This is a genomic window from Streptococcus parasanguinis, from assembly GCF_001073155.1.
Lineage (GTDB): Bacteria > Bacillota > Bacilli > Lactobacillales > Streptococcaceae > Streptococcus > Streptococcus parasanguinis_D.
Genome location: NZ_JVEE01000015.1, coordinates 1 through 57671, shown reverse-complemented (window position 1 = coordinate 57671; position 57671 = coordinate 1). Strand labels below are relative to the sequence as shown.

Sequence of the window (57671 nt, the reverse complement as noted above, 5' to 3'; positions counted from 1 at the left end):
AATTTTATACTTCATAGTTCCTCCAATTATATGAGCATATTATAGCAAATATAGAATGTAATTTGTTGAAAATAAAAAAAATAATTATTCTGAGAATTTCCTGATTTTCTCCTGTTATACTTGCTCCAAGTGAAGGTGGAATTTCACTAAAAGTCAGAAGGGAAAAAGAATGAATGATAACAATTCAAAAGCTACATAAGGAATATAATAATAAAATTGTCCTTCAAAACGTGTCTTTCAAAGCTAAGAAAGGTGAGATTACTGGATTGATTGGACCGAATGGATCTGGAAAATCAACTTTAATCAGAATTTTACTTGGCTTAGAAAATAGTCAAATGGGAATGGCATTGATCAATGGCAAAAAATACTCTCAATTGGGAGATAATCCTTTTTGTATTGTTGGATCGTTCCTTGACAGTTGCCAACCTTACCCAACCAGAACAGGATTTCAGCATCTTCGGTGGATTGGGTTGGCTTGTGGGGTTGATAGAAATAGGTGCAAGGAATGTTTAGAGTTGGTGGGGTTAAGTGAAGCTAAAAATAAAAAGGTAAAAGACTATTCATTAGGAATGAAGCAACGTCTTGGGTTAGCAACAGCCTTATTAGCAAATCCTGACATCTTAATTTTAGATGAACCAATCAATGGACTAGATCCAGAAGGAATTCGCTGGGTACGTAATTTTTTACAATCTTTTGTCAATGAAGGTAAAACTGTCTTAATGACAAGTCATTATATGAGTGAGTTAGAATTAACTGTAGATCATTTGGTTGGTATTTCTAATGGCAAAATTGTTATTGATGCTCCTACAAAAGATATTTTGAAACAGTTTGGCTCTTTTGAGGAAGCATATTTTAAAGCACTCGAAGGGAAAGAAGGTGAATAATTTGTTGAAGCGTTCCTTTTTTAGTGACCTTTATAAATATAGTAGTTTACCTACTTTTAAAGTTACTTTTTTTCTTATTTTGGGAGTTAGCATATTTTTTTCAATTCAAAATATCCAGGTGATAAATGCCTTAGTAGAAGGAAATAGACAAGCGGTTAACCTTGATCCATCTATGTTATCATCGAATCCAGTGTATACAGTCAGGGATGCTCTCTTATCTTCACCCTACCAAGCAAGTGTTATTTTCTTGCCAATTCTTGTTTCACTTGTTTATTCAACCCATTATCAATTTGGTGATGATTATTTTAGCCAGTTATTGATTCCTAACTGGAAAGTTCGTCTTACTGGGTTTATTGCAAGTTCGATTGTCCTATCGTTACTTTCTACTTTAATATTTTCTATAGTAAACGCTGTTATTTTATTCGTTTTTCTAGATTCAACTCTAAAGAATTTATTAGAATTGACATTGTTTTTAGATGTCACGGTAAGAGTTATGATATTTGCAATCGTTCTTACTTTATTAGCTTTACTTTTCGTAATCATAACGAAAAAATCAATGACTGCATTAATTGCAGACGTTTTATTATTGGTAATCACCTTATCAGGTATTCTAAGAGGAATTTCCTCTAAAATAGAAAAACTATTGCCTTTGATTGGAGCAAAGTCATTTGCATTTGGTCGAATTGAAGGGACTCAAACGAGCCAATTGTACGGCTTTACACTTTTAGTAGTAGAAGGGATCTTGTTCTTGGTGTTCATAATGGTTGTAGAAATGATTCGAATGAGGAGGAAGAATGGCAAGAATATTATTTAGTCTTATCGTCAAAAAATATAGTTTAAAACCCGTAAAGTACCAGATAGCTATACAGTCACTTTTGATAGGTTTTGTGTGTCTCTTCGGTGTGTTACCAGTTTCAATCAATGATACTGTTGTACAATTATCTATAAAGCAAGCTCTTGTTTTTGCCTCAATGCTCTCTGTTAGTATAGGGTGTGTTAATGCATTTGTTGAGTTACAATCACACGAAACAAAACTAGTTTATTTGGTAAGTGGAAAAAGGATCTTAAGTTCAATTAGGATCCTGTTCGTAGAGTTATGTGATGTAGTACTACAATCAACCTTGTATTTCATTGTATTGCTTATATGGTTTCATTTTTTTAGTAGCGAAAATGGTGTCAGTTTAGAAATTTTCAGCTTCTATTTGATTGGCTCCATCCAATACTTTTTGATTTCTTACTTTTTAAGTTATTTTTTCAAAAGTCCAATGGGGAGTTTAGCTATTTTATTGCTATTTCCTATTTTAGTACAACCATTCATAGAAAGAGTAGTGGAACCATTGACTAGTTACCTATTTTATAATATTATTGCAGATACAATATTAGGGAGAGCTTCCTATTTGCAACTCTGTACTTACATTATTGGATTTGTATGTTCACTTGGAGCAACTCTCTACTTCTTGGTAAGGAATCAAGAAGTTAAGTAGTAAATAAAAATGATACTGATGAGCAAACTTTTCTAATTTTGGGAGAGTGGGACAGAAATCGGTAATTCGTTAGAATTCGATTTCGTCGTCCCACCTCCGCACAGTTGAGTAGGGCTGTAAAAGCTGATGAAATCAGCGTAGTAGAGCCCACTCAACCCCTGCATCTTGTTCGACAATCCAAAAACAATTAAGAGGCTATGACTTTTGTCCCAGCCTCTTGTTACGTATTGCATGGTTTTAGAATAAAAGACAAGACTTTCGAAGTAATTGCGAGAGTCTTGTTTAGTTTTTATGCTAATGCGTGTCCAATTAATTAGATTGTAATTCGCTCATGTACCAATTTAATGGATCGTTCTGTAACATGTTGTCTTCTCTCTTCATTCCTCATATCAGAGAATTCTAATGATTTATGGTAAAATAAGGTCTATATATGTGAGGACAAAGAGATGATTAATCGAGTAACAGACAACAAATTTAAACTAGTATCCAAATACCAACCGTCTGGGGATCAACCGCAGGCCATTGAACAGTTGGTGGATAACATCGAAGGTGGCGAAAAGGCCCAAATCTTGATGGGGGCAACTGGTACGGGGAAGACCTATACTATGAGCCAGGTCATTGCCCAGGTCAATAAGCCGACCCTGGTCATCGCCCACAATAAAACCCTAGCGGGCCAGCTCTATGGGGAGTTCAAGGAATTTTTCCCTGAAAATGCGGTCGAGTACTTCGTATCTTACTACGATTACTACCAGCCTGAAGCCTATGTGCCATCGAGTGATACCTATATCGAAAAAGATAGCTCGGTCAATGATGAGATTGACAAGCTTCGTCATTCAGCAACCTCAGCCCTCTTAGAGCGCAATGACGTCATTGTAGTCGCGTCTGTTTCATGTATCTATGGGTTGGGTTCGCCTAAGGAATATTCCGACAGTGTGGTCAGCCTGCGTCCAGGTTTGGAGATTTCTCGTGATCGTTTGCTCAATGACTTGGTGGATATCCAGTTTGAACGCAATGATATCGACTTTCAACGGGGGAAATTCCGTGTCCGTGGGGATGTGGTCGAGATTTTCCCAGCTTCGCGTGATGAGCATGCCTTTCGAGTTGAGTTTTTCGGAGATGAGATTGAGCGGATTCGTGAGATTGAAGCTTTGACGGGCCAAGTTCTAGGAGATGTGGACCACTTAGCGATTTTCCCAGCCACTCACTTCGTGACCAATGACGACCATATGGAAGTGGCCATTGCCAAGATTCAAGCTGAGCTGGAAGAACAGTTAGCTATCTTTGAGAAGGAAGGAAAACTGCTGGAAGCTCAACGCTTGAAACAACGGACCGAGTACGATATTGAAATGTTGCGAGAGATGGGCTACACCAATGGTGTCGAAAACTACTCACGTCATATGGATGGCCGGAGTGAAGGAGAGCCACCGTACACCCTTTTGGACTTCTTCCCTGAAGATTTTCTCATCATGATCGATGAAAGTCATATGACCATGGGCCAAATCAAGGGCATGTACAATGGAGACCGCTCGCGCAAGGAAATGCTGGTCAACTATGGCTTCCGTTTGCCGTCTGCCTTGGACAACCGGCCACTGCGTCGTGAAGAGTTTGAAAGCCATGTCCACCAGATTGTCTATGTGTCAGCGACACCAGGTGACTATGAGATGGAACAAACGGATACCGTCATCGAGCAAATCATCCGTCCGACAGGTCTTCTAGATCCCGAGGTGGAAGTGCGTCCGACCATGGGACAAATGGACGATCTCTTGGGTGAGATCAATGCGCGTGTAGAACGTGGAGAGCGGACTTTTGTCACCACTCTGACCAAGAAGATGGCAGAAGACTTGACCGATTACTTCAAGGAAATGGGGGTCAAGGTCAAATACATGCACTCGGACATTAAGACCTTGGAGCGGACAGAAATCATCCGTGATTTGCGTTTGGGCGTTTTTGATGTCTTGGTCGGGATCAACCTTCTTCGGGAAGGGATTGACGTACCAGAAGTGAGTCTAGTAGCCATTCTCGATGCGGATAAGGAAGGATTCCTCCGTAACGAACGTGGCCTCATTCAGACCATCGGTCGTGCTGCCCGTAATAGTGAGGGGCACGTGATCATGTATGCGGACACCATGACCCAATCTATGCAAAAGGCCATCGATGAAACAGCCCGTCGTCGGAAAATCCAGATGGCTTATAATGAAGAGCATGGTATTGTTCCACAAACCATCAAGAAGGAAATCCGTGACCTCATCTCTGTCACCAAGGCGGTGGCCAAAGAAGAGGACAAGGAAGTGGATATCACCAGTCTCAACCGCCAAGAGCGCAAGGAACTGGTCAAGAAACTGCAAGGCCAAATGCAAGAAGCTGTCGAAGTGCTTGACTTTGAGTTGGCAGCGCAAATCCGCGATATGATGTTGGAAGTCAAGGCCTTGGATTAGATAGGATAAAGCGAATGAAGATTATCATTAAAACAATGGAAACTCCTGAAGAGATAGAAGGAAAATCTCTCGTTCATTGGCAAACGTGGAGAGAGGCTTATGACGATCTTTTACCCGCGGAATTTCAGGAGACAATGACATTAGATAAATGTCGTTTCTTTAGTCAAAAGTATCCAGAAAACACCTTGATTGCTATGGATGGAAAGAAGGTCATTGGATTTATCAGCTATGGAAATTTTTGTGATGAAGCCATTCAAGCTGGTGAAATCATCGCCTTATATGTTTTAAAAGATTACTATGGAAAAGGTGTGAGTAAACAGTTAATGCATGCTGCATTTGCTGCTCTCGATCATTTCTCTGAGATTTATTTATGGGTATTGAAAGAGAATAAGCGAGCCATTGCTTTCTATCAAAAAATGGGTTTTACTTTTGATGGCCAAGAAAAAATACTTAAACTTGGAAAACCTGTTAAGGAATTGAGGATGATGTATTCTTCAAATAAAAATTCCTAAAGGACCTATCTATCAATCTTTGAACCATTATCAATTAATCAAGTAAAAAATAAAAGAGATAGAATGAACCAAAGAAATGAAGGAGAAGACGAATGAAGATTTTAGTCATCAATGGGCATCCGGATAAGGAAAGTTACTGTCAGGCTATTTTTCAAACCATCGTCGAAACGATTGATCCAAATCACCACGAGCTTAAAGTGATCAGTCTCAATGAAGAGGACTTTGACCCGGTCCTTCGCTACGGTTATCGAAAGCGGATGGAAGAAGATCCCTTTATCCTTCGTTCTCAAGAATGGATCCAGTGGGCGGATCACCTGATCTTTGTTTATCCCATCTGGTGGAGTAGTATGCCGAGCCTTATGAAGGGCTGGATCGACCGGGTCTTTACACCGGGGATTGCCTACTCGGCCAATGATCAAGGAAGCTTTATCTGGAATTACCTTAGAGGCAAGCAATTTAAGAAGTTGCTTAAAGGCAAAACAGCTAGTATTTATGCAACCTCCATGGCGCCTACTTGGTGGTACAAGATTTTTTCAGGCCCTCTCAACATTCCTGATAGTTATGGTATCTCTGTTTTGAAAAATGCCGTCTTGAACCATTGTGGGATCAAAACCAAGCGTGTCTGTATTTTAGGTGAAGTCGGCCGCGATGTAAATACCGCTAGCATCCGGGAACAGCATCTCCAAAAGGTCGCAGAAGAAGTGAAGAAGCTTTGATCAGAGATGGGAGAATACTAATAAGTTAGGGTCTTTAGTTGTATTTTGAATAGGTTTTAGTTAAACTATTAATATAATCTATAAAACATAGGGATGATTCAATATGCTGCTATTTATCTATATGATCTATGTCGTTCTTTCACTATCCAAAATGAAAAATGAAGGAAAAAGGGTCTCTATTTTTACTAGGGTGATTGTTTACGGCCTATTGATTCTCTCTTTGTTTATGTTCTATTTCAGATTTTTGGCATTTTTATTTAGTCCATTGCCATTTTTTGGCTTTCTAGCGGCTCTTGCTATTGGAGGTATGATGCTATCTCTTAAATTAGTTATTGCCCTTGCTTTGCTTTTGTTATCTCTTAGCCTATTCTTAGATAGCAAAAATAGTAATCCGGAAACGCCTCTCATTGATCATTGGTTACGATTGGGGGTTCATATTCTACTGATCATTATTTAAGGCAAGAACTCCACTTTCAGTCCTGAATGTTTAGTTTTTTGTCCCTTGAGATTTGCAACCCACCAGAGACGGAAGTGAAAAATCTTAAATGAAGGTATCCATTCAATGCACATTGACGTAGTTATGGATTCGCTTTATAATATGGTTAGTTACAGCATTTTTAAATAAGGAGCCTTCTCTATGCTGAAGCAGTTAAATGGTTTTAAAAATTTATATTTATTCTTCTTAGCTTTTTTCGTTATTGAAGTAATACTAGTTTTTTTGGGTCTATCATTTACCCCTCTACTTAGTTGTCTCTGGTTTGATTTCTTATTTCTAGTTCTTTTTTTCAATCTTTGGTCTATCTTTTATAAAAAGAGAGAGTTCAAGTTTTTTCATCTAATCTTACAATTTTTGAGTGTCATTCTAGCATTTTTCATTTGGTTCATTCTCCAAGTGTCTTTTACAGATTCAGCTAATACCATAATCCCTCCAATCCATCATAATTCGGAAATACGAGGGAATTATGTTGAAATCCCACATGGAGCGATCCCTATACGGAGTCGTGATTACTATGAACTGGTCAATCCCTTCATCATGAAGCTAGAAGTGAAATACAGAGAAGATGGATGGTAAATCCATAGAAAGGAAATATATGTCACGTACAACGCCTACTATACTGTGCAATCTTTGCATGGTCGAAGATCTTGAAAATGGGAAAGTAGTCCTCCAATACCGCTCACCTGAAAAGACTCACTGGGCTGGCCATGCTTTTCCAGGTGGCCATATTGAAGAAGGAGAAAGTCTAGTAGAATCCGTCATTCGTGAAGTCTACGAAGAGACAGGACTGACAATTACAGATCCAAAACTCGTCGCAGTCAAAGACTGGCCACTAGACGAGGGAGGTCGCTATATTGTCTTTTGCTACAAGGCAACAAGATTCTCAGGCCAGCTCAGATCGTCCGAAGAAGGAGAAGTTTCTTGGGTTAAGAAAGACCAATTAGAAAAGTTGGATTTATCCTACGACATGCTTCCTCTGCTGGAAGTGATGGAAGACCCGGACTTGTCTGAGTTCTATTATCGCAAACGGACAGATGATGATTGGGAAAAATTAAGATTTTAAGCAAAGAGCTAGAGGTATCTAGCTTTTTTTGCTTGTAAGGTAAAAGAAGTAAGAATATTCCATTCGTGCTTGAATCTGCTCAGAAAAAGTACTATAGTATAAGCATAAAATACAATTGTAATCTTTCATACTGTGAATAGAAAGAAGGCAAGATATGAAATTACAATTTAGAATCCTTATAGGAATTTGCTTCTTGATCGGTGCCTTAGTCTTTGCCTTTCAAAAGGAATGGTTGTACGCTTTGCTGTTGCTTTTGGTTGGGGTTTCTTACCTTTATAAAGGAGTGCGTCGATGAAGAGTGATTGTTTAACCATCAAGGGGCTAAACGTTTGGTATAAAAAAGACAAGCCCGTTATAAAAGACACGAATTTGCTTGTACCCAATCATTCTGTAGTAGGGTTGATTGGTCGAAATGGAGCTGGGAAGACAACCTTGCTAAAAGCTTTAAGTAGTGTCTTTGATCATCGGCAGTATGCAGTTGAGACTGTTACTATAGAAGACAAGGCAACCTCTTTTCATACGAATTTCTATAAGAGCCGTACCTATACAGTTTTTACTGAAAACAATAGTTTTTTAAACTGGGATTTTGTTCATTATTTTAATTTTGTCTGTCGTTTGTATCATCGAAAGAGAGATGAAACGGTATTGCAGGACTTGATTTCAGGCTTTCGTTTTGAAGAGTATCTCAACACCGACATTGGTAGTTTGTCAACGGGAAATAAGAAGAAAGTCTTCTTGATCACAGCTTTTTATCTCAAACCTCCCCTCCTTATTTTGGACGAACCATTTGATGGCCTTGATTTTGATGCGACAGAATTTCTATATGGTTTGCTATTGCAGTATAAAGAAGAAGGCTCTATTCTGATGAGTTCGCATATCGCAGAGAGTATCGTTCGGGTGTGTGATACAGCTTATTCTATTGAAGATGGTCACCTAGACGCGATCGAATTGAATTTAGAAGATTGGTTTCATGACGTTAATCGTCAGAGGGGGTAGAGCATGCTACTAGCAATTTTTAGAGATTTGGTGTCCAAAAATCGGCTCTTCTTGTTCTTAACTTCCTTAGCTTTTGCTCTTTATTACCATCTTGTTGGGGCAAAATTTTCTACGAGCTTTCAAGTCTTGCTGATCAGTACGGCTATTGTTACTGCTCTATCAACCTTTCAATTACTCTATTCCTACTTTTCGATGGACAGGGTTCAGGCCTACTACCAGCTTCCTTTGTCTCTAAATCGTTTTAAAGGGTCTTTTCTGACGGTAACCTTTCTTCTCAATTTACTAGAGCGCGTGCTGTTATTGATCCTCTTTTTGGGAGTCAGGTTAGACCTGCTACAATCCTTTAAGCTCGTCCTCCTTTCTTTACTGGTGGTATTGAGTGTGTTTTATGTCTTTATCCAGTTCAATACCAGGCCTAGTTTTCTAGGAGGAGTACTCATTTCTGTAACGACTGTTCTCACAGTATCTTCTTTATGGGTCCAACAAGTGTCCTATATGATCTTACTTTCAGCCTTCATTGCTGTCTTTATTTTTAAAAATGAGGACTTGATCGCGATTTCAAAACATGATCAGTTACTCGTCGCAAAGAGAAGAAGCGGCAATTATTTTTGGATTTCCTTGTTTCAAGAGCGCTATTTTTCCATCAATTTTGTCTTTACCCTCATCTTCCTCTTACTCATTCTGATACAGGATTATGAGGCTCCATTAAAAATCATCATTCTTTTAACAATTGCTTCTGTCAATACGCCATTAACCACTCTCATTTCTGTTGATAAAGATTTGATCGATCATGTCAAGTCCCTACCTAAGAGTCGGTTCTTTTACCTGATGTATTACCGTGTATTGCTGACCTATTTCCTATCTGTGAATCTATTTGTTGCTCTGTTATTAAAAATGGTGGTCATGCCTGACTTGGGGATTCTATTTTTACTAGGAGTGATGATTCTAGCAGTAGTTGAAGCTGTTTTGCACTTACTGATTGAAATCTATTTCCCTTTAAGAAAATGGAATTTAAAAAGAGAATGTTGGAAGCACCCAAGAAAATACATTGTTCCTAGTATCGTCTTCTTACTTAGTTGGAGTCTCCTTTTCTGCTTCTAAGGAATTGCCCCTTTGCTTGTATCTGCTTCTTAATTGTAGTATGATAGAGGAGTTGAAAAGATGCTAGAAAAGGTGGCAAGTATATGAAAGATTTTCACTTTGATGCAATTGCTGCATTTGAAAATTACGAAATCGAAAAGATGAGAGATGGCCATGTGGTGGTGACAACTAAGGTCGTAGAATCATCGCTCAATTATTATGGAAATGCGCACGGAGGCTATCTCTTTACCCTGTGTGACCAAGTCAGTGGTTTGGTCGTGGTTTCTCAAGGGGTCGATGGGGTAACCTTGCAATCCTCGATCAATTACTTAAAAGCAGGGCGTCTGGGTGATGTCCTCACGATCCATGGCGAATGTGTCCATAGTGGACGGACGACTCGAGTTGTGGATGTCGATATTACCAATCAAGACGGTGCCAATGTCTGTAAGGCAACCTTTACGATGTTTGTTACGGGAGTGAGAGATGAATCCGCACAAGTACGCATTTAAAAACTATATTTTTGATTTTTATGGAACCTTAGTCGACATCGAAACCGATGAGTCGAGTCCCATTTTATGGGATACAATGGCTCAGATCTACCAATCCTACGGGGCAAGCTACTCAGGAGAAGGTCTGCGCCTGCGTTATAGAGAGTTGGTGCAACAAGCCGAAGAAGACTTGGCTAAGGTAAAACAAGTTGCCTACCCAGAGATTGATCTGACGGTTATCTTTGTACAATTGTATTTAGAAGGTCATCCAAGTGGGAATAGTGTTGCCCATCTCAAAGAGTGGGGACGTTTGATTGCGCGGACTTTCCGTGTCCTTTCTCGCAAGCGGTTGGAGCTTTATCCTCATACGAAAGAAGTATTAGAGGATATGAAAGCTGCAGGTTGCCGAATCTTTCTCTTATCCAATGCCCAAGCAGATTTTACCAATCCGGAGATTGATTTGGTTGGTTTGAGAGAACTTTTCCATGCCATTTACTTGTCGTCTAACGCAGGTATTCGCAAACCTCAGCCAGAGTTTCTCTTGGAAGTGGTGAAAGAACACCAGTTGAACCCTGAGAAAACGGTCATGGTGGGGAATGACTTTACGACAGATGTCGCCGTGGCCCAAAGTATCGGGATGGAGAGTATCTTGATCAATACCTTCCCATACTCTGAAGCTGAACTGCGCGAGAAGAATCAAGCAGGTGTGCGCGTGATTCGAGACATTCAAGAATTGCAGGAAGATTGAGAAATATCATCCATGTAGGGAGGCCAAGTCGCCTCTTTTTTATTGAAAATGCTACAGTCGAGCTGGATTTGTCAAATTTTCGCTTTCATGGTATACTATGAAAGTTAATTTGAATAAGGAGATAAAAATGAATAACTTACCAAACTGTCCAAAATGTAACTCTGAATACGTCTATGAAGATGGAGCGCTCTTGGTGTGCCCAGAGTGTGCGTATGAATGGAACCCAGCTGAGGTCGAAGAAGAAGAGGGTGTCGTAGCGATTGATGCCAACGGAAACAAATTGGCTGATGGCGATACGGTAACCTTGGTCAAAGATTTGAAAGTGAAGGGTGCACCGAAAGATTTGAAACAAGGTACGCGCGTGAAAAACATCCGTATCGTTGAAGGAGACCACAACATCGATTGTAAGATTGATGGCTTTGGTGCAATGAAACTCAAATCAGAATTTGTGAAGAAAATCTAAAGAAAAGTACACAAATTAATAGAGTTGTTTAAGTTTATAATGGAACTTTCCGCTGTGAGAAAAGTACTTGAAACAGTATTGATTCAAGTACTCGGGAGTTTTGAAACTTTAGGTTCAAAACTAATTGAACACGGGCTACGGATTGTGTCAAAAAGATAAGTTCTCCTAGAATCGAAAGATTCTGCGTCAAACTTCCTATTTTGACTTTATCCGTATACGCCCTTTGTATCTTAATAAGTCATGGAACTTCGTAGAAGTTCGCTGACGTCCGTCCTCACTTAAGGAAAGTTCCTGATTAAACTGAAGGGGCTACCCCCTTTTCTTTCAGGAGAATACTATGAAATTCAAATTATTATTTAGCTATCGTTTTCTATTATTTATCTTAAGTGTGCTCGGTGTTTATCTGCAACTGACTAAGCATGGTGGCTTTGGCATGATGCTCTATTACACCATTTTATCTAACATGTTGGTCATGTTCTTTATGGGAGACATGGTTTGGCGCATGGTTCGAGGTCGTTCGACCCAGACTCAGGGTTACCTTCGTATGAAAGGCGCAGTTACCATGTCCATTATGATCACCTGTGTCATCTACCACTTTATGTTGGCGCCTATCGCGACACCCGAGAAGTTTTATCGTTTGGAAAACTTCCTCTGTCATTACATCGTTCCTTTGATGTTCTTCTTTGATACCCTAGTGATTGATAAAGCCAAGCAATACCGTAAGCTCGATCCTTTCTTTTGGACCTTGATTCCACTGGCTTACATGCTCTTTGCTCTTCTCAATGGTTTGGTCTTGAAGTGGCCAATTCCAGGTGCAAAAGATAGTCCGTTTGCCTATTTCTTTATCAATGTTAATAAATACGGCTGGGCCTTTGTTGGAAAATGGGTGGTGATCATCTTTATCGCTTACCTCTTGGCTGGCTATGTGCTCTATGGGATTAAAAATATCAAGCGGAAATCGGCTGTTTCTTAGTAAAAACCGAACATTATTCGGATGAAAAGTCATGTTTTTAAATTTTTTTGAAAAATGTTGAGTTTTTTCTTGCATGTCGTTTGAAACTGTGATATAGTTATCTCAATTAAATAAATCCTTTAATCCTGTCCCGTGAGGCAGGCAAGGAGACTGTGAAAAACAATGGCTAGGACCATAGGGCGAGACTCTATCCTCTTAGACCATCCATTTGCTGAACCTCCTTGAAAAAGGAGGTTTTTCTTTTACAACTAAGGAGGACTGAATGAAAACCAAAGAAGTCGTTGATGATTTGACGATGAAACGGGCCATTACCCGGATCACCTACGAAATCATTGAACGAAACAAAGATTTGAGCCAGATTGTGCTGGTGGGGATCAAGACGCGTGGTGTTTACATCGCTCGCCGGATCCAAGAACGCCTCTCTCAGCTGGAACAAATCGATGTCCCTGTAGCAGAACTAGATACCAAGCCTTTCCGAGATGACATGAAGGCGACAGAAGATACAACGGTCTTACCAGTTGATATTGCTCATAGAGAAGTTATCTTGATCGATGACGTCCTCTATACGGGTCGCACGATACGCGCTGCCATTGACAATCTGGTCAGTCACGGTCGTCCTGCTCGAGTGAGTCTGGCGGTTCTAGTCGACCGTGGGCATCGGGAGTTGCCGATTCGTCCGGACTTTGTTGGGAAAAATATCCCGACAAGTAAGTCAGAGGAAATCATTGTCGAGATGGTGGAGCTAGACGGTCAAGACCGCGTCCTCATCAAAGAAGCTTAAACAAATTGTAAATTTTTTGTATTCACATTATAAAAGGAGAATCAACATGTCTGAAAATCAAATCGCTCTTAAAAACCTTGTCTCAATGGAAACTCTTACCAATGAAGAAGTAATGGCATTGATCAAACGTGGGATTGAGTTCAAAAACGGAGCTAAAGCAACCTACGAAGACCAACACATCATCTCAAACCTTTTCTTTGAACCTTCAACTCGTACCCACAAAGCCTTTGAAGTGGCAGAGTTGAAATTGGGATGTGATCTCCTTGACTTTGATGTGAAGACAAGCTCTGTGAACAAAGGGGAAACACTTTACGATACCATCTTGACCATGTCAGCTCTTGGTGTAGATGTCTGCGTCATCCGTCACCCTGAAGTGGACTACTACAAAGAATTGGTTGAAAGCCCAACGATCACTGCATCTATCGTCAATGGTGGGGACGGTTCAGGTCAACACCCAAGCCAAAGCTTGCTTGATTTGATGACCATCTACCAAGAATTCGGTCACTTTGATGGCTTGAAAGTTTGTATCGCTGGGGACTTGGATCACTCACGTGTGGCAAAATCAAATATGCAAATCTTGAAACGTTTGGGAGCAACCCTCTACTTTGCAGGTCCAGACGAATGGAGAAGTGCGGAATTTGAAGACTATGGAACCTTCGTCACTATCGATGAAGTCATTGAAGATGTGGATGTGATGATGTTCTTGCGTGTGCAACACGAACGTCATGATTACGAATCACTCTTCTCTAAAGAAAACTACCACCGTCTTCATGGTTTGACTCAAGAACGTTATGACCGTATGAAAGATACAGCGATCTTGATGCACCCAGCACCAGTCAACCGTGACGTTGAAATTGCGGACCACTTGGTAGAAGCTCCTAAATCACGCATCGTAGAACAAATGACCAACGGTGTCTTTGTCCGTATGGCCATCATTGAAGCCGTCCTTAAAGGTCGCGGTGCAAAATAAGATAACTGACAATTCATTGAAAGGAAAGAAAGAGGACAGAGTAGAGAGCTACATGGAATCTGACTTTCCTTTTTTTGAGGAACTATGATAAAATTGGACTAGTGTAAAAGAAGGGAGGGGTTCGATGAAACGTTTATTGGTCCTAGAGGATGGGACTGTATTTGAAGGAGAAGCCTTTGGTGCAGACTTATATGTGACTGGTGAATTGGTCTTTACGACAGCCATGACAGGCTATCAAGAATTGATCACGGATCAGGCTTTTAGTGGCCAGATCCTCTCCTTTACCTTTCCAGTTATTGGCGCAACAGGGATCAATCGGGATGATTCTGAATCGATTACGCCCACTTGTTTAGCAGTAGTCGTTCAGCATCTGGTGGAGATGCCGAGCAATTGGCGGCAGCAGATGACTTTGGATGAATTCTTGAAGCGAAAAAAAATTCCTGGTATTGTAGGGATTGATACGAGACAGGTGGCAAAAATTGTCCGCAAGTATGGACGGATGAAGGCAACTGTTATTAATAAGGGGGATTCGATCGAGCATATCTTGGATCAGTTGCGAGCGACAGTCCTTCCAAAAGACCAAGTGCGTCAAGTCTCGACCAAAACAGCCTATGCTGTACCTGGTTTTGGAAAGAGTATTGCCTTGATTGATCTAGGGGTCAAGCACTCTGTCTTACGTCAGCTGAGTCAAAGGGACTGTAATGTGACAGTTTATTCCTATGATATCTCTTATGCTGAACTGATGGAGCAGCAACCAGATGGGGTTATTTTATCCAGTGGGCCAGGCGATCCCCATCAGGTGAAAAAACTTTGCCGCTTGATCAAAAAGCTCAACGGTCAGATTCCGATCTGGGGTATGGGCTTGGGAGCTCAGTTGTTGGCACAAGCTTACGGCGCTGAGCTGGCCCCTATGGAAGTTGGGCATTTCGGTTTAAATATTCCCGTGCGTGAAATTGCGACAGGAAAAATCGAGATAACCAGTCAAAATCACTTGTATAGTATAGCACGCGATAGCCTGCCCCATGATTTATTGGTCACGCATGAAAACGTCAATGACCATAGTATTGAAGCTTTTCGTCATCGTTACCAACCAATTTTAGGGGTTCAATTCCAAGTAGATGCTAGTCCAGGTCCAAGAGAAAATCTCTATTTTTACGATGAATTTTTAGAGTTGATTGATGCCAAAATTCACGAAAGTAGAAGGGAGAAGGAATGATGAAACAAAACCAGAAATTGCTTCTCCTGTGTGGAGATTCTTATCAGGATATTAGCCTTTTGGCTGCGGTAAATGAAGCACAAAAACTCAATGCCAAGGATGGGAATGCTCTTGTCCTTTACTTGGGCGAAGAAAATGCTATCACCCAAGAAGCTGCAGATATAGTTGTAGTTAGTAAGCTCAAGCTGGATGCTCTTAGGACGACTCTTCTTTCTTATACTGGATCTCGCTTGCTCCTACCTTTTGCGGACAAACAGATTTTGAATCTCTTGTTTCGTTTGGAAGAAACTGGATTTTTCAAAGATGCATCGATCATGATTGTCGGACCAAGCCTCCAACGCTACCGGACCTTTTATCAGCAGGCAGATCAACGACGTCTCTTTCAAGAGCTGGGCTATCAGGTACCTGCTTCAGCACTGGTGAGCTCAGTTCGAGAAGCTATCGAGTTTTCTGAAGGCATTCAATTTCCTATTATGATCTGGCCAGTAGCGAGTAAGCAAGGGCAAGGGCGAAAGATCGCTCATAACCTGGATGACTTGTGCGAAGCTGTAGAAATGGGACTTTCGGTTTCTCCAAGTCAGCAGTGTTTGCTGGAGTTTTCGACCTATGGCTTTAAGGAACTGGATTTTGTAGTCATGCGGGATCGTGAAGACAATCACTACTTGGCGGCCTCTATTGAAAGCATTGATCCTGTTGGGATCCACTCCAGTGACTCTTACCAATTCATGCCAGCGGTTACCCTGACTGACCGGGAGTTTCAAAATCTTCGTGAAGCAGCAATCCACATCAGTCGCTATCTGAAGCTGACAGGAGCCATTTCGATCAAGTTTGCTCTTGATCCGACGAGTTATGCTTTTTATATTCTAGAGGTTAATCCATTTGCTTCCGATAGTATCTCGATGGCCTCTATGGGCTTGGGCTATTCCTTGTTTGAGCAAGGAGTTCAGTTACAATTAGGGCGCTCTCTCGAGCATTTGCCTCATCCCTTATTAAAGGATTTAAAGGCCGTTTACGAACCGAGTTTGGACTATATCTTCTTTAAGATCCCGATTTTTTCTGATGCTGCTAAAAATGCCCGTCTCAATACCCAAATTCACTCTTATGGGGCAGTTTATGGATTTGGGAAGAGAATCGATGAAGCTTATCAACAAGCCCTAGAAACCATTAAAGATAAGAACTTGCTGACCATCCTTCCTGAGGAAATGAGCGATGATGAATTAATCCAGAAAATTGCTCGTCATATGCCACACCGGCTCTTCTATATCTTAGAAGCTTTGAAACGTGGTTTTGAGTTTGAGGAACTCTTGGATTTGAGTAAATTAGCACCTGTTTATTTGCAGGTCTTGGCCAATCTAGTGGAGTTAGATAAAGGACTAGAGGCTGAGACAAGTCCAGCCTTTTTTCCAGTTGAGCCATCAGCTGGCTTATATGAGGTCAAAGCGGGAGCAGCCTATTATCTGACCCAAAACGGAACCAATGAATCATTGAGTTTGGATGCTGCTTGTGTCTTGGTGGATGATCTAGAAATCTGCGATGAGAGTTTTTACCAAAAGGTGCGAAAGAAGGCGAAAGAGCTGAAAGAAAAAGGACAACAGGTGATCTTACTCACAAATCGTCCTTTTACAGAATCATTGGCAGATAAAGTTTATTATCTTTCGATCAATGAGACAAGCCTTCGCCTGATTCAGACCATTGATCAGGTCAAAGAAATTGTCAAGCTTTCTAACCTACAATAAAGGATCCGGACAACCTATCCGAATCCTTAGATTGAAAATAAAATTATATTTTAAAACTTTCCTTGGGTGAGGACGGACGTCAGCGAACTTCGTAGAAGTTCCATGACTAATTATTGAGCCTAAGGTCTCAATAATTCCGAGTGCTTGAAACGTAATTGTTTCAGGCACTTTTCTCACAGCGGAAAGTTTCGGTACATTCTCAATTATATTTAAAGGATTTGGATGTATAATCCGAATCCTTTTTTGTTTCTTATTTTTTGGTCACAATACCGATAATGGTATCAACTGCGCGTTCCATGGTTTGGAGGCTAACGTATTCAAAGCGACCATGCATGTTTTCGCCACCGGCAAAGATATTTGGTGTTGGAATCCCCATAAAGGAAATTTTAGATCCATCTGTACCACCGCGGATCGGTTCAATGATTGGAGTGATTCCAAGATCTTCCATGACTTCCTTAGCAAGGGTAATCGGTGTCATATCTTTTTCAATCACTTGCTTCATGTTATAGTACTGATCTTTGAGGGTGAGGAGAACACGTTCGATACCGAGTTCCGCATTCATCTGATCAGCAATAGATTTCATGAGGTCTTTGCGTTTCTCAAAGCTTTCAGTTTCAAAGTCCCGAATGATGTAGCTAGCACTTGCTTCCTCGACAGTTCCATCGATGTTCATCAAGTGGTAGAAGCCTTCATAGCCTTCGGTTAATTCTGGACGTGCTCCTTCAGGGAGTTTGTTATGGAAATCAATGGCCAATTGAAGAGCGTTGATCATTTGACCTTTGGCTGTACCTGGGTGGACATTGCGTCCTTTGAAGGTAATTTCAGCCCCAGCTGCTGAGAAGGTTTCGTATTGAAGCTCTCCAAGAGGACCCCCATCGACAGTATAGGCAAAGTCTACGTCAAAATCCTCTGCATCAAATTGATCTGCCCCAACTCCGATTTCTTCATCTGGACCAAAGCCAACACGGATTTCTCCGTGTTTGATTTCAGGATGAGCTGTCAGGTATTCAATAGCTGTCATGATTTCAGCGATACCTGACTTATCGTCTGCACCCAGAAGAGTAGTACCATCCGTCGTGATCAAGGTTTGTCCCTTGTAGTTGTTCAAATGAGCAAAATCGGCTGGATCGAGTGTGAAACCAGAGTCACCAAGGGTAATGACACCCCCATCATAATTCTCAACGATTTGTGGATTGACATTTTCGGCATTGAAGTCAGCGGTATCCATGTGAGAGATAAATCCAATCTTGCGTGTAAAGCTTGGATCATTAGCTGGAAGCGTTCCAATAGCATAGCCGTTTGGCAAATAGTAGACGTTTTGAAGACCCACGCGTTTCATCTCAGGGATCAATACATTTGTTGCAAAATCAACCTGTGATTGGGTACTTGGAGTGGTTGTAGAGTTTTCGTCTGAACGTGTGTTAACCTTTACATAGGTAATAAAACGGTCCAACAAATTTTGGTATTTCATGGTCATTCTCCTTTTTCAGTTTCAATTAATTTGTGAATAGCATGGGCCACGCCATCCTCATCATTGGTCAGGGTGATGAAGTCTGCGATTTCCTTGACAGCAGTATTTCCATTTCCCATAGCGACGCTGTAACCAGCAAAACGTAGCATTTCAAGGTCATTATTGGCATCTCCAAGAGCCATAACCTGTTCTCTGCTGTAGCCTAATGTTTGACTTAATGCCTGAAGAGCAGAAGCCTTGCTCGCGCCTTTTGGAAGGATTTCAAACAAGATATCCTGTGAACGTACGGTGTTAAAATCGGCTTCTAATGCAGTCTCGTACTGAGCTTGGAAGGCATCAATAGCAGAAGGATCTCCTACGTACATGGCTTGAAAAATAGGGAGGTAGTTTGGTAGATTTTCTAATGAAATAGGTGTCGGTTTATAGTTAACAATACCCGCATCCATCGTGACAAGTTCACTAGCTTCAGGTGCGACCACTAGGTAGTGATCCATATCAAATAAGGTTAGCTGGACGTCTGTATCTTCCGTCAAAACATGCAAGCGGTGCATGTCCTCAAGACTCAACTCTTCCTTGCCAATGATTTCCCAATTCTGAGTAGACAAGGTTGTACACCCATTATTGATAATCATATAGTAGTTGCCATCAGGAAGACCAATCTCTTCAAAGATAGGCCGTACACCCGCTAAGGGGCGCCCCGTACAGATCACAATGTCATAGCCGGCTTGATGGGCTTTATGAAGGGCTTCAATATTGCCTGTAGAGAGAGTCTTATCCTCATGCAAAAGAGTTCCGTCCAAGTCAATCGCAATTAATTTAATCATTTGATTTCCTCCAAATCAAGAGGCACAAAGCCATCAATCACTTTTCCAATCACTCCAGGTTCCTCATCTAGTAGAATGATCTGATCATTATATTTCTTATTGAGGGAAACCAGTCGAATACCGTTGGCCTCACGAAAGACACGTTTGATCAACGTTTGCCCGTCAAAATCAATGGCATAAATTGCCCCTGCTTGATCATAATAGGTTTGCTTGATTAACACAACCGCCCCTTTTTCGTATTTAGGCTCGAGGGAATCCGTATGAATCCAAAAAGCCAAATCGTAAGGAATCTTTTGATCAAACCAGACGATATCAGCTTGCTTCTGATTTTGGTAAGCTGCAAAAGAATCATAGACAGAATAAGAGTGGTATTGCTTTTCAATTTTCTGTCTTTCTTTCTGATGGGTCAAGAGACTCTTTCCGTAAGAAAGAAGATTTTCTTGATTTCCTTCATCGAGCTGTTTATATAATCGTTCAATCTCTGAATCAATGACCACAAAATCATTGCGCAATCGAGGGTCAATATCAGCAACTGCTACCTGGAAAAAGGCTGCAATCTTCTCTAAATTTTCAGGAACGGGAAGAGAAGTTCCTTTTACATATCCAGTCAGGGTACTTGCAGGGATTCCAGTAATACGAGATAATTCGATCTGTTTTTTTCCTTGTTCTTTCAGTAATTCTCTGATTTTTTCCGATATAATCCGTAATGCCTCTTTGTCTTGAGGGCTTGCCTTTCCACGACCTCTGGCCAACCTACTCACCTCCTTGTATTTACCCTTACTATTATAATGAATTAAATCGAAAAAGTAAATAGAAATCCCTGAGAAATGCGAAAAAATATGAATTTGATCTAAATCGGATTTTCTTTTTTGATTTTATTTGGTATTCCTTTACTTTTTGAGGAAAAAGGTCTAAGATAAAACCAAAGAGTTCATGGAGGTGGAGGTATGATTCGTACTGTTCAAGTCAAAGATGCAGGTGAAATTAGAGATTTATGTCACCAAGCATTGGGGTATGATTCAACCCTTGAGAAAGTGGCAGCTCAGATTGATAAATTTAATTCGCCAGATTCGGATCATTTTTGCTTTGTTTATGAGGAGGACCAAACAGGAAATATTCTTGGTTATGTGGAGGCAGAAGTTTATGAAAGCCTCTATAGTGACGCCGGTCTGAATATTTTGGGTCTAGCGGTTTTTCCATCTGCTCAAGGACGTGGGATCGGTCGCCAATTGATGGAGCGAGTAGAAGATCTTGCCAAAAGCAAGCATTATGCTTTTATCCGTTTAAATTCTGCATCTCATCGAAAAGAAGCCCATATCTTTTACGAACGCTTAGGTTATGAGGGAAATAAAACGCAGAAGCGATTTTTGAAAATAATGAATTAAGATAGGCAAAGGCCTATCTTTTTTGTTATAATGAAGAGTACGATTAATTTTACTAGGAAGATGATTATGCCAAATTTTGAAGAATTAAAAAAACGACAAGAGAAGATTCGGAACTTCTCGATCATCGCCCATATTGACCATGGAAAGTCAACCTTGGCCGATCGAATTTTAGAAAAAACCGAAACTGTGTCTAGTCGGGAGATGCAAGCCCAACTCCTAGACAGTATGGACCTAGAGCGGGAACGTGGGATTACCATCAAGCTGAATGCCATCGAGTTGAACTACACGGCTAAAGATGGGGAAACCTATATCTTCCACTTGATTGACACACCAGGACACGTGGACTTTACCTATGAGGTTTCGCGTTCGCTCGCTGCCTGTGAAGGTGCCATTCTTGTGGTGGATGCCGCTCAAGGGATTGAAGCCCAGACTCTAGCCAATGTCTACTTAGCGCTGGACAATGATTTGGAAATCCTGCCAGTCATTAATAAGATTGACTTGCCAGCTGCAGATCCAGAACGGGTGCGCACAGAAGTAGAAGATGTCATCGGTCTGGATGCTAGTGAAGCTGTCCTAGCCTCTGCCAAGGCTGGTATCGGGATTGAAGAGATTTTGGAGCAGATCGTTGAGAAAGTTCCAGCACCGACGGGTGATGTTGAAGCCCCTCTTCAAGCCTTGATCTTTGACTCCGTTTATGATGCCTATCGTGGGGTAATCCTTCAGGTCCGAGTGGTCAATGGAATGGTTAAACCGGGCGATAAGATCCAGCTCATGAGCAATGGCAAGACCTTTGATGTCACTGAAGTTGGGATTTTTACTCCTAAAGCAGTTGGACGTGATTTCCTTGCGACGGGAGACGTTGGCTATATTGCGGCCTCTATCAAGACCGTTGCGGATACCCGTGTCGGGGATACGGTGACCCTAGCGACCAATCCAGCAAGCGAGCCGCTACATGGATACAAGCAGATGAATCCGATGGTCTTTGCAGGTCTTTATCCGATTGAATCCAATAAATACAATGACCTTCGTGAAGCCTTGGAAAAATTGCAATTGAATGATGCCAGCCTTCAATTTGAACCAGAAACTTCTCAAGCTCTTGGATTTGGTTTCCGTTGTGGTTTCTTGGGACTTCTTCATATGGACGTTATCCAAGAGCGCTTGGAGCGCGAGTTCAACATTGACTTGATCATGACAGCACCGTCTGTAATCTACAAGGTCAATTTGACAGATGGAGAAGCACTGGATGTCTCCAACCCTTCTGAGTTTCCAGATCCAACCAAGATCGCTTCGATCGAAGAACCTTATGTCAAAGCCCAAATCATGGTGCCACAAGAGTTTGTTGGAGCTGTTATGGAATTAGCCCAACGCAAACGTGGAGATTTTGTGACCATGGATTACATCGATGAAAATCGGGTGAATGTCATCTATCAAATCCCACTTGCGGAAATTGTCTTTGATTTCTTTGATAAATTGAAATCCTCTACTCGTGGCTATGCGAGCTTTGACTATGAGTTGTCTGAATACCGTCCTTCTAAATTGGTCAAAATGGATATCCTTCTCAATGGCGATACTGTCGATGCCCTCAGCTTTATCGTTCACAAGGACTTTGCCTATGAACGTGGTAAGTTGATCGTTGAGAAACTCAAGAAGATTATCCCTCGTCAACAGTTTGAAGTGCCTATCCAAGCGGCGATCGGTCATAAGATCGTGGCCCGTACAGATATCAAGGCCCTTCGTAAGAACGTCTTGGCCAAGTGTTATGGTGGGGACGTCTCACGGAAACGCAAGCTTCTTGAAAAACAAAAAGCTGGTAAGAAACGGATGAAGGCAATTGGATCTGTAGAAGTACCACAGGAAGCCTTCTTATCTGTCTTGTCAATGGATGAAGAATAACAATTAGAGAGTGGGACAGAAATCGGTAATTCGTTAGAATTCGATTTCGTCGTCCCACCTCCGCACAGTTGAGTAGGRMTGTAAAAGCTGATGAAATCAGCGTAGTAGAGCCCACTCAACCACTGCGTCTTGCTCGACAATCCAAAAACAATTGAGGGGCTAGGACTTTTGTCCCAGTCTTTTGTTTTAGGTTCAAAAGAAATAGACTGAATGAGAAAGGTTCCATCAGATGTGACACTTATCCTATTTTAAAATACCCACTTTCATGGTAGACTAGAAGAAAGAAAACGTTCTCAAGGAGGTTGAGCATGAAACACAAATTATTGGTCACATCACTGACGATTCTTTCTACCTGCGCACTCATGGCTTGTAGTCACACTACTCAAAAGGACACAGCAGTTTCTTCTACAAAAGAAAGTAGCAGTAAAGTCGAAAAGCAAACAAGTAGCTCTTCGTCAAAGAATACTGCTTCTACAAAGAAAAACACTCCCAGTCAAGAAACCAAGCGGATTGGAAATGCAGATTATGGATACATCGATATTCCAAGTAAATGGTTCAAGTTCACGGATATCGATGGGACAGAAGCTGTCCAATATACAGATGGCAGTGACTATAATATTGTCACCTTGAACAGCTTTACCCGGGAAAAGGCCAAAGTTCCTGCAGATATCGAGTTTAATGCTGAATTTCTAGCCAAGAAACTAGCCGTAATGTGGCAAGATAACCAGGATGTTGGAAAGATGACGGGAGCGCGGACTAAAGTCGCAGGTCTAGACGCCTACCAGCTTCAAATTGTCATGAAATCTGGTCAATACCTGATTACTTGGGTTTTCCAGAAGGGTGAAAAAGTTTATACCATTTCTTTTGAAGGGGATGCAGAAACCTTGAAAACCTTTATCCCATACATCGAAGACACATGGAGCTTAGACGGAACGGGCGCTGTAACGGATTGATGAAGAGAGGCTAGAATCATTTCTAGTCTCTTTATGCTATAGAAATCGCACTTTCAAATCCTAGAAAATCATGGTAGACTAGTGGAAAGAAAATACATCATTGAGGAGAGAATATGAAAAATAAGTTCCTACTCGCGTCTGTTACGTTTTTGTCTGTTGTAAGCCTTTCTGCTTGTACTAGTCCAAAGAAAGAGTCTAGTAAATCATCGGCAGCATCTAGTTCCACGAATGTGGTGAAAGAGACAACAAATTCAAGTAGTAATGTAGAGAAAAAAATTCCAGATAGTGATAAGGGGAATGTGAAAACGAAACGAATTGGATCAGCAGATTATGGCTATGTCAATATTCCAAGTGACTGGAAAAAGAATGATAGTATCCAAGTCGGAGATAATATTCAGTATACAGATAAAAACGCCTTCAATATTATTGTTTTAAATGCTGCCACTAGAGAAAAAGCAAATGTCCCTGAAGGAGTGGAATTTAATGCAGAGCTAATAGCTCAAAGATTGGAGAGTAAGTGGAATGATTATAAAATTGTTGAGAAAATGACAAAATCTACGACGACTGTTGGAGGAAATGAGTCGCTTAAAATACATATTTTTCTCAAGTCAGGCCTGCAGGTTGCTGGTTGGGTATTCCAAAAAGATGATAAGGTTTATTTGATTGTTGTTGAAGGATTTGAGAAAACAATAACTCAATTTACTCCTTATGTCGAAAACACTTGGAGCCTAGATGGAACAGGTGCCGTGACGGATTGATGAAGAGGAAGTTTGACTTAAACTATGCAGCCTTCGATGTTTGATAAGAATAACAGTATGACGCAGTTTTTGATTGGCATCTTTGTTCGCTTTTTAAGCTCCAAAGATAGCTTAATGAGGGGAACGAAGTTTCCTTTGTCTGCAACCTCCAACAGTCTCCCAGAATGTTGGAGCTATGCGGGGGTGGGAAGATTGAAAAGGTTTGGGGAACCTTTTCAACCTCTATAAATTTCTCGGAGTTCTGTCCCACTCCCTTTTTCACAGTCTTTGTGGTATAATGCTTCTATTGTTTAGAAGAGGAAATAGAGGATGACACAGGAAATTGATATTGAAAAATACCATCAGTTAGCTCTCCAAAAGCAAAAGGAGCACCGCAAGGTATTGGCAAATCTCAAGAAGAAGCCACCTAAGAATTTAGATAAAATAGCGCAAGAAATCCACGATGAAGTTTTCCAAGAAATCGATTGTACGGCTTGTGCCAATTGTTGTAAGACCTTAGGGCCCGATTTTAAGGAAGCGGATATCACGCGGATTGCCAAGTATTTCAAGATGAAACTTCCTGCCTTTGAGGCTGAATTTCTTCAAGTTGACGAAGATGGGGACAAGGTTTTTAAATCCATGCCTTGCCCCTTTCTTGGTGGGGACAATCTCTGTTCCATCTATGATGTTCGTCCAAAAGCTTGTCGGGAATTCCCTCACACCGATCGCAAGAAGATTTATCAGATCAACCATCTGACCATCAAGAATACCCTCACCTGCCCAGCAGCTTATTTATTTGTAGAAAAATTGAAGGATCGTTTGTAATGGCATATACATTTTTACTTTTTGATTTGGACCATACCTTGTTGGATTTCGAATCTGCTGAAGAAACAGCCTTGACGCAGATGTTAGAAGACATGAATTTTCCAGATGTAAAGGCCTTTAAGGATTATTACAAACCCATGAACCAAGGGCTCTGGAAGGATTTGGAACAAAAGAAGTTAACTAAGCAAGAGCTAGTGGATAGTCGGTTTGCGATCGGGTTTGCCTACTTTGGGATTTCTGTTGATGGGGCTGAGATGGCTCTTCGCTACCAAGATTACATCAGTCTTCAGGGGCAATCTTTCCCAGGTGCGGAGGACTTACTGGCCCGACTTGAAAAAGCAGGTTACCAGCTCTATGGTGCAACGAACGGAGTGACTGCCATTCAAGAAGGACGCTTGGCTCATTCTACAATTGCTTCTTATTTTAAAGAGGTCTTTATCTCTGAGCAGCTTCATACTCAGAAACCAGAACCTGCATTTTTTGACAAAGTTGGCCAACTGATTCCAGGTTTCAGCAAGGAAGAGACCCTCATGATCGGAGATTCTTTGACGGCGGATATCGCAGGTGGAAATGCTGCGGGGATTGATACCGTCTGGTATAATCCTGATCACAAGAAAAATACCAGTCAAGTAGTGCCGACTTATACCGTTAGCAACTATCAAGAAATCGCCGATTTACTGATAAAATAAAAAATTTTAAATACTGTCAAGTTTTTTTCTTGACAGGTCTATAAAATGTGTTATAATAGATCATGTGCTAAATAGCTTGTCTATTTCACCGAAAATTAAAATATAGAAAAGAGACTTATAAAAATGGCAGTTAAAATTCGTTTGACTCGTATGGGTTCTAAGAAAAAACCTTACTACCGTATCAACGTAGCAGATTCACGTTCACCACGTGATGGACGTTTCATCGAAACAGTTGGAACTTACAATCCACTTGTTGAAGAAAACCAAGTAACTTTGAAAGAAGATCGCGTTCTTGCATGGTTGGCTGATGGAGCTCAACCTTCAGATACAGTTCGCAACATCCTTTCAAAAGCTGGTGTGATGAAGAAATTCCACGATTCTAAATTCTCAAAATAATTTTTTAAGTAGGTTGATGTATGGATACGATTGAAAATCTCATTATTGCAATTGTGAAACCCTTGATTTCACAACCGGATGCTTTAACCATCAAGATCGAAGATACTCCTGAATTCTTGGAGTACCACCTTGACCTTGATCCTAGCGATGTTGGTCGTGTAATCGGTCGAAAAGGTCGCACCATTTCTGCGATAAGAACGATTGTCTACTCTGTCCCAACTGAAGATAAAAAAGTAAGAATCGTTATTGACGAAAAATAAGAAAAGCGGGACAAGGTCTCGCTTTTTTTGCAAGGAGAAGGAATGAGAGATTTAACAATTAGACAACTAGAGGAATACTTACTTGATCATTACCAACAATCTAGAACAGAAGAAGGACTTTTTATCAAACTAGTGGAAGAAGTTGGAGAAGTCGCTGAGGTTTTAAATGGACGTTCAGGTAGAAAAGAGGGTGTCCAAGATTCAAACGAGGAATTGGCAAAGGAGTTGGCAGATGTCATTCACTACACAGTGGCAATTGCAGCTATTAACCATATTGACCTAACGAAGACTATTTTTGAAAAAGACAAGAAGGCAGCCATCAAGTATCAGCATGAACAAGATTTGGAAGGCTTTTTAGCAAAAAAGAGCATTTGAGAAAATCCCTTGAACGTGATAAAATAAAACCTAAGAATGTTAAGTGAATTGTTGTTTAGAAAGGGGTGTTTTGGTATGAACCGATTTGAAGTAACTACAAAGATTGGTTGTCTCTCTGTTACTTATAAAAAGAGAAATAAAGTACTAGTTTGCTTAAATGGTGCTGGTTTGATACCAAGTTATGAAAATTTTCTACCAATACTTGAAAAACTTCCTTCCTCAATAGGTTACTTAACGATTGATTTTCCGAATACAGGTAGGAGTCCGATTCATAGTCAGTCAGGAATTCATTTGGATAATCTTGTTGAAGCGGTATTCGAAATCCTGAAAGGGTTGGAAATTTCCGATTATATACTTTGTGTTCATAGTTTAAGTGGTGTTTTGGCTTTAAAGTTACTGAGTAAACCAATTAAGTGTCAAGCTTTGATAGCAATTGAACCAACAACAAAAAATATAATGTTTGCTGATTTTTCAAAAAATCCTTATCCAGAAATGGAAGAGCAAATGAGGATGATTGAAGAATGTGGTCCGGAAAATTATTTTAAGGGGCTAACTCAAGTAACATTTGAAGCTGAAACTGAAAGACTGCTTTGGGAATTGATGGAAGAAAAGGGCTTAGAATTGGAAAAGCAAGCTCCTGGGTTTCAGATATCTGTAAATATTACAGCTGAAGATTTTGATAGTTTGTCCTTAGCAGATAATATTCCTGTTTTCGTATTTTGTCAGGCGTATAGAGAAAAAGAGTACAGAGATTCAGAATATTGGAATTCAAATACAAAACTCATTCTAGGTGGAAACCACCACTATCTACACTGGTCAGAATCGGAAAAAATTGCAGCTCTTATTAGAGAACTGTAGAGATAAATTAATTAAAAGAGAAATGTAGTGAATAAAATGAATTATTTTAACGTTGGGAAAATTGTCAATACCCAAGGCTTACAAGGAGAAATGCGGGTCTTGTCTGTAACAGACTTTGCGGAAGAGCGTTTTAAAAAAGGAGCTGAGTTGGCTCTCTTTGATGAGAAGGACCAGTTCGTCCAAACAGTGACCATTGCTAGCCATCGCAAGCACAAGAACTTCGACATCATCAAGTTTAAGGATATGTACCATATCAATGCCATCGAAAAATTCAAGGGCTTTAGCCTCAAGGTTGCGGAAGAAGACTTGACGGATTTGGAGGATGGCGAGTTTTATTACCATGAGATCATAGGACTTGATGTATACGAAAACGACCAACTAATCGGTCAGATCAAGGAAATCCTGCAACCAGGTGCCAATGATGTCTGGGTCGTGAAACGAAAAGGCAAACGAGATCTTCTCTTGCCTTATATCCCACCAGTCGTCTTGAATATTGATATCCCAGGAAACCGGGTGGATGTAGATATCTTAGAAGGGTTAGACGATGAAGATTGATATTTTAACCCTCTTTCCAGAGATGTTTTCTCCTCTTGAGCATTCCATCGTCGGAAAGGCGCGTGAAAAGGGACTTCTCGAGATCAACTACCATAATTTCCGTGAAAACGCGGAGAAAGCGCGCCATGTGGACGATGAACCCTATGGGGGCGGGCAAGGCATGCTTCTACGAGCGCAGCCGATTTTTGATGCCTTTGATGCCATTGAGAAGAAGAATCCGCGCGTGATCCTGCTGGATCCTGCTGGTCGGACCTTTGACCAAGCCTACGCAGAAGAGTTGGCTCAGGAAGAAGAATTGATCTTTATCTGTGGTCACTATGAGGGCTACGATGAGCGGATCAAGACCTTGGTGACAGATGAGATTTCTCTTGGCGATTATGTCTTGACGGGTGGCGAACTAGCGGCCATGACTATGATTGATGCGACGGTCCGCTTGATTCCGGAAGTGATTGGAAAAGAGTCCAGTCACCAGGATGACAGTTTCTCATCTGGTCTTCTAGAATATCCTCAATACACACGACCTTATGATTACAGAGGGATGACGGTTCCAGATGTTCTCATGAGCGGTCACCATGAAAATATTCGTCAGTGGCGCCTCTATCAGAGTTTGAAAAAGACCTTAGAACGTCGGCCAGACTTGCTAGAAAACTATGAGTTGACAGCAGAAGAAGAGAAGATGTTGGAACAAATTAAACAAGAAGACTAACAGCGTCAGCTGTTTTTCTTTTGCCTAAAAAAATTATGAAAAAAACTTTTTAAACCTACTAGTTATTGGTAACAAAATGTGGTATGCTAAGGGGTAGAGAAACTTCAAGAAATGATTCAGTTTTGGGGGTGAGTTTAATGGGAAAGAAATTAGGAAAATCAGTTTTCACGACTGGGATTGCTGCGACAACGGTCCTATCTGGCATGTTTCATCACAAGGCAAATGCCGAAGAGGTCAAACAAAATGAAAATCCAGAAACTAACAGCACGGAAGTAGTTGAAAAACCAATTACAGTTGATGAGTTGAAGCAAATTACAGCTCAAAAAGGCCAAGTGGTGAAAGATGTCCACTACCAAGAGCAAAAAGTGATCGATGCTCAAACAGAAGTCAAGGCTGCTGGGCAAGAGCTGGAAGAAAAAAAAGCGGAAGTGACGGATGCGGAAAACCTCATCGCAACGACATCGGATGCCCAAGTTCAGAATGCAGAAAATGACGTCAAGGTAGCTCAAGCCTATGTGACTATCGAAGAAAATAAGGTTCGAGAAGCAGAAGCTGCCCATGACCAAGTCGTAGAGGCTGTTCGTCAACAGGAAAATCAGGTTACTGCTCAGGAATCTTTGGTCGATGTAGCACAAAATGAATTGAACCAAGCCAAAGCACCGATTTCAAATGATGAGAATGTGCTCAACCAAGCCTTGTTGGAGCAAAGCCAAGTCGAGCAAAGTATCCGAGAATCTCAGAATTACCTTGCAACCTTGCAAGCGAGTCAGCAAACTGGCTCAGATACAGTGGCTCAAATTGAGAACGACATTCAACTGGCTCAAACGCGTCTGACAGATTTGAAAGCGGTCATCGCAACCAAGGAAGCAGAATTGGCAGCTTTAGAACAAGCAGCGGCCAATAGTCCAGTTCAGTTGAGTCAAGCAACCTATGAAGGTTACTTGCAACACTTAGCCGACAATGGCAATGAAGCTGCAGCAAGTGCTTTAGCCCTCTACAAGCGTGGTCGGGAAGAAGACGGCTTAACAGTTGGAGAGTCTGGATCTTTGCAAGCCAACCTCCGAGCACTTGAAATTGCGGATGCTATTAATAGCTATCGTCGCAACGCCGGCTTGCCTGAATTGGAGCTGGATCCTTATTCCCTTCCTGCCAGCCAAGTACAGTTAGAATACTTCAAGAAAGCTAACTGGCATATGTTTAAGTATTTGCCAAACGAGAACATTGCATATGGCTTCTCACCTGCTGGTGCGGTTGATTTTTGGTACAATGAAAAAGCAGCTTATCAAGAAGTAGCAGCTCAATATGGTCTACCAACAGACGAAACTCAAATCGATGCCAACGATATCTATATGAAGATTGGTGCTGAGGCCTTTGCTAAGGTTGGTCACTATCTCCAAATGGTAGATAACAAAGCGACAGCTTTATCAGTCGCTTATGACCCTAGCAATGCTATGTCAGAAGTAGCTTTCTTACACCGCCCTGTCAATTCAGCAGTGTCAACCAGTGCGCTCGCTTACCAATTGCGTCAGGGGGCTGGAGCTACGACGACAAGATCAGATGTGAAAGCAAAATCTGATGAAGTCGCTAATCTCAAGCTGGACAAGGCCAATCAAGAGTCTCAAATCATTATCTTGCAAGGCAAGTTAGAAGATGCCCGCCATGCCAATTCAAATGTGGCAGTAGAGATGGCCAATGTCCAAAAAACCATCCAAAATTACAAGATTCTTCTCGTTAGCAAGGACCATGCGGTTGAAAAGGCGAAGGCGACTCTTGATGTATCTCGAGGTCGGATTGAAGCAGCCATCCAACCAAAAGAAGCAGCCCTTCAAAAAGCGAAAGATTTGTTAGCAGCTGCGCGTGAGAAATTAGATCTATTAAAAGCAGAAGAAGCAGAAAAAGCCCAAGTCGTTCAAGAAGCGCATGAGGGCTTGAAGGCGGCGCAAGAGCGCCTGGTTGCTGCTGAAAAACGTCTTTCTGACTTTAAAAACGCTCCAGAATTATTGGTCAAAGCCCAATCAGTTTTATCTGCTGCGGTGGCTAATTTGGAAAATAAAAAAGAAAAATTGGAAGCAGAATTCACAACCCTGCAATCTTATCAAAGTGTTGTGGAACTGTTGAATTCCCAATATGAAGATCTAGCGTCGCGGATGGATCCAGCTATTTTAGAAGCAGCAGATATGCCGATGGATATCCGCTCAAGCAATCCAACAACTTTCTCGGATAGACCAACTGTTCTTCCAACAACTACCAATAGTCCACAAGTGCAAGCACCAACAGCTAGTCCAGCTCCAAAACAAGAAGCTAAAGTAGAAGAAATCAAACCGAAAAAAGAAAACAGCCAAGCTGTGGCTGGATCTGATTCCTCCAAATATGCAGTAGCAACAACAGGTGTTGCCGTCGGGCTACTTGCTGGATTGTTTGGTTTCAAGAAAAAGAAACAATCATCAAAAAATGATTAAGACATACCGAAGATAGAGTGGATGCTTAGACATTTTATTGCTTAAACTCTTCAAAGAAGATATATGAGGGTGGGAAAAGAACTCGCTTAACAAAATGAGTTCTTTCCTGCTCTTTTTTTGTACAATTTTAGAATTTTTGAAAGAAAATGATAGAAAATGATAAAAAGTGTTGACATTTTTTGGAGATGGAGTATAATAGTCCTTGTAATCGATTGCAAAAGGAGGAGAAATGCTTAAGTCTGAACGAAAACAATTCATCCTCGAGAAGGTATTGAAGGAAAAGTTTGTTTCCTTAGAAACCCTTGTACAAGAGCTGGGGACGTCTGAATCAACGGTTCGACGTGACTTGGATGAATTAGAAGCTGAAAGTAAACTTCGCCGGGTTCACGGCGGTGCGGAAAGCCTGCATTTTCTTCAAGAGGAAGAAAGCAATAAAGAAAAATCTATCAAAAACATTCAAGTTAAGTCAAAAATCGCGGTAAAAGCGGCGGAATTGATCAAAGATTATGACGTGATCTTTATCGATGCTGGGACGACCAATGAACTTTTGGTACAAGAAATTGTCAATCCAACTGTAACCGTGGTGACCAACTCGATTCACCATGCGACCAAGTTGGTCGAGCGAAATGTTCCAACGGTCATCATCGGTGGGAAGGTAAAATCTTCTACAGATGCTAGTATCGGAGGGATTGCGCTCAATCAGATCGGTCAGTTGAATTTTGACAAGGCCTTTCTTGGAATGAATGGAATCGATGATGAATTTTACAGCACTCCAGACCTGGAAGAAGGATCTGTCAAGCGTGCGATTATCGAAAATGCGAAAAAAACCTATATCCTAGCGGATGATTCGAAAATTGGGGTGACATCCTTTGTCAAAGTGGCTCCTATCAAGCGAGCCATGATTATCACCAATCAATGTGAACCGCAACGATTAAAGGTTTTAAAAGAAAAAACGGAGGTTATAGAGGTTTGATTTATACAGTAACACTGAATCCAGCAATTGACTATATTGTCCGTCTCGATCATGTAGAGACCGGAGCGGTCAATCGGATGGCTTCAGAAGATAAATTCGCCGGTGGTAAAGGAATCAATGTCAGTCGTGTCTTGAAACGTCTCGATATCGAGAACACAGCGACTGGATTTATCGGTGGTTTCACAGGACGCTTCATCGAAGACGTACTGACTAGCGAAGCCATTTCCACCAACTTTGTGACAGTGGACCAAGATACACGGATCAATGTCAAGATCAAGGCCGATGAGGAAACGGAAATCAATGGGAATGGCCCAGAAGTAACAGATGTTCAGTTGCAAGAATTGCTCAACATCTTATCGAGCTTAACAGCAGATGATGTGGTAGTCTTTGCAGGATCTGCCCCATCTTCACTTGGCAATGCCGTTTACAAACAATTGATCGCAGCAACTCGTGCGACAGGTTCGCAAGTCGTTTGTGACTTTGAAGGGCAAACTTTGATTGATTCCTTGGAGTTTAATCCGCAATTGGTCAAACCAAACAACCATGAGTTGGGAGATATTTTTGGCGTGACCTTGACGGAATTGCCAGAAATCGAACGCTATGCCAAAGAAATCTTGGCCAAAGGAGCACAAAACGTCATTATTTCCATGGCGGGTGATGGTGCTCTCCTTGTCAGTCCAAGCGGTACTTACTTCGCAAAACCAATCAAAGGGCAAGTGAAGAATTCAGTCGGAGCTGGAGATTCTATGGTAGCAGGCTTCACTGGTAAGCTCACAACGACAGGAGATGTCATCGAAGCCTTCAAATGGGGCGTGGCTTGTGGAACAGCGACCACCTTCTCAGATGATTTGGCGACAGCGGACTATATTAAAGAAACTTATGAAAAAGTAGAGGTAGAGAAACTATGAAAATTCAAGATGTTTTAAATAAAAAAGTGATGTTGTTTGACCTTCAGGCGACAGATAAAGAAGGCGTGATCAATGAGATGATCCAATCGCTCGTTGACAATGGTGTGGTGACAGATTTTGAAACTTTCAAAGCTGGAATTATGAACCGTGAAGCACAAACTTCAACTGGTTTGGGTGACGGAATTGCTATGCCGCACAGCAAAAATGAAGCTGTAAAAAAAGCAACGGTCTTGTTTGCAAAATCAAACAAGGGTGTGGATTACGCCTCTCTGGATGGTCAACCAACAGATTTGTTCTTCATGATCGCAGCTCCAGAAGGAGCAAACGACACTCACTTGGCAGCCCTTGCTGAATTGTCTAAGTACTTGATGAAACCAGGATTTGCGGATAAACTTCGCCAAGCAAGTAACCCTGATCAAGTCATTGCAGCCTTCGATGCAGAAGAGCAAGTAGCTGCAGCAGAAGAAGCGAAAAAAGTAGAAGCAGTCAAAGAAGCAGCTTCATCTGACAAACCGCTCATCGTTGCCGTTACAGCATGTACAACTGGTATCGCCCACACTTACATGGCAGAAGAAGCCCTCATCAAAAAAGGTGAAGAAATGGGTGTTACGGTCCGGGTTGAAACCAACGGTGCATCTGGTGTCGGTAACCGCTTGACAGCTGAAGAAATCGCCAAAGCTGAAGGGGTCATCATTGCAGCTGATAAGGCAGTTGAAACAGCTCGTTTCGATGGCAAAAAAATGATCTCTAAACCTGTTGCAGCCGGTATCCGTCAAACAGAAGAATTGATCCAAACCATCTTGGACGGCAAAGCAGATGTCTTCCACGCAGAAAATGCAGCAGAAGCTAGCGCTAGCCAAGAAAAATTGAGCTTAGGTGGAGCCTTCTACAAACACCTGATGAGTGGGGTTTCTCAAATGCTTCCATTCGTTATCGGTGGTGGGATCTTGATCGCCCTTGCCTTCTTGATCGATCAAATTCTTGGGGTGCCTCAAGATCAATTGTCTCAACTTGGTTCATACCATGAATTAGCAGCTCAATTTAAAACAATCGGTGGTGCAGCCTTTGGTTTCATGCTTCCAGTACTTGCAGGGTACATCGGATTCTCCATCGCTGAAAAACCTGGTTTTGTAGCAGGTTTCGTTGCTGGTTCCATTGCAAGTTCTGGTTCAGCATTTGGTAACATCGCTTTCGGTGCTGCTAAAGGTGAATTACCAGCAGCCGTATCATCTGGTTTCCTTGGAGCTTTGGTAGGTGGTTTCCTTGCAGGTGGAGTCGTTCTCGTGCTTCGCAAAGCCCTTGCAGGTCTTCCACGTTCACTTGATGGTATCCGCTCGATCCTTCTCTTGCCATTACTTGGTGTTGGTTTGACAGGATTCTTGATGTTCCTTATCAACATTCCAATGTCAGCGATCAATACCTCTTTGAACAACTTCTTGACTAGCTTGTCAGGTAGCTCGGCAGTTCTTCTTGGTCTTCTTGTTGGTGGTATGATGGCTGTCGATATGGGTGGACCAGTCAACAAAGCAGCTTATGTATTTGGTACAAGTACATTGACAGCTTCAGCCCTTACTAGTGGTGGTTCAACCGTTATGGCGGCCGTTATGGCAGCTGGTATGGTTCCTCCATTGGCAGTCTTTGTAGCATCTGTCTTGTTCAAAGACAAATTTACTGAAGAAGAACGCAACTCAGGTTTGACAAACATTATCATGGGGCTTTCCTTCATCACAGAAGGTGCCATTCCATTCGGTGCAGCTGACCCAGCTCGTGCCATCCCAAGCTTCATCGCAGGTTCAGCATTGACAGGTGCCCTTGTTGGTCTTGCAGGCTTGAAACTGATGGCTCCTCACGGAGGAATCTTCGTTATCGCCCTTACTTCAAATCCGCTTCTATACATCGTGTTTGTATTGATTGGTGCAGTCGTAAGTGGTATCTTGTTCGGATTGCTTCGCAAACCTAAAAACTAATCATGACGAAAAGGCCGGGTTTTCCCCAGCCTTTTTTGTTGCGCAAAAACACCAACTAGTGATGAAGTTGCTTATCTCTATAGATTTCGATACAATTATTATAACTTTTCCTTATCAAGGAGAATGAAGCATGAAAAAAGGTAAACTAGCATTTCTTTTAGCCATGACTTCTGTATTAGCAGGAGGTATGATTATCGCTAGTCAAAAACAAAACATCTGTTCAAATGACACTCAACCAAGTAAGCAACTTAGTGCTAGAGAGAAACAACTGGCTTATTTAAAGGAACACGAAAAAGATATGGCCGATTTTATAAAATCGTTAAGTCCTAAAGTTAAAAGTGTCCAGTTTGATTGGGAGAGTATGGAAGTTGGTCAGGTAGGCAATGGGACACCTCAAGGTGGTGGCTATATGTTAACACTGAGAGGAAAGGTGAATCAGAATGAACAAACGAAATTCATGGTTGGTTTTTCTTTAGATAATGCTAACAGCACACCAAAGGAATTTGGAATTTATGAGATGCAACCGGTAAGAATTTATAGGGATGGCGGTTTGTATTATTATGACTAATCGTCATTCAAAAGCCTTTATCTTGTTTTTTCAAGCATGACAAAAGGATAATAAGCCAAACAAGCTAATAATTGATCAGAATTCGTTATCCTCTGTCTAAAAAATGGCCAGACTTCCCTAGCCTTTTCTTCTTGTACTAGCGAAAAATTCACCTCATTCTACATTGGTATCTTGAGCTGAATTATGATATAATAAGCCTATCGCATATTTTTAGGAGAATAAAAATGGATATTCAACGTGAAAAAGAATTTGTCAGCCAATACCACTATGACGCTCGTAATTTTGAGTGGGAAAAAGAAAATGGCATTCCCGAAACAAAAGTAGATGTAAACTTTCAATTAATCAATCGAGATCAACAACAAAACACAACGTCTTTGATTGTGATTTTGAGCTACATGATTGTATTTGACGGCTTTGTGATCAGTGGAACCATCACTCAAATTAACCACTTGTTTGGTCGTTATGTCAATGAACCAAGCGAATTCAGCAAAGACGAAGTGGAAGAATTGGCACGCCCTTGCTTGGATATGCTCAACCGTTTGACTTATGAAGTTACAGAAATTGCCCTTGATTTACCGGGTATTAATTTGGAGTTTTAATCAATGAAATTAGCAGTGATTACGGATTCGTCTGCCTATTTACCGCAGCACCTTCTCCATCACGACGACTTATTTATTTTAGACATTCCGATCTATATCGATGGAGAATCCTATGTGGAAGGGAAGAATCTGACACACGACGAGTTCTACCAAAAGATGGCTGCGTCTAAGGAATTACCAAAGACTAGCCAACCGAGTGTGGCAGCGTTAGAAGAACTCTTATCTGGTTTGACAGCTAAAGGTTATACGCATGCTCTTGGTCTCTTCTTGTCATCAGGCATCTCTGGATTCTACCAAAATATCCAATATTTGAAGGACGAATTTGAAGGCTTGACCGTCGAATTTCCTGACTCAAAAATCACTAGCGCTCCATTAGGAATGATGGTAGAAGATTGCTTGAAATGGGCTGGTGAAGGTCGTTTGTTTGATGAGATTGTGGCCAATGTCCAACACCAGATTGATGGGACCACTGCCTATATTATGGTCGATGATTTGAATCACTTGGTCAAGGGGGGACGCCTGTCAAATGGCGCTGCCATCATTGGCAATCTCTTGAGTATCAAGCCGATCCTTCACTTTAATGACCAAGGTGTCATCGAAGTTTTTGAAAAAGTCCGTACGGAAAAGAAAGCCATAAAACGTTTGGTGGAAATCGTTGATGAAGGACTCACCGGAGGGCATTACCAAGTCTTTATCATCCATGCCAATGTACCTGAAAAAGCCGAAGCGCTTCGTCAAATGTTGGTGGCTGAAGGGGTAGAGGGAGAAATTCCTTTTGCCACCTTTGGAGGCGTGATTGGGACGCACTTAGGTGACCATAGCTTAGCAGTTGGGTATATCCCTATCGTTTAAGGAGAATTCTATGTCCATTAAAGTCATTATCGCAGGTTTCAAGGGAAGAATGGGACAAGCAGCCTACCAGATGGTTTCTGAAGATCCTGAGCTAGAATTAGCTGGCTTGATCGATCCGTTCACAGATGAGACTGACGTCGCAGGGGTCCCTATCTTTAACCGCAAAGAAGATGTCGTGGGTCTTGAAGCAGATGTTTGGGTGGACTTTACCATGCCAAAGGTTGCTTACGAGAATACTCGCTTTGCAATTGAAAATGGCTTTGCTCCTGTTGTGGGAACGACTGGCTTCACGCCTGAGCAGATCCAAGAATTGACAGACCTTTCGCGTGAAAAGGATTTGGGTGGCTTGATTGCTCCGAACTTTGCTATTGGAGCTGTGCTCTTGATGCAATTTGCAGCGCAAGCGGCCAAGTATTTCCCAAATGTGGAAATCATCGAATTGCACCATGATAAGAAGAAAGATGCACCGAGTGGAACAGCGATTAAGACAGCTGAGCTGATCTCTGAGAAGCGCGAAAAAATCCAGCAAGGTGCAGCAGATGAAGAAGAGTTGATGCCTGGAGCAAGAGGGGCAGATTTTGAAGGGATGCGCATCCATTCGGTTCGATTGCCTGGCCTAGTGGCTCACCAAGAGGTGATTTTTGGTAGCCAAGGCGAAGGCTTGACTCTCCGTCATGATTCTTATGATCGTGGTTCCTTCATGACAGGAGTAAATCTAGGGATTAAAGAAGTTGTCAAGCGTCATGAGCTTGTTTATGGTTTGGAACACTTACTATGAGATTAAAAAAGATGCCTTCTGAGTTTCAGGAGGCTTTACCAATATTAGAGAAGATTAAAGCAGCTGGTTTTGAGGCTTATTTTGTGGGAGGATCTGTTCGAGATGCTCTCCTGGATCGTCCGATTCACGATGTCGATATCGCTTCCTCCTCTTATCCAGAGGAAACAAAGGCGATTTTTGATCGAACAGTAGATATCGGTATCGAACACGGGACCGTCTTGGTTCTTGAAAATGGTCAAGAATATGAAATTACGACCTTCCGGACAGAGGATGTCTATGTCGATTATCGCCGTCCAAGCTCCGTGTCTTTTGTACGCTCGCTAGAAGAAGACCTCAAGCGTCGTGATTTTACGGTTAATGCCTTTGCCTTAAATGAAAAAGGAGAAATTGTTGACCTCTTTCATGGACTAGAAGATTTGGAAAACAAGGTCCTTCGGGCGGTTGGGCTTCCTCACGAACGGTTTAACGAAGATGCACTCCGGATCATGCGAGGCTTTCGTTTTCAAGCCAGTCTCGGCTTTGAATTAGATGAGGCAACCTTTGATGCTATGAAGGAGTGTGCTCCCTTACTAGAGAAGATTTCAGTAGAGCGTACCTTCATCGAGTTTGATAAACTCTTGCTTTCCCCATACTGGAGACAAGGCTTGGAGGCCATGCTAGCCAGTGGAGCCTATCACTATCTGCCAGAGATGAAGGATCGTAAAGAAGCGATCGAGCGTTTGTTTGACATAGAGTTGGAATATACCTTTTCAACTTCTGAGCAAGCCTGGTCTGCTTTGGTCTTAGCACTAGAGATTCAAGATATTCCAAAATTCTTTAAGAAATGGAAGACGTCTAGAGAGTTTGCCAAGACGGTGGAGCAGATCGTGGAGATTCTAAAGCTCCGAGGAAAAGGAAGTCTAGACAAGCGTGCCTGCTACAAGTATGAGAAGCCTTTGTTGCTAGTGGCTGAAGAGCTCCGTGAAGCGTATGCCTTGAGTGTGGATTATTTGGCCATTGAGCGCGTTTATGATAGCTTGACCATTCATGATAAGCATGAAGTGGTGGTCAATGGTGGTATGCTGATCAAAGACTACGGCTTTCAACCAGGTCCAGCCTTGGGAGAGATTTTGACAAAAATTGAATATGCCATTGTCGATGGGAAACTGGCCAATGAGAAAGAGGCCATCATCGCCTATATCCAGCAAGCAAAAGAGGAGGAAAAATGAGCGATTTTATTGTCGATAAATTAACCAAATCTGTCGGAGATAAGACCGTCTTTCGTGAGATCTCCTTTATCATTCACGACTTGGATCGGATCGGATTGATCGGGGTCAATGGGACTGGAAAAACTACGCTGTTAGATGTGTTGTCGGGTCGCTCTGGCTTTGATGGAGATGTGAGTCCTTTTTCTGCCAAGAGTGATTATACAATTGGCTATTTGACGCAGGAACCAGACTTTGATGATCAAAAGACGGTTCTGGATACGGTGCTATCTAGCGATTTACGTGAAATGCAACTGATTCGAGATTATGAATTCTTGATGGCGGATTACCGAGAAGAGAACCAAGCACGTCTTGAAAAGGTCATGGCGGAGATGGATTCGCTCAATGCTTGGGAGATCGAGAGTCAGGTCAAGACAGTCCTTTCAAAACTTGGGATTGAAGACTTGAATGCCAAAGTTGGGGATCTATCTGGGGGCTTGCGTCGTCGGGTGCAATTGGCACAGGTTTTGCTATCTCACCACGATCTGCTCTTACTAGATGAGCCGACCAACCACCTAGACATTGATACAATCGAATGGTTGACCAATTTCTTGAAGAACTCTAAGAAAACCGTGCTCTTCATTACCCACGATCGCTATTTCTTGGATAATATCTCGACACGGATTTTTGAGTTGGATCGAGCTAGCTTGATCGAGTATCAGGGCAACTATCAGGATTATGTCCGCTTAAAGGCTGAGCAGGATGAGCGTGATGCGGCCCTTCTTCATAAGAAGCAGCAACTCTATAAGCAGGAGTTGACCTGGATGCGGCGTCAACCTCAGGCGCGTGCGACCAAGCAACAGGCGCGGATCAATCGATTCCATGATCTCAAGCAAGACTTGTCTGGTCAAAGCAACCAGACGGATTTGGAGATGAACTTTGAGACCAGCCGAATCGGAAAGAAAGTCATCGAGTTTAAAGATGTGAGTTTTGCTTTTGAAAACAAGCCGATTTTACAGGACTTTAACCTCTTGGTGCAAAACAAGGACCGCATCGGGATCGTTGGGGATAATGGCGTCGGCAAGTCCACCCTGCTCAATCTGATCGCTGAGCGACTACAGCCTCAGTCTGGGCAAGTCATTATCGGGGAAACTGTGCGGGTGGCTTATTTCTCTCAACAGATTGATGGGCTGGATGAGAGCAAGCGCGTGATTAATTTCCTCCAGGAAGTTGCTGAGGAAGTAAAGACGACCGTTGGAACGACATCAATTGCAGATCTCTTAGAGCAATTTCTCTTCCCACGTTTCATGCACGGAACCCTGATTGAAAAACTCTCCGGTGGGGAGAAGAAGCGGCTCTTTCTCTTAAAACTCTTGATTGAAAAACCCAATGTGCTTCTCCTCGATGAGCCGACCAATGACTTGGATATCGCCACCTTGACAGTTTTGGAAAACTTCCTTCAAAACTTTGGAGGTCCCGTTATTACCGTTAGCCACGACCGCTATTTCTTGGACAAGGTGGCAAGCAAGATCCTGGCTTTCGAAAATGGGAGCATTCGGGAGTTCTTTGGCAATTATACGGATTATTTAGATGAAAAAGCCTTTGAAGCAGCCCAGGTAACGGCTAGTCAGAAGGTTGAAAAAGAAAAACCTGTTAAGCCAAAAGAAGAGAAGAAGCGCATGAGCTACAAGGAGAAGCAGGAGTGGGCGAGCATTGAAGCAGATATCGAAGCCATTGAAAATCGGATTGCAGAGATTGAAGTGGAGATGAATGAAAACGGCTCTGACTTTGGCAAATTGTCAGCCCTTCAAAAGGAATTGGAGCAGGAAAATGAGCGATTGCTTGAGAAGTACGATCGCTATGAATACCTGAGTGAATTAGATGAATAAGGAGGCCCTATGAATCAATTAAACCGGATATCCCTTGGGATTTCAGCTACTATTTTTACCATTATCGGTATTGTCTTGTTTATCAATCCAATTGAGCACATCGGCTCTTTTAGCTGGTTGATTTCCTGTGGTTTCTTTTTAATCTCCCTTTCGCGTTTTTCACGCTATTACCGATTGCGTCAAGCTGGTATCATCCAGCAGCAACAGCTCTTTCACAGTATGGTCGCCTTGGTTTTTGCGGTCTATTTACTGCTCTATGGCTACAAGACCTTGCCGATTGTCTTTCCAGTTACCTTAGGAATTTGGCTGATCTATCGTTCGATTTTAAACTTCCGAAAAGCCAATTTCTACTCGAGGAATGTTGAGGAACTGTCCAAGCGTTATATTTTCTTTGCCTTGCTACAGCTCTTCATCGGCTTATTCTTAATCGTTAGTCCACTCTCGATAAGTGTCTTTCTGTTAAATATTATTGGCTTGATTTTCCTCATTCTAGGATTTCAATCCTTTAGTCTCTTGTTAAAAAGTTAAGAAAAGTTACGTGCAAACCTTTGCGTTTGATAAAAAGTCTGATATAATAGATCTGTAAGTGTTTACAAGTTTGAAAGGAGTTACAGATGTCTAAAAAAATTATTGGGATTGACCTTGGGGGAACTTCAATTAAGTTTGCCATCCTTACTTTGGATGGGGAAGTTCAAGAAAAATGGTCTATTAAAACAAATATCTTGGATGAAGGTAGCCATATCGTAGATGATATGATCGAATCCATCGCGCATCGTTTGAAAATGCTTGAACTTGATGCTTCTGAGTTCCAAGGAATTGGAATGGGTTCACCTGGTGTCGTTGACCGTGAAAAAGGTACAGTTATCGGTGCCTACAACTTGAACTGGAAGATCCTTCAACCAGTCAAAGAAAAGATCGAAACTGCCCTTCATATTCCATTCTTTATCGATAATGATGCCAACGTTGCTGCTTTGGGTGAACGTTGGAAAGGGGCTGGTGAAAACCAACCAGATGTTGTCTTCATGACCCTTGGTACAGGTGTCGGCGGTGGGATCGTCGCTGAAGGTCGTCTCTTGCACGGTGTACGTGGAGCTGCTGGTGAGCTTGGTCACATCACTGTTGACTTTGATGATCCAATCCAATGTACCTGTGGTAAAAAAGGCTGTCTTGAAACGGTTGCCTCAGCAACTGGTATCGTCAACTTGACTCGTCGTTATGCTGATGAGTACGAAGGGGACTCTCAATTGAAAGTCTTGATCGACAACGGTGAAGAAGTAACAGCTAAAACGGTCTTTGACCTGGCAAAAGAAGGCGATGCTCTTGCTTTGATCGTCTACAAGAACTTCTCACGTTACCTTGGACTTGCTGCTGCCAACATCGGTTCAACCTTGAACCCATCTAAGATCGTTATCGGTGGTGGGGTTTCCGCTGCTGGAGACTTCCTCTTGGATGGTGTGCGCAAGGTCTTTGAAGAAAACTCATTCCCACAAGTGCGTGAATCTACTCAATTGGCACTTGCAACTTTGGGAAATGATGCCGGTGTCATCGGTGCTGCATCCCTTGTATTACAATAAGATGAAATGGAGATCTGGCTCGTGCTGGGATCTCCTTTTTTTCTGTCTCCTGTGATATAATGAAGACAAAACTGGATTCAAGGAGAGTATATGACAAAAGCAGATACAATTTTTAAAGAAAACATTCGAAAAATCATGGAAGAAGGGGTTTGGTCAGAGCAAGCCCGTCCCAAGTACAAGGATGGTAGAACGGCCAACTCCAAGTACATCACAGGAGCCTTTATGGAATTCGACCTTGCAAAAGGTGAGTTCCCTATCACGACCCTTCGTCCCATCGCGATTAAATCAGCCATCAAAGAGATGCTCTGGATCTACCAGGATCAGTCGAATAGATTGGATCTTTTAGAAGACAAGTACAATGTCCATTATTGGAATGACTGGGAAGTGGGAGATAGCCGGACGATTGGTCAGCGCTATGGAGCTGTTGTCAAAAAGCATGACATTACGAATAAGATCCTCAAACAATTAGAAGCCAATCCTTGGAATCGCCGCAATATCATCTCGCTCTGGGATTATGATGCCTTTGAGGAGACAGACGGACTCTTGCCCTGTGCTTTTCAGACCATGTTTGACGTGCGGCGCGTGGATGGGGAGATTTATCTAGATGCAACCTTGACCCAGCGTTCGAATGATATGTTGGTGGCTCACCATATTAATGCTATGCAGTATGTAGCCCTACAGATGATGATTGCTAAGCACTTTGGCTGGAAGGTTGGGAAGTTCTTTTACTTCATTAATAACCTTCACATCTATGACAACCAATTTGAACAAGCAGAGGAATTGCTCCGTCGCGAGCCCTCTGATTGCCAACCGCACTTGGTTTTGAATGTACCAGATGGAACCAATTTCTTTGACATCAAACCAGAAGATTTTGAACTGGTCGATTACGATCCAGTGAAGCCACAGTTGAAGTTCGATCTTGCCATTTAGTAATAAATCAAGTTTTTTGATGCCCTGATCTATGGGTGAAATCCTTTCAGAATTAAAACAATTTTAGCTAAAAATTTTTACTCATTTTTGAGACAAAATGTTTTGAGAATCGTTCGGGTTTTGTTAAAATAAATAAGGTTTGGAAAAAACTAAACAATTTTAAAAAGAATGTTAATTTATAGATAAATATGGAGGTCCATTAGATGGGGAAAGACTTATTTAATGATCGTATTAGCAGATTCTCAATTCGTAAATTGAATGTGGGTGTTTGCTCTGTACTATTGGGAACACTTGTCATGGTTGGGACAGCCGCAAGTGCAGCCGCAGAAGAAAAGACAGATACGACAAGTGAAAGTGTAGCAGCAGTTGCAACAGCGTCAGAAGCGCCCGCAACTTCAACAGCTACTTCAGCAGCATCAACCGCTGCAACAACTAGTACAGCAGCTACAACTTATGATGCAAACGCAGCAGTCACTGCACCAGAGACTTCAACTGCTGCAGCAACATCAACAGCACCTGCTTCAACTAGTGAAGCAAGTAGCACAAGCACAGCAGCATCCGCTGCCTCAACTGCACCAGCAACATCAACTGCACCAAGCCTAGAAGCAGCTACGCCAGAAAATAAGGCGCCAGAAGCAGCTTCAACAACTGCAGATAAAAAAGAAGCAACAACTCTTTCATCTGGACAAGGTGTAACAACTAACAATGCAGTAGCAACAGAAGAGACAGCCCAAACTTCTGGTAAAAAACGTAGTCGTCGTGCTGTCGGTGACGCAAATGATCCAAACTTGATTGGGGATGATGTTGTCGATGCAACTTCAACTCCAAAGGTAGAAAAACCAGGATTTACAACAGATGTAAAAGCAGCTGATTTGGCGAGTCAAATCTCTTGGTTGGACTTTGGCGATGTAGCTAACTGGACAGGAACTACAACAACATCAAAAGGTGACCTTGCTCTCCAAGTTGGGGCTACCTATACTAAGGAAATTATGCCGGGTTATGTGGTTACCATCAAAGTAAAATCTTTGAAACCCTTCCAAGCAACTGAAATCTACAAAAAGCGTTTAGAAGACCGAGGAGCGACGGCTGCTGAAAAAGCGACCTATGATCCAAATGCAAGAAATGGTTATGGGAAAGCGACTAATACACCTGCTACGAGAGAAGCTTTTACTGCTGGTGAAGAAGCTAAAGTTATTGCCGAAGCTCAAAACCGTTGGACTGAAATTAAAAAAGAAGGTATTGACACTGGTACAACTAAGAAAACTACTATCAGTTCAGAACTTGAAGGTGGGAATATCGGTGTTCAGTTTGAAGTTTCTGCGACCTTCCGTGGAAAAGTGGTCAAACCTGCCATTGTCATGGCGGATGGTGAGTCCGCTAACCCTGGTGAAATGGTACTATTCACCACAAACGGTTCAGGTTGGCAACACATTGGTGAGTGGTATAAAAATGGAAATAAATCTACTAAAACTTATATTCCACAAGATACAGACAATTTATTTGGTCCAAACCCTGCCACTAAAATAGATGGCATGAATTACTATAGGACGAACCTTGACCTACTTCAACGCTCAGATCAAGTGGGGCCAGATAAAAAAGCGGTTGCTTGGAAGTACTTTGGAAGTGCTGATTTAACAACTGCAGGTCTCGGAACTGGGGTCTTTGGACCAAATATTTCAAGTATTGCTGCTGTTCCCCTTGTTATGACACGTGGAGCGTCCGAAGTTGGCTTGTATATTGCATCTTCAGGTAAACAATCAGCCATGCTTGGTTTCTTCCCACTTGATGAAGGAGATGCTCCTGAATCATACGGCAAGGCAGTTCATTCAATTGCAACTGTAGATGGAATTACTGGTAAGAAAGTGAACCAACCTTATCTTGGTCACTTGAGTCCTGATATGGATGAAAATAATGCTCTTGATTGGACCGGTGATGATAAAGCGACGACAGCTGATGAAGGAATCGACCAATTGCTTCCGAATGACCTCAAAGGAAAAACCAATGAGTTGATCAAGATGGATCGTACAAAACCAGGGAATTATACGATTACTGTTGAAGCTCATACAGACGGGGCGCCTCAAGCCAATATTTATGGTTGGGTTGACTTTAATCAAAATGGAACCTTCGATGAAGATGAACGGTCTGATTTAACAACCATTACCCAAGATGGAACGGCTACGTTAAGATTTACAAAGAGTAAAACCTATATTGATCCTAGTGTCAATGAATTGGGTGTTCGGATCCGTATCGCTAAGAATGCTAAAGAAATTGAAAGCCCAACCGGTATGGCCTTCTCAGGGGAAGTTGAGGACTTCAAGACTCAAATCACCCACCCACCAAAAGGGGAATTTAAAGAAACAACTGGCCTTCAAGGTGCGAAGCAAACTGCAACTGTAGCCTTTACCGCTCGTGGTTTGCAAGGCTATAGCCTAACTGAGCCAGCAAAAATTGATGAAACAGTAGCTCCACAAATGATAGATAACCGTACAGGGCAAGTCGTTACACCTGGCGCAGATGGCTACTATGCTGTAGCTGGTCAAGGGAAGTACAAGATCACTCCAAACGGAACTTCTGTGGATGTTGAGTTCATTCCTGAAGATCACTTCCTTGGAACAGCTGACGGTATCTCTATCCGTCGTACAGACAGCAATGGCTACGATACAGGTTGGTCAACAAAATTCCCAGCTGATGAAGCCAATGTAGATACTGTTTTAAATACCATGGATGGTCTTTATATCCCAACTGTTACACCAACGGATATTGAAGGGGTAGATAAGACTTCGACAGATGTCCAAGGTGCTACTCAAACCGGTACACCAACCTTTAACACAACTACAACTAATGCTAATGGCGAAAAGATCTCTGTCACTCCAAGCTTGGAATATCCTGCTAAATTGGTGGACCCAGCGACTGGTCAAGTAACCAATGCAACCTCTGTAACAGTAGCAGGCGAAGGAACATACAGCATTGATGATGCTACTGGTAAAGTAACCTTTGTTCCAGAACCAGGATTCACAGGTACAGCTCAAGGTGTTACCGTATCCGTAACAGCTCCTGTCGGAAAAGATAAAGACGGTACCGTCCGTGATGAATACCTTAAGACAGCAACAGCTAAATACACACCAACAGTTACTCCAATCACAGTGACTCCTACAAACAAGGTTTCTGCGGACATTCAAAACGTTCCTCAAACCCAAACACCAACCTTTGATTTGAGTAGCGATAAGACTGCTGAAATCACAAGCAAGAAATTGGTAGATCCAGCAACTGGCCAACCGACTGACGAAACAACGGTGACAGTAGCAGGTGAAGGAACTTACACAATCGATCCTACTACAGGAGCAGTGACCTTCACACCTGAAAAAGACTTCGTTGGAACTGCAACTGGTGTGACAGTTCAAGCAACTGCTACAATTACCAATGCAGACGGTAAGACTGCAACTATCACATCTGATGCAACTTATACACCAATAGTTGTAGCAGCTGTTCCAACAGCAAAACCTGCAACTTCAAAAGATATCCAAGGTGCGATTCAAACCGGTACACCAACCTTTGCAGGAAAAACTGTTCAAGTAAATGGTGAAGATAAAGAGATCACCATTAAAGAAAATAGCTATAAACTTTTGGATAAAGATGGCAACGAAGTAGCAACTACTCCAGCTTATGCTGCCGATGGTACTACTGAAATCGGTACCTACTCAATTGATCCAGCAACTGGTCAAGTGACCTTCACACCGACTGATAAATCTTACACTGGTGCAGTGACACCAGCCAAGGTTCAAGCGGAAAGTTCTAACGGCATCAAGGTGGATACAACTTACACACCTGAAATCGTTCCTGTCACACCGACAGCAACACCAGCTGAAACAGAAGATATCCAAGGTGCTACACAAACTGGTAAACCTGAATTCAAGGGTGGAACAGTGACTGTTAATGGTGTTGAGAAGACAGTTGCCATCAATGAAAATGTTCCAGCAACCTTCGATGATGGTTCAACTACGAAGACTGTAGATGGTGTAGGTACTTACACTGTAGCTGCAGATGGTACCGTAACCTTTGTTCCTGAAAAAACATTCATCGGTACAGCACCAGCTGTAACTGTTGTTCGTGAAGACATGAACGGAACTAAGGCTTCAGCAACTTACACACCAACAGTTACACCAGTAACCCCAACAGCAACTCCAGCTGAAACAACAGGTGTTCAAGGTGCTACACAAACTGGTAAGCCTGTATTCACTGAAGGCGACAGCCGTGTACCAATGAATGATGATGTTGCTGCAACATTTGACGATGGATCAACAACTAAGACAGTTGATGGCGTTGGTACTTATACAGTAGCAGCAGACGGTACTGTTACATTTGTTCCAGACCCAAGCTTTACTGGTACTGCACCAGCCGTAACCGTTGTTCGTGAAGACAAGAACGGAACCAAAGCATCTGCGACTTACACACCAACTGTAAATCCAGTTACTCTTACTCCAACAAATAAAGTTTCTGAGGATATTCAAAATGTTCCTCAAACAGAAACTCCTACATTTGCATTGAGTGATGATGAAACTGCTCAAATTACAAGTAAGAAATTGATTGACCCTGCAACAGGTCAACCAACCGATGAAACAACTGTAACAGTAGCAGGTGAAGGAACTTACACAATCGATCCAACTACAGGAGCAGTAACCTTCACACCTGAAAAAGACTTTGTCGGAACTGCAACTGGCGTGAAAGTCCAAGCAACTGCAACAATTACCAATGCAGACGGTAAGGCTTCAACCATCACTTCAGACGCAAGTTACACACCAACAGTTGTAGCAGCTGTTCCAACAGCTAATCCAGCTACATCTAAAGATATTCAAGGCGCGACTCAAACCGGTACACCAACCTTTGAAGGTGCAACTGTTCAAGTTAGTGGTCAAGATAAAGCTATCACCATTAAAGATAATAGCTACACACTTTTGGATAATGATGGTAATGAAGTAACAAGCACACCAGCTTATGCGGCAGACGGTACTACTGAAATCGGTACTTACTCAATTGATCCAGCAACTGGACAAGTAACCTTCACACCAACTGATAAATCATACACCGGTGCAGTTACACCTGTTAAGGTTCAAGCTGAAAGCTCAAACGGCATCAAGGTAGATACAACCTACACACCTGAAATTGTTCCAGTAACTCCAACAGCTACACCAGCTGAAACAACGGATATTCAAGGGGCTACTCAAACAGGTAAACCTGAATTCAAGGGCGGAACCGTAACAGTTGATGGCGTTGAGAAAACAGTAGAAATCAATGAAGATGTTCCAGCAACATTTGACGATGGCTCAACTACCAAGACAGTTGATGGCGTTGGTACTTACACAGTAGCAGCAGACGGAACTGTAACCTTTGTCCCTGAGAAATCATTCACAGGTAAAGCACCAGCAGTCACAGTTGTCCGTGAAGATATGAACGGAACAAAAGCTTCTGCAACCTACACACCAACTGTAACTCCTGTCACACCGACAGCGACACCAGCTGAAACAACTGATATCCAAGGTGCGACACAAACTGGTAAGCCTGTATTTACTGAAGGCGACAGCCGTGTGCCAATGAACGATGATGTTCCAGCAACATTTGATGATGGTTCAACAACTAAGACAGTTGACGGCGTTGGTACCTACACAGTAGCAGCAGACGGAACAGTTACATTTGTACCAGAAAAATCATTTGTTGGTACTGCACCAGCGGTAACAGTTGTGCGTGAAGACATGAACGGAACCAAAGCTTCCGCGACATATACACCAACCGTAACACCAGTTACACCAACTTCAGAAGATACAACATCTACTGACAAACAAGGTCAAACGCAAACAGGTACACCAACCTTCACACCAGGTAATGAAAACGTCCCAATGGATGATGATACACCTGCAACATTTGAAGATGGATCAACAACCAAGACTATTCCAGGTGAAGGTACTTATACAGTAGCTCCAGATGGAACTGTTACTTTCGTACCGGAAAAATCATTCACAGGAACAGGTACAGGCGTAACTGTGAAACGTGTCGATAAGAACGGTACTCCAGTTACAGCTAAGTACACACCAACTGTGACACCAGTAACACCAACAGCAACTCCTGCTGAATCAGAAGCACCTCAAGGTGTGGTTCAAACTGGAACTGTAACCTTCACTGAAGGTGACCCAGTTGCACCAATCGACAAGGATACCATTACTCTTCTTGACGAAAATGGTCAGCCAGCAGCATCAGTAGAAGCGAAATCACCATCAGGTGATGTGATCGGTACCTTCACTGTTGATAAAGAAACAGGTGTTGTGACCTTCACACCAACTGATAAATCTTACTCAGGTGAAGTCGTTCCAGTTAAGGTTCAAGCTAAAGACGCTAACGGAACAGCTGTAGAAACAACCTACACACCTAAGATTACACCGGTCGTACCAACTGCTGAACCTGCAACATCTACAGATATCCAAGGTAAAACACAAACAGGCAAACCAATATTCACACCGGGTAACCCAGATGTACCAATGGATGATGATACACCTGCAACCTTTGAAGATGGTTCAACTACGAAGACCATTCCAGGTGAAGGAACTTACACAGTTGCTCCAGACGGAACCGTAACCTTCGTACCAGAAAAATCATTCACAGGAACAGGTACAGGCGTAACAGTGAAACGTGTTGATAAGAACGGTACACCAGTTACTGCAACTTACACACCAACTGTAACACCAGTAACACCAACTGCTGAGCCAGCAACATCTACAGACATCCAAGGTAAGACACAAACAGGCAAACCAACATTCACACCAGGTAACCCAGATGTACCAATGGATGATGATACACCTGCAACCTTTGAAGATGGTTCAACAACTAAGGTAATTCCAGGCGAAGGAACCTACACAGTGGCTCCAGATGGAACAGTTACATTTGTACCAGAAAAATCATTCACAGGAACAGGAACAGGCGTGACTGTTAAACGTGTTGACAAGAACGGTACACCAGTTACAGCTAAGTACACACCAACTGTAACTCCGGTAATACCAACAGCAGAACCAGCTACAACTATTGGACCAAAAGGTAAAGAACAATCTGGTAAACCAGCATTCAAGGAAGGCGATAGCCGTGTTCCAATGAATGATGATGTTCCAGCTACATTTGACGATGGTTCAACAACTAAGACTATTCCAGGAGTTGGTACTTACACAGTGGTAGCAGACGGAACTGTAACCTTCACACCAGAACCTGAATTTACAGGAACTGCACCAGCAGTGACAGTGGTTCGTGAAGATGTGAACGGAACAAAAGCTTCTGCAACTTACACACCAACTGTTCTTCCAATCACTAAATTTGTTGATAAAGAAGGTAAGGAAATCCCAGGATATCTTACAGTTGATGGAGAAGAGCCAAAAGCTGAAATTCCAGGTTACCGCTTTGTGGAAACCAAGAAATTGCCTAATGGTGATACTGAACACGTCTATGAAAAAGTGACGACTTCATATGTAGACGAAAATGGGGACCCAATCCCAGGTAACCCAACAGAAGATGGGGAACAACCGAAGAAAGATATCCCAGGTTATGACTTCGTGAAGACTGTTGTAGATAAAGATGGAAACACTCAACATATCTACAAGAAGACTGTGACACCAACTCCAATGCCGGATCCAACTCCGACACCAGAGCCACAGCCGCAACCTACTCCACAACCAAAACCAGAAGAACCAACTATTCCTGTCGTTCCAGAAACGAAAGAAGAAGTGAAGTATATCGATCCACAAAATCCTACTGCACAACTTCCAAACACAGGAACAAAAGAATCTTCTACTGCTGGTCTTGCAATCTTTAGCGCTTTAGCAGGTCTCTCATTATTCGGATTTGCAAAACGCAAAAAAGAAGACTAAGCTAACTTGTGGCTAAGAAAAACCGCGAAAATCTCGCGGTTTTTTCTGTTTGTATTTTAAAAAATATCCTCCAAACTAGATAGTTGAAATCAGTCTTTTATAAGAAAATTTGATAAAATAGAAGTATCAGTGTAAAGGATGAGAGAATGAAAAAGATAATTGGTATCTGGGCTCAAACTGAAAATGGCATTATCGGAAAGGACCAAGTGATGCCTTGGCATCTGCCAGCTGAGCTTCAGCATTTCAAAGAAACAACCATGGGACAAGCGATTCTCATGGGAAGAGTGACCTTTGATGGTATGAAAAAACGGATTCTACCAGGTCGGACTAGTATTATCTTAACGCAAGATCAAGCCTATGATCCTGAAAATGATGCTGTACTCGTCATGCACAGCAAGGAAGAAGTCTTGGAGTGGTACCAGAACCAAGAGAAGAATCTTTACATTATCGGTGGCAGTCAGATTTTAAAGCTCTTCTCTGACCAGTTAGAGGAATTGATCCAGACCATGATTCATGCAAAGATTGAGGGCGATACATTGGCACCAACATTTGAAGAGAACCGCTATGAAAGAGTCCGTCAAGTCCATCATCCGAAAGATGAGAAGAACTCATATGATTTTACGGTCAACTATTATAAGAGAAAGGATTTAGACTAATGGAGCGAAGTGTCTTTGGTTTTTTTACAGCTGTCCTATGTGTCATCTGTTTGATTTGCGCCTTACAAACCTTTCGTAAAAAACGGTTTGGCCTCGCTATATTATTCTTACTAAATGCTTTTACCAATCTTGTGAATTCCATTCACGCCTTTTACATGACCTTATTTTAAACTAAATAGAAACAGAAAATGACAGAAAGAGGAAATACATGCCAACGAATCAAAACAATGATATGATGGTTTATTGCTCATTTTGCGGAAAGAGTCAAGATGAAGTCCAAAAAATCATTGCAGGAAACAATGCGTTTATCTGTAATGAATGTGTAGAGTTAGCTCAAGAAATCATCCGCGAGGAGCTTGCTGAAGAAGTACTTGCTGACCTTAGTGAAGTTCCAAAACCAATCGAATTGCTCCATATCTTGAACCACTACGTCATCGGTCAAGATCGGGCTAAACGTGCTCTTGCTGTAGCGGTATACAACCACTACAAACGCATCAACTTCCACGATACGCGCGAAGACGAGACAGATGTTGAATTGCAAAAATCAAACATCCTCATGATTGGCCCTACTGGTTCAGGTAAGACTTTTTTGGCCCAAACCTTAGCACGTAGCTTGAATGTCCCATTTGCCATTGCAGATGCAACAGCCTTGACAGAAGCTGGTTATGTAGGAGAAGACGTTGAAAATATTCTCTTGAAACTTCTTCAAGCAGCTGATTTTAACATCGAGCGTGCAGAACGAGGCATCATCTATGTAGATGAAATTGATAAGATCGCTAAGAAAAGTGAAAATGTCTCTATCACTCGTGACGTTTCTGGTGAAGGAGTGCAACAAGCTCTCTTGAAGATCATCGAAGGAACCGTCGCTAGTGTCCCACCTCAAGGTGGACGCAAACACCCACAACAAGAGATGATCCAAGTGGATACCAAGAATATTCTCTTCATCGTAGGTGGGGCTTTTGACGGGATCGAAGAAATTGTCAAACAACGTCTTGGTGAAAAAGTCATCGGTTTTGGTAAAAACAATAAAGCCATTGATGAATCAAGCTCTTACATGCAAGAAATCGTTGCAGAAGATATTCAAAAATTCGGGATTATCCCAGAATTGATCGGACGTCTTCCAGTCTTTGCTGCTCTTGAGCAATTGACAGTTGACGATCTTGTCCGTATTCTCAAAGAGCCACGCAATGCCTTGGTAAAACAATACCAAACCTTGCTCTCTTATGATAACGTTGAATTGGAATTTGATGATGAAGCCCTTCAAGAGATTGCCAATAAAGCTATCGAAAGAAAAACAGGAGCTCGTGGACTTCGCTCCATTATCGAAGAAACGATGATGGATGTCATGTTTGAAATTCCAAGTCAAGAAGATGTCAAACTTGTTCGAATTACAAAAGAAGCTGTAGATGGAACTGAAAAACCAATTCTCGAAACAGCCTAGAAAGATAAAATATGGAAATTAACACACATAATGCGGATATCCTCTTAAGCGCTGCAAATAAGAGTCATTATCCTCAAGATGAAATTCCAGAAGTTGCACTTGCCGGTCGATCCAATGTCGGCAAGTCTTCTTTTATTAATACTCTCTTAAATCGAAAAAACCTGGCCAGAACATCTGGCAAACCAGGAAAAACTCAATTGCTCAATTTCTTCAATATTGATGATAAACTCCGCTTGGTAGACGTACCTGGTTATGGCTATGCACGTGTCTCTAAAAAAGAACGCGAGAAGTGGGGACGGATGATTGAAGAATACCTCACCAGCCGTGAGAACTTAAAAGCAGTCGTTAGCCTAGTCGATTTTCGTCACGAACCTTCAGCAGATGATGTCCAGATGTATGAGTTCTTAAAATATTATGAGATTCCTGTGATCTTAGTTGCTACCAAGGCAGATAAGATTCCGCGTGGAAAATGGAACAAACACGAATCGATCATCAAGAAAAAACTAGATTTTGATCCTGCTGACACCTTTATTGTCTTTTCTTCTGTAACCAGGGAAGGACTAGAGAAGTCATGGGATGCTATTTTAGAAAATGCGTTTTACGAAATAAATTGAAATGACATGAAAATGTCATTTTTGTTTTGGATTTATCTCGCAATTGTAATACAAGTGTAATATAAGTGCCTTTGTTATCTTCTATTTATATGGTATAATCTCTATAAAGATAAAAGATGATAAAAAATTAATTGGAGATAAATTATATTATGAAAAAGAAAATACGGAATAAAGCGAAATTATTTGGTTTGTTCGTTTCTGTATTAGCAGTGGGGACATTTGCTGCTGCTATGAGCGAACACGTCACATCAGTTGGTGCTAATGATGGAACTTACCAAGCTTATTCAGACCCTACTGAAGCTTTCATCTCACAAATTGGTGAGTCAGCTCGTCAGCTCGGTCAAGAGAATGACCTTTATGCTTCCGTTATGATCGCACAAGCCATCCTTGAAAGTGGTTCAGGTCAGTCTGGCTTGTCTTCTTATCCACATTACAACCTTTTCGGTATTAAAGGAAGTTATGCTGGTCAATCCGCAGTGATGCAAACTTGGGAAGATGACGGTGCAGGAAATGCGTATATAATTAATGATGCTTTTCGTTCTTACCCATCTTACTACGAATCATTGCAAGATTACGTAGCTGTATTGAAACAAGGACATTTTGCAGGTGCTTGGAAGAGCAACACCTCTAGTTACCAAGATGCAACTGCAGCTTTGACAGGTGTTTATGCGACAGACACAAGCTACTATGCAAAACTTAATAACATCATTGAAACCTATAATTTAACTCAATACGATTCACCAAATGTTCAAGGTGGTATTACAGGTTCCGTATACAATCCATATCGCCAACAGTTCACTTCACAAGAAATCTTGAATTTGGATATCGCTTGGGCGAACCGTTTAAATTATTAAAACTAAGACAGGCATCTGCCTGTTTTTTATTATGTCTTGCTATATGATTTAAAACGTATATGTTGTAAATTTAAGAATTCTTCCTGAAAACCTTTTCATTCTTTTCTCTCTATGTTATAATGATTTTATTCACAAACATTATATAAGGAGAATATTATGTCTGAATCTAATTTTATTCAAAAAGTTGGAGCGGCGTGTAATAAGAAGGAAGATCTCTATCAGAAATCTAAAACGCGCTATGCAGTCCGTTCTATTTTTGCTGGTGGATTTCTCACTTTAAGTACTGCGGTCGGAGCTGTTGCAGCTGACTTATTAAATACCTTTGTACCTGGATCGGGTCGTTTTCTATTTCCATTCATCTTTGCCTGGGGCTTGGTTTACCTCTTATTCTTAAATGCGGAATTAACCACCTCAAATATGATGTATTTGACAGCGGGAACCTATCTAAAGAAGATCCATTGGAAGAAAGCATTGGAGATTCTTCTTTATTGTACCTTCTTTAATTTAATTGGTGCTTTGATCGTAGCTTTTCTGTTCAATCAAACAACAGCCTTTGCTCATATTGATCCAAAAGGATTCCTGGCTACGGTAGCAGAAAATAAACTCCAACGAAGCAATCAAGTGGTATTCTTTGAAGGGGTTATTGCCAATATCTTTGTAAATATTGCTATCCTTTCTTATTTATATTTCAAAGATGAAACAGCGAAGGTGCTCTTAGCTCTCTCTGCTATTTATATGTTTGTCTTTATGACCAATGAACACTTGGCGGCTAATTTTGCTTCCTTCTCATTATTAAGCTTTAATCCAGTTTCTAGCCAATTGCCACATTTTGAATTTTTAAATATATTACGTCACTATGGTGTCACCTTCTTTGCCAACTGGGTAGGAGGAGGAGTCCTCATGGGACTAGCCTATGCTTGGTTGAATAACATCAAGAGTCTCTACAACGATTAAAAAATATAAAAAAAGTTTGAAAAAGTACTTGCATTCTTTTTTAAAATGTGATAGACTAGTTTACGGTTTGAAAAAACTGCCTAAGACAGTAGGGGAGCTCGACTCATAAAAATCCTACCGAGGACAAAACGTATCAATTAAAAGAAGCGTATTGTACTTTCGTGTCTAGGTTTGGGCGCGTTTTTCTTTTGGAAAAATTCCCCAAGCAAAATAATTACGGAGGTGAACACACTAATGAGTGAAGCAATTATTGCTAAAAAAGCGGAACTTGTTGACGTAGTAGCTGAAAAAATGAAAGCTGCTGCATCTATCGTCGTTGTAGATTCTCGCGGTTTGACAGTTGAGCAAGATACAGTTCTCCGTCGCAACCTTCGCGGAAGCGAAGTTGAGTTTAAAGTTATCAAAAACTCAATCTTGCGTCGTGCAGCTGAAAAAGCTGGTCTTGAAGATCTTGCATCTGTATTCGTTGGACCTTCTGCAGTAGCATTTTCTAACGAAGATGTTATCGCACCTGCGAAAATCTTGAATGATTTTGCAAAAGACGCTGAAGCACTTGAAATCAAAGGTGGTGCAATCGAAGGCGCTGTCGCATCTAAAGAAGAGATTCTTGCACTTGCAACTCTTCCAAACCGCGAAGGACTTCTTTCTATGCTCCTTTCTGTACTTCAAGCGCCAGTGCGCAACGTTGCTCTTGCAGTCAAAGCGGTTGCAGACAACAAAGAAGACGCAGCTTAATCTTAAGCTACGCAGCGTAGCCTAGCTACAAAAAATAAAAATTTAAAATTAAAAACTTATTTGGAGGAAATAACAATGGCATTGAACATTGAAAACATTATTGCTGAAATTAAAGAAGCTTCAATCCTTGAATTGAACGACCTTGTAAAAGCTATCGAAGAAGAATTTGGTGTAACTGCAGCTGCTCCTGTAGCTGTTGCTGCAGCTGGTGCTGCTGACGCAGGTGCTGCTAAAGATTCATTCGATATCGAATTGACATCTGCAGGCGACAAGAAAGTCGGCGTTATCAAAGTTGTACGTGAAATCACTGGTCTTGGTCTTAAAGAAGCTAAAGAACTTGTTGATGGTGCACCTGGCGTTATCAAAGAAGGTGTTGCTACAGCTGAAGCTGAAGAAATCAAAGCTAAATTGGAAGAAGCTGGAGCTTCAGTTACTCTTAAATAATAGAGTAACGCAAATTGAATGCGAAAGCCTAGTATATTAAGGTTAAGAATTGCTAAAGGTGATTTAAATCTTAAATAGGGGAGTTATTCCCCACCAAATCCCCGCCAAGTTAGATCTTGGCGGGGATTTTTTTCTACAACAAAATAGACACTATAATTCTTTTGTTAGTTTTATGATATGCAGAAATTATAGTGCTATTTTAACCTAAATCCAATCATTGCCTTCAACTGGTGCATATGCCTACCAGACCCAAGCTAAACCAAGATCAGTAGCTTGGATAATATTATTTTGAAAAGTAATTAAATTATGATGAAGTGCAAAATCAATGTATTCATCTAGTTGATTTCTTCTATCAGCATAGCCTTCTTCAATTAATTTTGAGATTGATTCAGGGAAACTCACGTAGTCTAAAAAGCTAGTGAA

Annotated in this window: 56 protein-coding genes, 1 pseudogene and 1 other annotated feature (1 of these 58 running past the window's edge); of the genes and pseudogenes, 52 read left to right on the top strand and 5 right to left on the bottom strand. The window is 41.7% G+C overall.

Annotation, left to right across the window (positions count from 1 at the left end):
* Window positions 1-15, bottom strand: partial view of a response regulator transcription factor gene (locus ADH92_RS01430; protein ID WP_049496327.1) — the beginning only. Its footprint begins 657 nt before the window's first position; only the first 15 of its 672 coding nucleotides appear in the window; its start codon is at window positions 13-15; the stop codon falls past the left edge of the window.
* 158 nt (window positions 16-173) lie between these two features.
* Here ADH92_RS01430 and ADH92_RS01425 point away from each other — a divergent pair, with 158 nt between their 5' ends.
* The 19 genes from ADH92_RS01425 to ADH92_RS01335 all read left to right on the top strand — a co-directional run bounded on the left by ADH92_RS01425 (window position 174) and on the right by ADH92_RS01335 (window position 17041).
* Window positions 174-884: an ABC transporter ATP-binding protein gene (locus ADH92_RS01425; RefSeq protein ID WP_049496324.1), complete on the top strand. Its 711-nt coding sequence runs from the start codon at window positions 174-176 to the stop codon at window positions 882-884.
* Between the two features lies 1 nt (window position 885).
* On the top strand, window positions 886-1698 hold the full coding sequence (locus tag ADH92_RS01420) for a hypothetical protein (RefSeq protein WP_192832641.1): 813 nt from the start codon (window positions 886-888) through the stop codon (window positions 1696-1698).
* A complete protein-coding gene (locus ADH92_RS01415) occupies window positions 1679-2368 on the top strand; it encodes a hypothetical protein (protein ID WP_049496318.1) in 690 nt (229 codons plus the stop codon). The genes ADH92_RS01420 and ADH92_RS01415 overlap by 20 nt, the downstream gene beginning before the upstream one ends.
* A 446-nt stretch (window positions 2369-2814) precedes the next feature.
* Window positions 2815-4803 carry an excinuclease ABC subunit UvrB gene (gene uvrB / locus ADH92_RS01410; RefSeq protein ID WP_049496314.1) on the top strand — a complete coding sequence of 663 codons (1989 nt, stop codon included), beginning with the start codon at window positions 2815-2817 and terminating at the stop codon, window positions 4801-4803.
* Window positions 4804-4817: 14 nt separating this feature from the next.
* Window positions 4818-5315 (top strand): GNAT family N-acetyltransferase, encoded by a 498-nt coding sequence (locus tag ADH92_RS01405; protein WP_049496311.1) that lies wholly within the window; start codon window positions 4818-4820, stop codon window positions 5313-5315.
* Window positions 5316-5407: 92 nt separating this feature from the next.
* On the top strand, window positions 5408-6031 hold the full coding sequence (locus tag ADH92_RS01400) for an NAD(P)H-dependent oxidoreductase (protein WP_049496308.1): 624 nt from the start codon (window positions 5408-5410) through the stop codon (window positions 6029-6031).
* Window positions 6032-6134: 103 nt separating this feature from the next.
* Entirely contained in the window at window positions 6135-6488 is a 354-nt protein-coding gene (locus ADH92_RS01395) for a hypothetical protein (protein WP_049496305.1), read from the top strand.
* Between the two features lie 634 nt (window positions 6489-7122).
* On the top strand, window positions 7123-7590 hold the full coding sequence (locus ADH92_RS01385) for an 8-oxo-dGTP diphosphatase (RefSeq protein ID WP_192832640.1): 468 nt from the start codon (window positions 7123-7125) through the stop codon (window positions 7588-7590).
* 154 nt (window positions 7591-7744) lie between these two features.
* Window positions 7745-7885 carry a hypothetical protein gene (locus ADH92_RS11210; RefSeq protein ID WP_192832639.1) on the top strand — a complete coding sequence of 47 codons (141 nt, stop codon included), beginning with the start codon at window positions 7745-7747 and terminating at the stop codon, window positions 7883-7885.
* Entirely contained in the window at window positions 7882-8586 is a 705-nt protein-coding gene (locus ADH92_RS01380) for an ATP-binding cassette domain-containing protein (RefSeq protein WP_049496296.1), read from the top strand. The genes ADH92_RS11210 and ADH92_RS01380 overlap by 4 nt, the downstream gene beginning before the upstream one ends.
* Before the next feature lie 3 nt (window positions 8587-8589).
* On the top strand, window positions 8590-9687 hold the full coding sequence (locus ADH92_RS01375) for a hypothetical protein (RefSeq protein ID WP_049496292.1): 1098 nt from the start codon (window positions 8590-8592) through the stop codon (window positions 9685-9687).
* An 83-nt stretch (window positions 9688-9770) separates the two neighbouring features.
* A complete protein-coding gene (locus ADH92_RS01370) occupies window positions 9771-10175 on the top strand; it encodes a PaaI family thioesterase (RefSeq protein WP_003016342.1) in 405 nt (134 codons plus the stop codon).
* A complete protein-coding gene (locus tag ADH92_RS01365; protein ID WP_049496289.1) occupies window positions 10150-10902 on the top strand; it encodes an HAD family hydrolase in 753 nt (250 codons plus the stop codon). Before ADH92_RS01370 ends, ADH92_RS01365 begins: the two co-directional genes overlap by 26 nt.
* A 127-nt stretch (window positions 10903-11029) precedes the next feature.
* Window positions 11030-11365 carry a zinc ribbon domain-containing protein YjdM gene (locus tag ADH92_RS01360; protein WP_049496285.1) on the top strand — a complete coding sequence of 112 codons (336 nt, stop codon included), beginning with the start codon at window positions 11030-11032 and terminating at the stop codon, window positions 11363-11365.
* A gap of 337 nt (window positions 11366-11702) precedes the next feature.
* Entirely contained in the window at window positions 11703-12338 is a 636-nt protein-coding gene (locus tag ADH92_RS01355) for a Pr6Pr family membrane protein (RefSeq protein ID WP_049496284.1), read from the top strand.
* Between the two features lie 262 nt (window positions 12339-12600).
* Window positions 12601-13119 carry a bifunctional pyr operon transcriptional regulator/uracil phosphoribosyltransferase PyrR gene (gene pyrR / locus ADH92_RS01350; protein ID WP_003001719.1) on the top strand — a complete coding sequence of 173 codons (519 nt, stop codon included), beginning with the start codon at window positions 12601-12603 and terminating at the stop codon, window positions 13117-13119.
* Window positions 13120-13165: 46 nt separating this feature from the next.
* Entirely contained in the window at window positions 13166-14089 is a 924-nt protein-coding gene (locus ADH92_RS01345; protein WP_049496281.1) for an aspartate carbamoyltransferase catalytic subunit, read from the top strand.
* A 124-nt stretch (window positions 14090-14213) separates the two neighbouring features.
* The gene (locus ADH92_RS01340) at window positions 14214-15305 is read left to right on the top strand and encodes a carbamoyl phosphate synthase small subunit (protein ID WP_049496278.1); all 1092 of its coding nucleotides are present in this window, start codon (window positions 14214-14216) and stop codon (window positions 15303-15305) included.
* On the top strand, window positions 15302-17041 hold the full coding sequence (locus ADH92_RS01335; protein WP_049496274.1) for an ATP-binding protein: 1740 nt from the start codon (window positions 15302-15304) through the stop codon (window positions 17039-17041). Before ADH92_RS01340 ends, ADH92_RS01335 begins: the two co-directional genes overlap by 4 nt.
* Window positions 17042-17291: 250 nt before the next feature.
* On the opposite strand, the gene pepT is transcribed toward ADH92_RS01335, so the two are convergent.
* From pepT to ADH92_RS01320, 3 genes are read right to left on the bottom strand one after another with little or no spacing between them, the layout of a single operon-like run.
* On the bottom strand, window positions 17292-18512 hold the full coding sequence (pepT, locus tag ADH92_RS01330) for a peptidase T (RefSeq protein WP_049496272.1): 1221 nt from the start codon (window positions 18510-18512) through the stop codon (window positions 17292-17294).
* Window positions 18513-18514: 2 nt separating this feature from the next.
* Window positions 18515-19336 (bottom strand): Cof-type HAD-IIB family hydrolase, encoded by an 822-nt coding sequence (locus tag ADH92_RS01325; RefSeq protein ID WP_049496269.1) that lies wholly within the window; start codon window positions 19334-19336, stop codon window positions 18515-18517.
* A complete protein-coding gene (locus tag ADH92_RS01320; RefSeq protein ID WP_049496265.1) occupies window positions 19333-20088 on the bottom strand; it encodes a LexA family transcriptional regulator in 756 nt (251 codons plus the stop codon). Before ADH92_RS01320 ends, ADH92_RS01325 begins: the two co-directional genes overlap by 4 nt.
* Window positions 20089-20283: 195 nt before the next feature.
* Here ADH92_RS01320 and ADH92_RS01315 point away from each other — a divergent pair, with 195 nt between their 5' ends.
* The 33 genes from ADH92_RS01315 to rplL all read left to right on the top strand — a co-directional run bounded on the left by ADH92_RS01315 (window position 20284) and on the right by rplL (window position 57248).
* A complete protein-coding gene (locus tag ADH92_RS01315) occupies window positions 20284-20721 on the top strand; it encodes a GNAT family N-acetyltransferase (RefSeq protein WP_049496264.1) in 438 nt (145 codons plus the stop codon).
* 66 nt (window positions 20722-20787) lie between these two features.
* Entirely contained in the window at window positions 20788-22614 is a 1827-nt protein-coding gene (lepA, locus tag ADH92_RS01310) for a translation elongation factor 4 (RefSeq protein ID WP_009731117.1), read from the top strand.
* A 308-nt stretch (window positions 22615-22922) separates the two neighbouring features.
* Complete coding sequence (locus tag ADH92_RS01305; RefSeq protein WP_049496260.1) at window positions 22923-23567, top strand: hypothetical protein; 645 nt, start codon at window positions 22923-22925, stop codon at window positions 23565-23567.
* A gap of 113 nt (window positions 23568-23680) precedes the next feature.
* The gene (locus ADH92_RS01300; RefSeq protein WP_049496258.1) at window positions 23681-24325 is read left to right on the top strand and encodes a hypothetical protein; all 645 of its coding nucleotides are present in this window, start codon (window positions 23681-23683) and stop codon (window positions 24323-24325) included.
* A gap of 309 nt (window positions 24326-24634) precedes the next feature.
* On the top strand, window positions 24635-25129 hold the full coding sequence (locus ADH92_RS01295; protein ID WP_003001664.1) for a YkgJ family cysteine cluster protein: 495 nt from the start codon (window positions 24635-24637) through the stop codon (window positions 25127-25129).
* The gene (gene pynA / locus ADH92_RS01290) at window positions 25129-25818 is read left to right on the top strand and encodes a pyrimidine 5'-nucleotidase PynA (RefSeq protein WP_049496254.1); all 690 of its coding nucleotides are present in this window, start codon (window positions 25129-25131) and stop codon (window positions 25816-25818) included. The genes ADH92_RS01295 and pynA overlap by 1 nt, the downstream gene beginning before the upstream one ends.
* A 123-nt stretch (window positions 25819-25941) precedes the next feature.
* Complete coding sequence (rpsP, locus tag ADH92_RS01285; protein ID WP_003007475.1) at window positions 25942-26214, top strand: 30S ribosomal protein S16; 273 nt, start codon at window positions 25942-25944, stop codon at window positions 26212-26214.
* A gap of 20 nt (window positions 26215-26234) precedes the next feature.
* Complete coding sequence (gene kphA, locus ADH92_RS01280; RefSeq protein ID WP_003001620.1) at window positions 26235-26474, top strand: RNA-binding protein KphA; 240 nt, start codon at window positions 26235-26237, stop codon at window positions 26472-26474.
* Between the two features lie 42 nt (window positions 26475-26516).
* Window positions 26517-26849: a MazG nucleotide pyrophosphohydrolase domain-containing protein gene (locus tag ADH92_RS01275; protein ID WP_049496252.1), complete on the top strand. Its 333-nt coding sequence runs from the start codon at window positions 26517-26519 to the stop codon at window positions 26847-26849.
* Between the two features lie 75 nt (window positions 26850-26924).
* Complete coding sequence (locus ADH92_RS01270; protein ID WP_049496249.1) at window positions 26925-27707, top strand: alpha/beta fold hydrolase; 783 nt, start codon at window positions 26925-26927, stop codon at window positions 27705-27707.
* Window positions 27708-27743: 36 nt separating this feature from the next.
* Complete coding sequence (rimM, locus tag ADH92_RS01265; protein ID WP_049496362.1) at window positions 27744-28262, top strand: ribosome maturation factor RimM; 519 nt, start codon at window positions 27744-27746, stop codon at window positions 28260-28262.
* Window positions 28252-28968: a tRNA (guanosine(37)-N1)-methyltransferase TrmD gene (trmD, locus tag ADH92_RS01260; protein ID WP_003001830.1), complete on the top strand. Its 717-nt coding sequence runs from the start codon at window positions 28252-28254 to the stop codon at window positions 28966-28968. The genes rimM and trmD overlap by 11 nt, the downstream gene beginning before the upstream one ends.
* A 137-nt stretch (window positions 28969-29105) precedes the next feature.
* Window positions 29106-31427 (top strand): CAP domain-containing protein, encoded by a 2322-nt coding sequence (locus ADH92_RS01255; protein ID WP_049496245.1) that lies wholly within the window; start codon window positions 29106-29108, stop codon window positions 31425-31427.
* Between the two features lie 229 nt (window positions 31428-31656).
* Window positions 31657-32400: a DeoR/GlpR family DNA-binding transcription regulator gene (locus ADH92_RS01250; RefSeq protein ID WP_049496241.1), complete on the top strand. Its 744-nt coding sequence runs from the start codon at window positions 31657-31659 to the stop codon at window positions 32398-32400.
* The gene (gene pfkB, locus ADH92_RS01245) at window positions 32397-33308 is read left to right on the top strand and encodes a 1-phosphofructokinase (protein WP_049496240.1); all 912 of its coding nucleotides are present in this window, start codon (window positions 32397-32399) and stop codon (window positions 33306-33308) included. Before ADH92_RS01250 ends, pfkB begins: the two co-directional genes overlap by 4 nt.
* The gene (locus tag ADH92_RS01240; RefSeq protein WP_049496237.1) at window positions 33305-35275 is read left to right on the top strand and encodes a PTS fructose transporter subunit IIABC; all 1971 of its coding nucleotides are present in this window, start codon (window positions 33305-33307) and stop codon (window positions 35273-35275) included. Before pfkB ends, ADH92_RS01240 begins: the two co-directional genes overlap by 4 nt.
* A gap of 130 nt (window positions 35276-35405) precedes the next feature.
* Window positions 35406-35843 (top strand): hypothetical protein, encoded by a 438-nt coding sequence (locus ADH92_RS01235; protein ID WP_049496234.1) that lies wholly within the window; start codon window positions 35406-35408, stop codon window positions 35841-35843.
* A gap of 224 nt (window positions 35844-36067) precedes the next feature.
* Window positions 36068-36442 carry a DUF1149 family protein gene (locus ADH92_RS01230; protein ID WP_009731099.1) on the top strand — a complete coding sequence of 125 codons (375 nt, stop codon included), beginning with the start codon at window positions 36068-36070 and terminating at the stop codon, window positions 36440-36442.
* Window positions 36443-36445: 3 nt separating this feature from the next.
* On the top strand, window positions 36446-37294 hold the full coding sequence (locus tag ADH92_RS01225; protein ID WP_049496229.1) for a DegV family protein: 849 nt from the start codon (window positions 36446-36448) through the stop codon (window positions 37292-37294).
* A 10-nt stretch (window positions 37295-37304) separates the two neighbouring features.
* A complete protein-coding gene (dapB, locus tag ADH92_RS01220; protein WP_049496226.1) occupies window positions 37305-38072 on the top strand; it encodes a 4-hydroxy-tetrahydrodipicolinate reductase in 768 nt (255 codons plus the stop codon).
* Complete coding sequence (locus tag ADH92_RS01215; RefSeq protein WP_049496225.1) at window positions 38069-39280, top strand: CCA tRNA nucleotidyltransferase; 1212 nt, start codon at window positions 38069-38071, stop codon at window positions 39278-39280. Before dapB ends, ADH92_RS01215 begins: the two co-directional genes overlap by 4 nt.
* Window positions 39277-41145, top strand: a complete 1869-nt coding sequence (locus tag ADH92_RS01210; RefSeq protein WP_049496222.1) for an ABC-F family ATP-binding cassette domain-containing protein — start codon at window positions 39277-39279, stop codon at window positions 41143-41145. The genes ADH92_RS01215 and ADH92_RS01210 overlap by 4 nt, the downstream gene beginning before the upstream one ends.
* A 9-nt stretch (window positions 41146-41154) precedes the next feature.
* Window positions 41155-41673, top strand: a complete 519-nt coding sequence (locus ADH92_RS01205; RefSeq protein WP_049496218.1) for a hypothetical protein — start codon at window positions 41155-41157, stop codon at window positions 41671-41673.
* An 86-nt stretch (window positions 41674-41759) separates the two neighbouring features.
* The gene (locus ADH92_RS01200) at window positions 41760-42719 is read left to right on the top strand and encodes an ROK family glucokinase (protein WP_049496215.1); all 960 of its coding nucleotides are present in this window, start codon (window positions 41760-41762) and stop codon (window positions 42717-42719) included.
* A gap of 90 nt (window positions 42720-42809) precedes the next feature.
* Entirely contained in the window at window positions 42810-43649 is an 840-nt protein-coding gene (locus ADH92_RS01195; protein WP_049496212.1) for a thymidylate synthase, read from the top strand.
* 203 nt (window positions 43650-43852) lie between these two features.
* The gene (locus ADH92_RS01190) at window positions 43853-51550 is read left to right on the top strand and encodes a CshA/CshB family fibrillar adhesin-related protein (protein ID WP_080978944.1); all 7698 of its coding nucleotides are present in this window, start codon (window positions 43853-43855) and stop codon (window positions 51548-51550) included.
* 146 nt (window positions 51551-51696) lie between these two features.
* Entirely contained in the window at window positions 51697-52206 is a 510-nt protein-coding gene (locus ADH92_RS01185) for a dihydrofolate reductase (RefSeq protein WP_049496209.1), read from the top strand.
* Window positions 52207-52414: 208 nt separating this feature from the next.
* Window positions 52415-53647: an ATP-dependent Clp protease ATP-binding subunit ClpX gene (gene clpX / locus ADH92_RS01175; protein ID WP_049496205.1), complete on the top strand. Its 1233-nt coding sequence runs from the start codon at window positions 52415-52417 to the stop codon at window positions 53645-53647.
* Between the two features lie 11 nt (window positions 53648-53658).
* Window positions 53659-54261 (top strand): ribosome biogenesis GTP-binding protein YihA/YsxC, encoded by a 603-nt coding sequence (yihA, locus tag ADH92_RS01170; RefSeq protein WP_003016353.1) that lies wholly within the window; start codon window positions 53659-53661, stop codon window positions 54259-54261.
* A 149-nt stretch (window positions 54262-54410) separates the two neighbouring features.
* Window positions 54411-55115, top strand: coding sequence for a glucosaminidase domain-containing protein (locus tag ADH92_RS01165; RefSeq protein ID WP_049496201.1), 705 nt, complete (start codon window positions 54411-54413; stop codon window positions 55113-55115).
* A 156-nt stretch (window positions 55116-55271) separates the two neighbouring features.
* Window positions 55272-56069, top strand: coding sequence for a formate/nitrite transporter family protein (locus ADH92_RS01160; RefSeq protein ID WP_024055609.1), 798 nt, complete (start codon window positions 55272-55274; stop codon window positions 56067-56069).
* Between the two features lie 61 nt (window positions 56070-56130).
* Window positions 56131-56265: a sequence feature (ribosomal protein L10 leader region), on the top strand.
* Window positions 56266-56303: 38 nt separating this feature from the next.
* Window positions 56304-56804 carry a 50S ribosomal protein L10 gene (rplJ, locus tag ADH92_RS01155; RefSeq protein WP_003001722.1) on the top strand — a complete coding sequence of 167 codons (501 nt, stop codon included), beginning with the start codon at window positions 56304-56306 and terminating at the stop codon, window positions 56802-56804.
* A gap of 75 nt (window positions 56805-56879) precedes the next feature.
* Window positions 56880-57248, top strand: a complete 369-nt coding sequence (rplL, locus tag ADH92_RS01150; protein WP_003016256.1) for a 50S ribosomal protein L7/L12 — start codon at window positions 56880-56882, stop codon at window positions 57246-57248.
* 240 nt (window positions 57249-57488) lie between these two features.
* Here rplL and ADH92_RS01145 read toward each other — a convergent pair.
* Window positions 57489-57671: pseudogene (locus ADH92_RS01145) on the bottom strand (tryptophanyl-tRNA synthetase); the annotation flags it as partial.

Coding starts and splice junctions, on each gene's coding strand:
- ADH92_RS01335 (WP_049496274.1), top strand. CDS start 15,302: ATGATGAAACAAAACCAGAAATTGCTTCTCCTGTGTGGAGATTCTTAT.
- rplL (WP_003016256.1), top strand. CDS start 56,880: ATGGCATTGAACATTGAAAACATTATTGCTGAAATTAAAGAAGCTTCA.
- ADH92_RS01425 (WP_049496324.1), top strand. CDS start 174: ATGATAACAATTCAAAAGCTACATAAGGAATATAATAATAAAATTGTC.
- ADH92_RS01385 (WP_192832640.1), top strand. CDS start 7,123: ATGTCACGTACAACGCCTACTATACTGTGCAATCTTTGCATGGTCGAA.
- uvrB (WP_049496314.1), top strand. CDS start 2,815: ATGATTAATCGAGTAACAGACAACAAATTTAAACTAGTATCCAAATAC.
- ADH92_RS01300 (WP_049496258.1), top strand. CDS start 23,681: ATGAAAAATAAGTTCCTACTCGCGTCTGTTACGTTTTTGTCTGTTGTA.
- ADH92_RS01250 (WP_049496241.1), top strand. CDS start 31,657: ATGCTTAAGTCTGAACGAAAACAATTCATCCTCGAGAAGGTATTGAAG.
- ADH92_RS01270 (WP_049496249.1), top strand. CDS start 26,925: ATGAACCGATTTGAAGTAACTACAAAGATTGGTTGTCTCTCTGTTACT.
- ADH92_RS01365 (WP_049496289.1), top strand. CDS start 10,150: ATGAATCCGCACAAGTACGCATTTAAAAACTATATTTTTGATTTTTAT.
- ADH92_RS01230 (WP_009731099.1), top strand. CDS start 36,068: ATGGATATTCAACGTGAAAAAGAATTTGTCAGCCAATACCACTATGAC.
- ADH92_RS01355 (WP_049496284.1), top strand. CDS start 11,703: ATGAAATTCAAATTATTATTTAGCTATCGTTTTCTATTATTTATCTTA.
- ADH92_RS01295 (WP_003001664.1), top strand. CDS start 24,635: ATGACACAGGAAATTGATATTGAAAAATACCATCAGTTAGCTCTCCAA.
- ADH92_RS01370 (WP_003016342.1), top strand. CDS start 9,771: ATGAAAGATTTTCACTTTGATGCAATTGCTGCATTTGAAAATTACGAA.
- rplJ (WP_003001722.1), top strand. CDS start 56,304: ATGAGTGAAGCAATTATTGCTAAAAAAGCGGAACTTGTTGACGTAGTA.
- ADH92_RS01160 (WP_024055609.1), top strand. CDS start 55,272: ATGTCTGAATCTAATTTTATTCAAAAAGTTGGAGCGGCGTGTAATAAG.
- ADH92_RS01315 (WP_049496264.1), top strand. CDS start 20,284: ATGATTCGTACTGTTCAAGTCAAAGATGCAGGTGAAATTAGAGATTTA.
- ADH92_RS01360 (WP_049496285.1), top strand. CDS start 11,030: ATGAATAACTTACCAAACTGTCCAAAATGTAACTCTGAATACGTCTAT.
- yihA (WP_003016353.1), top strand. CDS start 53,659: ATGGAAATTAACACACATAATGCGGATATCCTCTTAAGCGCTGCAAAT.
- ADH92_RS11210 (WP_192832639.1), top strand. CDS start 7,745: ATGAAATTACAATTTAGAATCCTTATAGGAATTTGCTTCTTGATCGGT.
- ADH92_RS01375 (WP_049496292.1), top strand. CDS start 8,590: ATGCTACTAGCAATTTTTAGAGATTTGGTGTCCAAAAATCGGCTCTTC.
- ADH92_RS01190 (WP_080978944.1), top strand. CDS start 43,853: ATGGGGAAAGACTTATTTAATGATCGTATTAGCAGATTCTCAATTCGT.
- ADH92_RS01165 (WP_049496201.1), top strand. CDS start 54,411: ATGAAAAAGAAAATACGGAATAAAGCGAAATTATTTGGTTTGTTCGTT.
- pyrR (WP_003001719.1), top strand. CDS start 12,601: ATGAAAACCAAAGAAGTCGTTGATGATTTGACGATGAAACGGGCCATT.
- pepT (WP_049496272.1), bottom strand. CDS start 18,512: ATGAAATACCAAAATTTGTTGGACCGTTTTATTACCTATGTAAAGGTT.
- ADH92_RS01235 (WP_049496234.1), top strand. CDS start 35,406: ATGAAAAAAGGTAAACTAGCATTTCTTTTAGCCATGACTTCTGTATTA.
- ADH92_RS01340 (WP_049496278.1), top strand. CDS start 14,214: ATGAAACGTTTATTGGTCCTAGAGGATGGGACTGTATTTGAAGGAGAA.
- ADH92_RS01205 (WP_049496218.1), top strand. CDS start 41,155: ATGAATCAATTAAACCGGATATCCCTTGGGATTTCAGCTACTATTTTT.
- ADH92_RS01415 (WP_049496318.1), top strand. CDS start 1,679: ATGGCAAGAATATTATTTAGTCTTATCGTCAAAAAATATAGTTTAAAA.
- ADH92_RS01305 (WP_049496260.1), top strand. CDS start 22,923: ATGAAACACAAATTATTGGTCACATCACTGACGATTCTTTCTACCTGC.
- ADH92_RS01195 (WP_049496212.1), top strand. CDS start 42,810: ATGACAAAAGCAGATACAATTTTTAAAGAAAACATTCGAAAAATCATG.
- ADH92_RS01325 (WP_049496269.1), bottom strand. CDS start 19,336: ATGATTAAATTAATTGCGATTGACTTGGACGGAACTCTTTTGCATGAG.
- ADH92_RS01225 (WP_049496229.1), top strand. CDS start 36,446: ATGAAATTAGCAGTGATTACGGATTCGTCTGCCTATTTACCGCAGCAC.
- dapB (WP_049496226.1), top strand. CDS start 37,305: ATGTCCATTAAAGTCATTATCGCAGGTTTCAAGGGAAGAATGGGACAA.
- ADH92_RS01185 (WP_049496209.1), top strand. CDS start 51,697: ATGAAAAAGATAATTGGTATCTGGGCTCAAACTGAAAATGGCATTATC.
- pynA (WP_049496254.1), top strand. CDS start 25,129: ATGGCATATACATTTTTACTTTTTGATTTGGACCATACCTTGTTGGAT.
- ADH92_RS01200 (WP_049496215.1), top strand. CDS start 41,760: ATGTCTAAAAAAATTATTGGGATTGACCTTGGGGGAACTTCAATTAAG.
- ADH92_RS01275 (WP_049496252.1), top strand. CDS start 26,517: ATGAGAGATTTAACAATTAGACAACTAGAGGAATACTTACTTGATCAT.
- ADH92_RS01345 (WP_049496281.1), top strand. CDS start 13,166: ATGTCTGAAAATCAAATCGCTCTTAAAAACCTTGTCTCAATGGAAACT.
- ADH92_RS01255 (WP_049496245.1), top strand. CDS start 29,106: ATGGGAAAGAAATTAGGAAAATCAGTTTTCACGACTGGGATTGCTGCG.
- rpsP (WP_003007475.1), top strand. CDS start 25,942: ATGGCAGTTAAAATTCGTTTGACTCGTATGGGTTCTAAGAAAAAACCT.
- trmD (WP_003001830.1), top strand. CDS start 28,252: ATGAAGATTGATATTTTAACCCTCTTTCCAGAGATGTTTTCTCCTCTT.
- ADH92_RS01395 (WP_049496305.1), top strand. CDS start 6,135: ATGCTGCTATTTATCTATATGATCTATGTCGTTCTTTCACTATCCAAA.
- ADH92_RS01210 (WP_049496222.1), top strand. CDS start 39,277: ATGAGCGATTTTATTGTCGATAAATTAACCAAATCTGTCGGAGATAAG.
- ADH92_RS01405 (WP_049496311.1), top strand. CDS start 4,818: ATGAAGATTATCATTAAAACAATGGAAACTCCTGAAGAGATAGAAGGA.
- kphA (WP_003001620.1), top strand. CDS start 26,235: ATGGATACGATTGAAAATCTCATTATTGCAATTGTGAAACCCTTGATT.
- ADH92_RS01400 (WP_049496308.1), top strand. CDS start 5,408: ATGAAGATTTTAGTCATCAATGGGCATCCGGATAAGGAAAGTTACTGT.
- ADH92_RS01240 (WP_049496237.1), top strand. CDS start 33,305: ATGAAAATTCAAGATGTTTTAAATAAAAAAGTGATGTTGTTTGACCTT.
- ADH92_RS01215 (WP_049496225.1), top strand. CDS start 38,069: ATGAGATTAAAAAAGATGCCTTCTGAGTTTCAGGAGGCTTTACCAATA.
- rimM (WP_049496362.1), top strand. CDS start 27,744: ATGAATTATTTTAACGTTGGGAAAATTGTCAATACCCAAGGCTTACAA.
- clpX (WP_049496205.1), top strand. CDS start 52,415: ATGCCAACGAATCAAAACAATGATATGATGGTTTATTGCTCATTTTGC.
- lepA (WP_009731117.1), top strand. CDS start 20,788: ATGCCAAATTTTGAAGAATTAAAAAAACGACAAGAGAAGATTCGGAAC.
- ADH92_RS01380 (WP_049496296.1), top strand. CDS start 7,882: ATGAAGAGTGATTGTTTAACCATCAAGGGGCTAAACGTTTGGTATAAA.